The sequence below is a fragment of the Janthinobacterium violaceinigrum genome (genome assembly GCF_009208555.1).
In the GTDB taxonomy this organism is placed as follows: domain Bacteria; phylum Pseudomonadota; class Gammaproteobacteria; order Burkholderiales; family Burkholderiaceae_D; genus Janthinobacterium; species Janthinobacterium violaceinigrum.
Genome location: NZ_WFLI01000022.1, coordinates 56,490 through 99,958 on the forward strand (window position 1 = coordinate 56,490; position 43,469 = coordinate 99,958).

At 64.9% G+C, this 43,469-nt stretch carries 40 protein-coding genes (1 of these 40 only partly in view); 29 read left to right on the top strand and 11 right to left on the bottom strand.

Features of this window, described 5'->3' with window-relative positions; translation table 11 throughout:
• The 3 genes from GCN75_RS18325 to GCN75_RS18335 form a co-directional block, all read right to left on the bottom strand.
• Positions 1-948, bottom strand: partial view of an efflux RND transporter permease subunit gene (locus GCN75_RS18325; protein WP_152283718.1) — the start only. The gene continues 2,274 nt to the left of window position 1, outside the view; only the first 948 of its 3,222 coding nucleotides appear in the window; the start codon lies at positions 946-948; the stop codon falls past the left edge of the window.
• A 3-nt stretch (positions 949-951) separates the two neighbouring features.
• Entirely contained in the window at positions 952-2,124 is a 1,173-nt protein-coding gene (locus GCN75_RS18330; protein WP_152283719.1) for an efflux RND transporter periplasmic adaptor subunit, read from the bottom strand.
• A gap of 239 nt (positions 2,125-2,363) precedes the next feature.
• Positions 2,364-2,789: a divergent PAP2 family protein gene (locus GCN75_RS18335; RefSeq protein ID WP_152258038.1), complete on the bottom strand. Its 426-nt coding sequence runs from the start codon at positions 2,787-2,789 to the stop codon at positions 2,364-2,366.
• A gap of 246 nt (positions 2,790-3,035) precedes the next feature.
• Between GCN75_RS18335 and GCN75_RS18340 the strand changes: the two genes are divergently transcribed.
• The 11 genes from GCN75_RS18340 (at position 3,036) to GCN75_RS18390 (ending at position 13,748) form a co-directional block, all read left to right on the top strand.
• On the top strand, positions 3,036-4,118 hold the full coding sequence (locus tag GCN75_RS18340) for a DUF475 domain-containing protein (RefSeq protein WP_152283720.1): 1,083 nt from the start codon (positions 3,036-3,038) through the stop codon (positions 4,116-4,118).
• Positions 4,119-4,220: 102 nt separating this feature from the next.
• The gene (locus GCN75_RS18345; RefSeq protein WP_131378938.1) at positions 4,221-4,796 is read left to right on the top strand and encodes a TerD family protein; all 576 of its coding nucleotides are present in this window, start codon (positions 4,221-4,223) and stop codon (positions 4,794-4,796) included.
• A gap of 131 nt (positions 4,797-4,927) precedes the next feature.
• Positions 4,928-5,644, top strand: coding sequence for a TIGR00266 family protein (locus tag GCN75_RS18350; protein WP_152283721.1), 717 nt, complete (start codon positions 4,928-4,930; stop codon positions 5,642-5,644).
• Between the two features lie 243 nt (positions 5,645-5,887).
• On the top strand, positions 5,888-6,925 hold the full coding sequence (locus tag GCN75_RS18355) for an ATP-grasp domain-containing protein (RefSeq protein ID WP_152283722.1): 1,038 nt from the start codon (positions 5,888-5,890) through the stop codon (positions 6,923-6,925).
• Positions 6,922-8,079, top strand: coding sequence for a phosphoribosyltransferase domain-containing protein (locus GCN75_RS18360; RefSeq protein WP_152283723.1), 1,158 nt, complete (start codon positions 6,922-6,924; stop codon positions 8,077-8,079). Before GCN75_RS18355 ends, GCN75_RS18360 begins: the two co-directional genes overlap by 4 nt.
• Complete coding sequence (locus tag GCN75_RS18365) at positions 8,057-8,809, top strand: HAD family hydrolase (protein WP_152283724.1); 753 nt, start codon at positions 8,057-8,059, stop codon at positions 8,807-8,809. The genes GCN75_RS18360 and GCN75_RS18365 overlap by 23 nt, the downstream gene beginning before the upstream one ends.
• Positions 8,806-9,912 carry a cysteine protease StiP family protein gene (locus GCN75_RS18370; RefSeq protein WP_152283725.1) on the top strand — a complete coding sequence of 369 codons (1,107 nt, stop codon included), beginning with the start codon at positions 8,806-8,808 and terminating at the stop codon, positions 9,910-9,912. Before GCN75_RS18365 ends, GCN75_RS18370 begins: the two co-directional genes overlap by 4 nt.
• Complete coding sequence (locus GCN75_RS18375) at positions 9,905-10,891, top strand: HpcH/HpaI aldolase/citrate lyase family protein (RefSeq protein ID WP_152283726.1); 987 nt, start codon at positions 9,905-9,907, stop codon at positions 10,889-10,891. Before GCN75_RS18370 ends, GCN75_RS18375 begins: the two co-directional genes overlap by 8 nt.
• Entirely contained in the window at positions 10,888-12,132 is a 1,245-nt protein-coding gene (locus GCN75_RS18380) for a TerD family protein (protein ID WP_152283727.1), read from the top strand. The genes GCN75_RS18375 and GCN75_RS18380 overlap by 4 nt, the downstream gene beginning before the upstream one ends.
• Positions 12,133-12,156: 24 nt before the next feature.
• A complete protein-coding gene (locus GCN75_RS18385; protein WP_096234439.1) occupies positions 12,157-12,531 on the top strand; it encodes a hypothetical protein in 375 nt (124 codons plus the stop codon).
• Positions 12,532-12,794: 263 nt separating this feature from the next.
• The gene (locus GCN75_RS18390) at positions 12,795-13,748 is read left to right on the top strand and encodes a hypothetical protein (RefSeq protein WP_152283728.1); all 954 of its coding nucleotides are present in this window, start codon (positions 12,795-12,797) and stop codon (positions 13,746-13,748) included.
• 82 nt (positions 13,749-13,830) lie between these two features.
• On the opposite strand, the gene GCN75_RS18395 is transcribed toward GCN75_RS18390, so the two are convergent.
• Positions 13,831-16,269 (bottom strand): coiled-coil domain-containing protein, encoded by a 2,439-nt coding sequence (locus GCN75_RS18395; protein WP_152283729.1) that lies wholly within the window; start codon positions 16,267-16,269, stop codon positions 13,831-13,833.
• Positions 16,270-16,501: 232 nt separating this feature from the next.
• A complete protein-coding gene (locus GCN75_RS18400) occupies positions 16,502-17,515 on the bottom strand; it encodes a serine/threonine protein kinase (RefSeq protein WP_152283730.1) in 1,014 nt (337 codons plus the stop codon).
• Between the two features lie 104 nt (positions 17,516-17,619).
• Here GCN75_RS18400 and GCN75_RS18405 point away from each other — a divergent pair, with 104 nt between their 5' ends.
• The 6 genes from GCN75_RS18405 (at position 17,620) to GCN75_RS18430 (ending at position 24,027) form a co-directional block, all read left to right on the top strand.
• On the top strand, positions 17,620-18,318 hold the full coding sequence (locus GCN75_RS18405) for a UPF0149 family protein (protein ID WP_152283731.1): 699 nt from the start codon (positions 17,620-17,622) through the stop codon (positions 18,316-18,318).
• 77 nt (positions 18,319-18,395) lie between these two features.
• Positions 18,396-19,331 (top strand): LysR family transcriptional regulator, encoded by a 936-nt coding sequence (locus GCN75_RS18410; RefSeq protein WP_152283732.1) that lies wholly within the window; start codon positions 18,396-18,398, stop codon positions 19,329-19,331.
• Positions 19,332-19,511: 180 nt separating this feature from the next.
• Entirely contained in the window at positions 19,512-21,053 is a 1,542-nt protein-coding gene (locus GCN75_RS18415; protein WP_319633299.1) for an MFS transporter, read from the top strand.
• Between the two features lie 27 nt (positions 21,054-21,080).
• Positions 21,081-22,151: an HlyD family secretion protein gene (locus GCN75_RS18420; RefSeq protein ID WP_152283733.1), complete on the top strand. Its 1,071-nt coding sequence runs from the start codon at positions 21,081-21,083 to the stop codon at positions 22,149-22,151.
• Complete coding sequence (locus tag GCN75_RS18425; RefSeq protein WP_152283734.1) at positions 22,148-23,596, top strand: efflux transporter outer membrane subunit; 1,449 nt, start codon at positions 22,148-22,150, stop codon at positions 23,594-23,596. The genes GCN75_RS18420 and GCN75_RS18425 overlap by 4 nt, the downstream gene beginning before the upstream one ends.
• The gene (locus tag GCN75_RS18430; protein WP_193317149.1) at positions 23,593-24,027 is read left to right on the top strand and encodes a hypothetical protein; all 435 of its coding nucleotides are present in this window, start codon (positions 23,593-23,595) and stop codon (positions 24,025-24,027) included. The genes GCN75_RS18425 and GCN75_RS18430 overlap by 4 nt, the downstream gene beginning before the upstream one ends.
• Positions 24,028-24,036: 9 nt before the next feature.
• On the opposite strand, the gene GCN75_RS18435 is transcribed toward GCN75_RS18430, so the two are convergent.
• From GCN75_RS18435 to GCN75_RS18455, 5 genes are all read right to left on the bottom strand, one after another.
• Positions 24,037-24,825 carry an ATP-binding cassette domain-containing protein gene (locus GCN75_RS18435; RefSeq protein WP_152283735.1) on the bottom strand — a complete coding sequence of 263 codons (789 nt, stop codon included), beginning with the start codon at positions 24,823-24,825 and terminating at the stop codon, positions 24,037-24,039.
• A 10-nt stretch (positions 24,826-24,835) separates the two neighbouring features.
• The gene (locus GCN75_RS18440) at positions 24,836-25,900 is read right to left on the bottom strand and encodes a FecCD family ABC transporter permease (protein ID WP_152283736.1); all 1,065 of its coding nucleotides are present in this window, start codon (positions 25,898-25,900) and stop codon (positions 24,836-24,838) included.
• A complete protein-coding gene (locus GCN75_RS18445) occupies positions 25,897-26,823 on the bottom strand; it encodes a heme/hemin ABC transporter substrate-binding protein (RefSeq protein ID WP_152283737.1) in 927 nt (308 codons plus the stop codon). Before GCN75_RS18445 ends, GCN75_RS18440 begins: the two co-directional genes overlap by 4 nt.
• Positions 26,811-27,902, bottom strand: a complete 1,092-nt coding sequence (locus tag GCN75_RS18450) for a hemin-degrading factor (RefSeq protein WP_152283756.1) — start codon at positions 27,900-27,902, stop codon at positions 26,811-26,813. Before GCN75_RS18450 ends, GCN75_RS18445 begins: the two co-directional genes overlap by 13 nt.
• 220 nt (positions 27,903-28,122) lie before the next feature.
• Positions 28,123-29,022 (bottom strand): DMT family transporter, encoded by a 900-nt coding sequence (locus GCN75_RS18455; RefSeq protein WP_152283738.1) that lies wholly within the window; start codon positions 29,020-29,022, stop codon positions 28,123-28,125.
• Between the two features lie 231 nt (positions 29,023-29,253).
• On the opposite strand from GCN75_RS18455, the gene gcvA reads away from it, so the two are divergent.
• Together gcvA and GCN75_RS18465 are read left to right on the top strand one after the other, a co-directional pair.
• On the top strand, positions 29,254-30,198 hold the full coding sequence (gene gcvA, locus GCN75_RS18460) for a transcriptional regulator GcvA (RefSeq protein ID WP_058051030.1): 945 nt from the start codon (positions 29,254-29,256) through the stop codon (positions 30,196-30,198).
• Positions 30,195-30,539 (top strand): hypothetical protein, encoded by a 345-nt coding sequence (locus GCN75_RS18465; protein WP_152283739.1) that lies wholly within the window; start codon positions 30,195-30,197, stop codon positions 30,537-30,539. The genes gcvA and GCN75_RS18465 overlap by 4 nt, the downstream gene beginning before the upstream one ends.
• A gap of 138 nt (positions 30,540-30,677) precedes the next feature.
• On the opposite strand, the gene orn is transcribed toward GCN75_RS18465, so the two are convergent.
• Positions 30,678-31,262, bottom strand: a complete 585-nt coding sequence (orn, locus tag GCN75_RS18470; protein WP_193317150.1) for an oligoribonuclease — start codon at positions 31,260-31,262, stop codon at positions 30,678-30,680.
• A gap of 56 nt (positions 31,263-31,318) precedes the next feature.
• Between orn and GCN75_RS18475 the strand changes: the two genes are divergently transcribed.
• The 10 genes from GCN75_RS18475 to GCN75_RS18520 form a co-directional block, all read left to right on the top strand.
• Positions 31,319-32,599, top strand: coding sequence for a M48 family metallopeptidase (locus GCN75_RS18475; RefSeq protein ID WP_152283740.1), 1,281 nt, complete (start codon positions 31,319-31,321; stop codon positions 32,597-32,599).
• Positions 32,596-32,961, top strand: a complete 366-nt coding sequence (locus GCN75_RS18480) for a 4a-hydroxytetrahydrobiopterin dehydratase (RefSeq protein WP_152283741.1) — start codon at positions 32,596-32,598, stop codon at positions 32,959-32,961. Before GCN75_RS18475 ends, GCN75_RS18480 begins: the two co-directional genes overlap by 4 nt.
• A complete protein-coding gene (rsgA, locus tag GCN75_RS18485) occupies positions 32,958-33,863 on the top strand; it encodes a ribosome small subunit-dependent GTPase A (protein WP_152283742.1) in 906 nt (301 codons plus the stop codon). The genes GCN75_RS18480 and rsgA overlap by 4 nt, the downstream gene beginning before the upstream one ends.
• 266 nt (positions 33,864-34,129) lie before the next feature.
• Positions 34,130-34,579, top strand: coding sequence for a hypothetical protein (locus GCN75_RS18490; protein WP_152283743.1), 450 nt, complete (start codon positions 34,130-34,132; stop codon positions 34,577-34,579).
• A 174-nt stretch (positions 34,580-34,753) separates the two neighbouring features.
• Positions 34,754-37,609 (top strand): ATP-binding protein, encoded by a 2,856-nt coding sequence (locus GCN75_RS18495; protein ID WP_152283744.1) that lies wholly within the window; start codon positions 34,754-34,756, stop codon positions 37,607-37,609.
• 284 nt (positions 37,610-37,893) lie between these two features.
• Positions 37,894-38,814 (top strand): ornithine carbamoyltransferase, encoded by a 921-nt coding sequence (gene argF, locus GCN75_RS18500; protein WP_034785055.1) that lies wholly within the window; start codon positions 37,894-37,896, stop codon positions 38,812-38,814.
• Positions 38,815-38,883: 69 nt separating this feature from the next.
• Positions 38,884-40,119, top strand: coding sequence for an argininosuccinate synthase (locus tag GCN75_RS18505; RefSeq protein ID WP_034759383.1), 1,236 nt, complete (start codon positions 38,884-38,886; stop codon positions 40,117-40,119).
• A gap of 187 nt (positions 40,120-40,306) precedes the next feature.
• Positions 40,307-42,118: a methyl-accepting chemotaxis protein gene (locus GCN75_RS18510; protein WP_152283745.1), complete on the top strand. Its 1,812-nt coding sequence runs from the start codon at positions 40,307-40,309 to the stop codon at positions 42,116-42,118.
• Between the two features lie 4 nt (positions 42,119-42,122).
• Positions 42,123-42,578 carry a chemotaxis protein CheW gene (locus tag GCN75_RS18515; protein WP_152283746.1) on the top strand — a complete coding sequence of 152 codons (456 nt, stop codon included), beginning with the start codon at positions 42,123-42,125 and terminating at the stop codon, positions 42,576-42,578.
• The coding region (locus tag GCN75_RS18520) for a CheR family methyltransferase (protein ID WP_152283747.1) at positions 42,575-43,469 on the top strand (895 nt) is incomplete at its 3' end. The genes GCN75_RS18515 and GCN75_RS18520, both read left to right, overlap by 4 nt.

Sequence of the window (43,469 nt, forward strand, 5' to 3'; positions counted from 1 at the left end):
CAGGATCGTGCCTTTCGGCAAGGTCTTGTTGATCTCCGCCACCATGTCGCGGATCTTGTTGGCCACGCTGACGGTCGAGGCGTCGCGCACGCGGGTAATCGAAATGCCCACGTTGGGCTTGCCGCTGCGCATGCTCAAGCTGTTGACTTCGGCAAAGCCATCCTCGATGGTGGCCACTTGCGCCAGGCGCACGATTTCCTCGCCGCGGCGCTTGATCACCACTTTTTCGAAGTCGCTAGGCGACTCGATGCGGCCCACCAGGCGGATGCTTTTCTCGTCCAGGGTGCCGCGCACCTTGCCCACGGGCGCATTCGTGTTCTGGTTGCGCAGGGCGGTGACGACGTCGCTGACGGAAACGTTATATTCACGCAGCTTTTCCGCCCGCAGCAGCACGGACAGTTCGCGCTTGAGCGAACCGCCCACGTTGACCAGCGCCACGCCGTCGACGGTGCGGAAGCGGTCGGACAGCACGTCTTCGGCCAGGCGCGAAATTTCCGCATGGCTTTGCGTATTCGACGACAGCGCCAGCTGCATGATCGGTTCGGCAGCCGGGTCGATGCGCTGCAGGATAGGCTCGCGCATTTCCGTCGGCAACTTGTAGCGCACGGCGGCAATCGCATTGCGGATATTGTCGGACGCCTCGATCAGGTTGGTATTGAACGAGAACTTCAGGAAGATGCTGGCCGCGCCTTCATTCGAGTCGCTATTGACCTCGGTCACGCCGGAAATGCTTTGCAGCGATTTTTCCAGACGGTTCACCACTTCGCGCTCGACCGTATCGGGCGATGCGCCAGGGTAAGGAATGCTGACGACGATGAACGGCACTTCGACGTCCGGATTCTGGTTGACGCGCAATTTCTTGAGCGCCAGCAAGCCGACGCACATCATTGCCAGGATCAGGACGATGGTGGCAGTGGGCCGCTTGATACTGAAATCGGAAAGAAACATGGCTTAGTTTCCTTTACCGGCAACGGCGGAGCTGCTGCTGGCCACGGCGGCTGCCGGCACGGCCTTGGCGGCCGTCAACTCCACTTTCTGCCCATCCTTGAAGGTCGAGCCCGGCGTGCGCAGCACGGTGTCGCCGCTGGCCAGGCCGCTTTGCACTTCCCACTGGCCCGTGCGCACGTCGCGCGTGCCGATGTGCAGGGTGGCCTTGTGCAGGGCCTTGTCCTTGACTTTCCACGTGTACGTGACGTCGCCCGCCTTCACCAGAGCCGAGTCGGGTATCATCAGCGCGCTGATGCTGTCCGTCTCGATGCGCCCTTCCGCATACAGGCCAGCCACACGCGGTTGTTCCTTGTCATTGAAATCGACGAGCACGGCCACCTGGCGCGTGACGGCATTGGCGGCCGGGTCGACGCGGCGCACCTTGCCCGCAAAATCCTGTCCCGGATAACCGTTGATGCGGAACAGTACAGGCTGGCCCACCTTGACGACGCCGATCTTGTCGGCCGACACCAGGCCTTCCAGGCGCATGCTGGTCGGATCGATGACCTTGATCAATTCCTTGCCGATTTGCGCCGTATCGCCATTCGATACCTTGCGCTCGCTCACGATGCCGTCGAACGGCGCGCGCACGAGGGTGCGCTGCAACTGCTGGCGCGCCTGGACGGCGCGGCTCTTCGCGGCGGACAGATCGCTTTGCGCATTGTTGCGGCGGATTTCCGCGTCTTCCAATGCCTGCGTCGAGGTCATGCCCGAGGCGCGCAGGGTTTTCATGCGCTGGAACATGCGTTCGGACTGCTCCAGCACCTGGCTGGCGGCGCGGCTGGCTTCCTCGGCCGAATTGAGGCTGTCGCGGATGGACGTTTCGTCCAGGCGCACCAGCACGTCGCCCCGCTTGACGGCTTCGCCGTTTTCCTTCATGACCTGGATCACCACGGCCGATACTTCCGCGCGCAAGTCCGCGTTGCGCTCCGGCTGCACGGAACCGGTGATGACGGGGCCTGACGCCAGCGCATTGCTTTGTATGGTCAGCAAGTCTTCCGGAGACACGAGCAGATTGGCGGCGGCGCCCGCCTGTTCCTTGGCGCCTTTGTCGCCCTTGCCGGGATCTTTGGACTCTTTGCCACAAGCGGTCAAGGCAGAAGCGATTGCCAGAACAAACAGGGTTTTGCGCAACATGGGTAATTCTCCGGATAGATAGCACCGCTACCGTCCCGGCGGCCCGGATAGGGCAGCAGGCGATAGCAAGCATTTATTTTTATTAAAACCACAAGCGCCAAAGTATCCATGAGTGCGTCTGGGCATGTCAATCGGCCGTTTCCTGTAATGCTTTAATCAATGGATGAAACGTAGTTTTTACGCCCTGAAACGCAAAACCCCGCCTTGAAGCGGGGTTTTGCGTTGCCGGATAAGCGGGCCTAGCGGGCGAAAACGTAGTTGATCAGGAAACCGATGGCCACGCCCGTGCACAGGCCGCCGGCGATCTCGACCAGGGTATGGCCCATGCGCTCGCGCAAGGTCTTGTGCGCGGGGCTGGACGCTTCCCCGGCCAGGCGGTTGATGGCCGCAGCCTGCTTGCCCACATGCTGGCGCAGGCTGTTGGCGTCGATGATGACGATGAAGGCCAGGGTGACGGCCACGCCGAAGGCGGGATGGCCTATGCCTTCCCGCAAGGCGATCAGTGTTGCCATGCTGGAAACGACGGCGCTGTGGTTGCTGGGAAAGCCGCCATTGCCGACCAGGCCGAATGCCCATTGCCGCGTGCGGACACTGTTGATCAGGAATTTGATCGGTCCGACCAGGATCCAGGTGATCAGGGGCGTGACGAGGTAAGCGATATCCACGGGGTATTCCTTCTTATATGTCTGTAAAGTCTATGAGGGGCTGCGGCAGCCAGATGGGCGCGCCGCAATTATCGCAGATCGGCCACGCCAGCAGAACTGTCTGTCGCCCGCCTATAAAACGCCGCCCCCGGCGGCAACTAATATAAAATCATGGCATATACAACAATTGACGTATATCAACACTGAGTGCGGCGCACACAGCGGCGCGGATAATCAAACGTCTTCCATACTTGCAACGGGGTCCTCATGCGGCATTTCAGAATTTCCTTTTTAGTCACTTTTATCCTGATGGCGGTGTCGGGCTGGTGGGGTTACAGCCACGGCGGCATGCCCGGCATGATCCAGGCGCTGTGGATCACGGGCGTGCTGGGCATCATGGAAGTGTCGCTGTCGTTCGACAATGCCGTGGTCAATGCCTCGGTCTTGCGTCACTGGAATGAATTCTGGCAAAAACTGTTCCTCACGGTCGGTATCCTCGTCGCCGTCTTCGGCATGCGGCTGCTGTTCCCGCTGGTCATCGTTTCCGTCGCCACGGGCCTGGGCCTGGTCGACGTGTGGACCATGGCCACCACGACGCCGGACGTGTATGCCAAGCACCTGACGGACAACCACGCGCAGGTGGCGGCGTTCGGCGGCGCCTTCCTGCTGCTGGTCTTCCTGAACTTCCTGTTCGACGACGAGAAGGAATTGCACTGGCTCGGTTGGGCCGAGGAAAAAGTCAATGCGCTGGGCACCGAAAGCCTGGCCGTGCTGATCACCATGGGCGCCGTGGCCGCCTGCGTGGCCATGGGCCCTGCGGAACAAAAATACAGCGTGCTGGCGTCGGGCATCGTCGGCATCGCCGTCTACATCGGCGTGAACTGGATCAGCGGCTTGCTGGAAGAAGGCGAACCGGACTTGCAGGATGACGAAGAAGAAAACGCGGCACCGGCTAAAAACGGCAATGGCGACCTCGTGAAAACCGTGGCGCGCGGCAGCATCGGCGGCTTCCTGTACCTGGAAGTGCTCGATGCCTCGTTCAGCTTTGACGGCGTGATCGGCGCGTTCGCCATCACCAACGACGTTGTCATCATCATGCTGGGCCTGGCCATCGGCGCCATGTTTGTGCGTTCGATGACGGTCTTCCTCGTGCACAAGGGCACCCTGGACGAATTCGTCTACCTCGAACACGGCGCCCATTATGCGATCGGCATCCTGGCCTTGATCATGCTGGCCTCCGTCAAGTACCATATTCCGGAGTGGTTCACGGGCCTGTCGGGCGTGGCCTTCATCCTGGTCTCGCTGTGGTCGTCCTTGCGTTATCGCAAACGGCACGCGGCACAAGCTTGAAATCGGGGAGATCGTCCCCAATTGAGAGAGTGATGGCACGAGCGCCTTACGCGCTCATCCCATGCAGGTATGTTTAAGTAAATTACTGAAAAGGAGCACCACATGGCAATCAGTTTGCAAAAAGGCGGCAACGTCAACCTGAGCAAGGAAGCACCGAACCTGAAGAAGATCATCGTCGGCCTCGGCTGGGATCCTCGTTCGACCGACGGCGCCACCTTCGACCTTGACGGCAGCGCTTTCCTCCTGAAAAGCGACGGCAAAGTCCGTGGCGACTCTGACTTTATCTTCTACAACAACCTGAAGTCGACCGACGGCTCCGTCGTCCACACGGGCGACAACCAGACGGGCGAAGGCGAAGGCGACGATGAGCGCATCGAAATCGACCTGACCCGCGTACCAAACGACATCGACCGCATCAGCATCACCGTCACGATTCACGACGCCGACGCGCGCCGCCAGAACTTCGGCATGGTGTCGAAAGCCTTCATCCGCTGCCTGAACGCGGAAGGCGAGCGCGAAATCGCCCGCTACGACCTGTCCGAAGACAGCTCGACGGAAACGGCGATGATCTTTGGCGAGATCTACCGCTACAACGGCGAATGGAAGTTCAAGGCCATCGGCCAGGGCTTCAACGGCGGCCTGGGCCCCCTCGCCCGTTCGTTCGGCGTCAATGCCTGACATTCACGCTCGTTAAACCTGCCGGCCGCTCATTGAGCGTGCCCGCGAGGGTTTTTCGGAGTGAATTGCATAAATGTCATATCATCACTGCCGCCTGCACAGTTCAGGCGGCTTTTTTTTGGAGATTTATCATGCCAGTATTTAGTGTCACGGGCGACGTCGATCCTTTCCTCCACGTCAGCATGAAACAGGGCGAAACCATCTATTGCGAATCCGATGCGATGGTGATGATGGAAACGGCGCTGGACTTGAAGGGCAAGATGACGGGCGGCCTGGGCAGCGCCATCATGCGCCGCTTCGCCAACGGCGAATCGTTCTTCCAGCAGCACATCGAAGCGGTGCGCGGCAGCGGCGACTGCCTGCTCTCGCCCACCCTGCCGGGCGCCATCGAAGTGGTCGACGTGGGCGCGCGCCAGTACCTGCTCAACGACGGCGCCTTTGTCGCCGCCACCTCGGGCACGGAAATGAAAGTGCGCACGCAAAGCATCGGCAACGCATTGTTCGCGCAATCGGGCGGCTTCTTCGTCATGGAAACGGCGGGCACGGGGCAAGTGGTGGTGTCGGGCTTCGGCTCCATGTTCCAGCTCGACGTCGAGCCGGGCAAGGATGTCGTGATCGACAATTCCCACGTGGTCTGCTGGGACAATAGCCTGAAATACGAAATTTCCGTCACCACGGGCGGCGGTTCGGGCGGCGGCGGCATCGGCGGCTTCCTCGGCAATATCGTCAACAGCGTGACCAGCGGCGAAGGCATCGTGCTGCGCTTTTCCGGCTCGGGCAAGGTGTTCATCTGCTCGCGCAACCGCGACGCGTTCCTCAAATGGACAGCCTCCGGCAAAGCTAGCTAGAGGCACCTGACCAAACCTACTACGCGTCGGCATAGGCGGCCTGCGATGCTCACCGTACTTTAGTACGGTTGCGCTTCTCGGCCACCTCTTCCTTCCGCTCGCTACGGTTTTGTCAGGCGCTGTTAGTTTGTTGCTCAACGTTGTAGTTCAAAAAAATTCTAAGGCCAGGTTAAGTCTGGCTCGCTAGAATCCCCGCGCGCGCACCTGCGCGCGGCTTTCCCTTTCTTTACCCGGTCCCCGTACATGCAAAGAGTCTGGTTCAACAAAACATTTTCCTCGGTCGGCACGGCCATGCGCCTGATCCGCGAGGCCGATAGTGCCGCCACGGGCGGCCAGCCCCGCTACCACATCGTGTGCAGCAATACGAATGCGCATGCGGCGGCGTTCCTGTCGGCCCACGAATACGCGGTCGAACCGTCGGGATTGACCGGCCTCAATTATGTGGAGTGGTGCCTGGAATTTTGCCGCGACCGCCACATCACGATTTTCTGGCCCGGCAAGGAAGCCGGCCTGATCGGCAGCGCCAGCGCGCGTTTCGCCGCCATCGGCACGCGCGTGCTCAGCGTGGCCAGCGAAGAGACGCTGGCCCTGATGCACGACAAGGCGCGCTTCTGCGACGGCCTCGACCTGCCCATGGCGCGTCCGGCCGACTACCGCGCCGTCACCACCATCGCCGACTACGACGCCGCCTACGCCGAGCTGCGCCCCCTGCACCGCAAGCTGTGCATCAAGCCATCGGAATCCGTATATGGCCTGGGCTTTGCCGTGCTCGATGAAGAGCGCACCAGCGCCCAACTGCTGCTGGCCGGCGCCGCCTACCAGATCAATGCGCAGGAGCTGCGCAGCGGCCTGGCGCAGATGGCATCGTTCAAGACCCTGCTGCTGATGGAATACCTCGATGGCCACGAATACAGCGCCGACTGCGTCGCCGACCAGGGCAAGCTCATCTGCGCCGTGCCGCGCAAGAAGCTGCACGGGGGCGGCAGCGGCCAGCTGATCGAGCTGCGCGCGGACTTGCTGGCCGCCTGCGACAAACTGGCGCGCGACTACCGCCTGAACGGCGTGTTCAACATCCAGTTCCGCGAAGGCGTGAACGGCCTGGCCCTGCTGGAAATCAACCCGCGCATGTCGGGCGGCATCGGCATGGCCTGCGCGGCAGGCCCGAACCTGCCCTATCTGGCGCTGGCCGGTTTCGACCAGGGCTACGACAAGCTCACCGTGCCCGCCATCCGCGAAGGCATGCGCGTGGGCGAATCCGCGTACGCCGTGGAGCTGCCATGAACCTCGTCAAGAAACAGATGCCCACGGGCGAACTGACCCTGAAGGTGGACGAGGCGCGCTTTCCGCTGGACTGGCTGATCGGCTTTGCCGCGCGCGCCAACGCCAAGCGGGGCTTTTTGTTCCTGTCCAAGGTGCTGGGCAAGCACTGGCCCGTCACGCCGCGCGCCATGGAAGCCATCCACGACGACCTGGCCGCGCAGATTCCTCCCAGCCTGCCCGGCCCCGTCGTCTTCATCGCCATGGCGGAAACGGCCGTGGGCCTGGGCCAGGGCGTGTTCGAGGCGTGGCTGCGCGCCAACCCGAACGGCAAGGCCCTGTTTTTGCACAGCTCGCGCTACCGCGTGGGCACGGTGTCCTTCTTCGAATTCGAAGAGTCGCACAGCCACGCGCCGCGCCAGTTCCTGCATTTGTCGGACGCGGCCAGCGCCCTGTTTTCCACGGCCCGCAGCCTGGTGCTGATCGACGATGAAGCGTCCACCGGCAACACCTTCGCCAACCTGGTGCAAGTGTGCCGCGCGCGCTATCCGCAGCTGGAAAAGCTGCACCTGGGCGTGATCACCAATTTCATGGGCCAGGCAGCCAACGCGGGCTTGAGCGAGCGTTTCGGCCTGCCCACCAGCATAGGCGCGGCCTTGTCCGGCCACTACGCCTTCCAGGCCGGCGATGCGCCGGCACCCGTGGCGGCCAGCGCGCAGCGCTTCGAGGCGAACGAGGAACGGGGCGCCAGCCCCGCCTTCGGGCGCATCGGCGTGGGACGCGCCCTGGCGCCGCCGCAAGGCCTGGCCGTGCAGCTGGCGCAGGAAATCGGCGCCGGCGACTCCGTGCTGGTGCTGGGCACGGGGGAATTCATGCACCCGTCGTTCCTGCTGGCGCGCGAGCTGGAAGCGCTGGGCAAGAACGTGGTGGTGCAGTCGACCACGCGCTCGCCCATCCTGTCATGGGGCTCCGTCGGCCATATCGTCAGCTGCGACGACAATTACGGCGAAGGCATCGCCAACTACCTGTACAACGTGGCGCCTGGCCAATACCAGCACGTTTTCATCTGCCATGAAACCCCGGCCAGCCCCGCCCTCATGCAACTCGCCGGCCAGTTGAATGGCCGCCTGTTCCACTTTCAGTCAGAGACCAAAATTGAAGAAATTCCTGTTTGTTGACCTGGACGACACACTGTTCCAGACCCCGAAAAAATGCCCGGGCGAGACCGAGCTGCAGCCGGCCGCGTACCTGAAGAATGGCGACGCCTGCTCGTTTACGACGGCGCGCCAGCGCGCCTTCTTTGAATTCGCGCAAAGCGGCATGACCCTGATTCCCGCCACGGCCCGGAATGGCGACGCCTTCCGCCGCGTCGACCTGCCGTTTACCAGCTACAGCGTGCTCGATTACGGCGGCATCGTGCTGCAGCCGGGCGGCGCGCTCGACGCGGGCTGGCTGGCGCTGATGCAGGACGACATGCAGACGGCCTTGCCCGGCCTGCAGGACGCCATGCGCATCATCGACGATTTCCAGTCCAAGGCGGGCATGCCTTCGCGCGCACGCCTGATCGAGGACTACAACACGCCGTTCTACATCGTCGTCAAGGACCATGAAGCGCGCGGCGAACGCCTGGCCGACATCGAAGAGCAGGTGCTGGCGCAGTGGATCGCCACGGAGGGCAGCGACTACTTCATCCACCGCAACGGCAACAACCTGGCAGTGCTGCCGAAGACTCTGAACAAGGCGCGCGCCGTGGCCTACCTACGCGCGGAACTGGAAGCCGAACACGGCCCCATCGTCAGCTTCGGCATGGGCGACAGCCGTTCGGACGCCCGCTTCATGGCCGCCTGCGACTACGCCATCATCCCCAATGGCACCCAGCTGGCGGCACTCACGGTGGCGGCGCTATGAGCGAAGCCACGCAGCATTTCAGCGGCAGCTACCGGCAGGAAGACGTCCATTTTCTGCTCACGCCGATGGCGCTCGAACCCATCCTCGACCTGGCCGAAAAAGAGCGTCTGATCCAGTCGGGCCAGCGCCACTACAGCGAAATGCTGTCGCCCGAGTCCTTGCCCTCGCCCGCCTACCTGGCCCTGTTCCAGAGCGCGTTCGTGGCCAACCGCCTGCAGATGGCGCGCGACTGCCTGCGCCTGGCGGCCCTGATCGCCGCACGCCGCACGGGACCCATCACCCTGGTGTCGCTGGCGCGCGCGGGCACGCCCGTGGGCGTCATCCTCGGTCACTTGCTGCGCCAGGTGTTCCAGCGCGAGTGCCAGCACTATTCCGTCTCCATCATCCGCGACCGCGGCATCGACGCCAATGCGCTGCAGCACATCCTGGCGCACGGCCATGGCGCTGAATCCATCGTCTTCGTCGACGGCTGGACGGGCAAGGGCGTGATTTCGCGCGAGCTGCGCCAGACGGTGAACGATTTCAACGCGGCGCAGGGCACGGCCATCGACGGCGGCCTGTTCGTGCTGTCCGACCTGGCCGGCACGGCCGCCTGCGCCGCGTCGTCCGGCGACTACCTGATCCCGTCGAGCATCCTGAATGCAACCGTCTCGGGCCTCGTCAGCCGCTCGGTGTTGAATGAAGCCATCGGCCCCGGCGACTTCCACGGCTGCGTGTACTACGCGCAGTTCGAAGCGCACGACCAGTCGCGCGCCTTTGCCGACGGCCTGGTGGCCGATGCCATGGCCATTGCCGCCAGCAGCGGCATCCCGCTGGCCGAGGCGAGCGATGCGCCCGCCATGGCGGCCCGCTCGCAAGCCTACATGGCCGCAGCGCAGCAGCAGTACGGCATCAGCGACATCAACCTGATCAAGCCAGGCATCGGTGAGGCGACGCGCGTGCTGCTGCGCCGCGTGCCCGAACGCCTGATCGTGCGCGACACGAATGCCCCGGACGTGGCACATTTGCTGCTTCTGGCGCAGGAAAAAGCCATACCCGTCACAGTAGAACCGGCGCTGCCCTACCAGGCGGTCGCCCTCATCAGGAGCGCAGTCGATGGATAACAACTCCCTACATCCGCAAAGCGAACACAAGGCGGCGCTGGGCGCCTCCATGTATGTACCGACCACGCACAAGGACTTGCTGGCGATTGCCAACGGCGACAAATTCAGCCATTTGCGTTCCGTGATCCTGTGCACCGAAGACGCCATCGCCGAACGCGACCTCAGCTACGCGCTGTTCAACCTGTCGCTGGCGCTGCAAAACATGGGCGCCGCATCGGACACCCTGCGCTTCGTGCGCGTGCGTAATCTCGACGTGCTGGCGCGCGTGCTGGGCATGCCCGGCGCCGACAAATTGAGCGGCTTCGTGCTGCCGAAATCCACGCGCCATAACTTCGCCGCGTATTTCGACCTGGTGCGCCACACGCATCACTTGCTGATGCCGACGCTGGAAACGGCGGAAGTATTCGACGACGACGAGATGAAGCAGTTCCGCCTCGTCCTGTCGGCACCGGAAGTGCGGCGCCGCATCCTGGCCCTGCGCATCGGCGGCAACGATTTGCTGGCCCTGCTGGGCCTGCGCCGTCCCACCAGCGGCACCATCTATTCGACGCCGCTGGGCCAGGTCATCGGCCGCCTCGTCACCATCTTCAAGCCGCACGGCTTCCAGCTGACGGCGCCCGTCTTCGAGCACCTGTCGCAGGGCAGCTGGCTCGATGCGGAAGTGGCGCAGGACATGGCGCACGGCATGATCGCCAAGACGGCCATCCACCCGGACCAGGTGCCGCAGATCGAGCGCCACTATCAGGTGGCGCAATCGGACATCGAACTGGCGCTGCGCATCATCGACCCGGACAGCCCGGCCGTGTTCCGCATGCAGGAATCGATGTGCGAAGTGGCCACGCACAGCAGCTGGGCGCTGCGCATCATCGAACAGGCGCGCCTGTTCGGCATCCGCCATGCGGCCGACGCAGCACCGGCGCACTTGCCGACAACCTCATTGACTCACCTCTCAAGCGACGAAGGGATTGCACGACCATGACCAATTTCACACGCGGACAAAAAGGCAAACTGGCGGACCTGGGCTTGAACGGTCCGTTTGCCGTCACGCTCGATATCGTTTCCGGCTCGATGGAAGTGGACGTCAGCTGCTTCGGCGTCGATGCGGCCGGCAAGCTGTCGGACGACCGTTACATGGTGTTCTACAACCAGAAAAGCGCGCCGGACAACGCCGTCACGGTGGAGCTGAACGGCTCGCGCTCCGTATTCCAGGTGGACCTTTCCCGCCTGCCCGCCTCCATCGACAAGCTGGTGTTTACGGCGGCGACGGAACAGGGCAGCATGCGCGCGCTGGGCAACTCCAGCATGGCGCTGGGCCAGGCGGCCACGTTCGCCTTCACGGGCACCGACTTCCAGGATGAGAAAGCCGTCATCATCGGCGAACTGTATCGCCGCGACGGCAACTGGCGCTTCGGCGCCGTGGGCCAGGGTTTCGCGGGCGGCCTGGCCGCGCTGCTCAAGCATTTCGGCGGCAGCGAAGCGGGAGCATCGTCCCCGGCGCCAGCGCCGGTACCCGTCTCCACGCCGGCGGCGCCGCCGCCGGCGAACAAGATCTCGCTGTCAAAGATCCGCCTGGAAAAGCGCGGCGACAAGATCTCGCTCGACAAGCGCGACAGCGGCGGCTATGGCCGCATCCGCGTCAACCTGAACTGGAACCAGAACGCATCGCAAGGCCAGGCGCCCGCCTCGAAACTGGACACGGGCTTCCTCGGCAAGCTGTTCAACAAGCCGGCCGGCCGCGCGGGCGGCATCGACCTCGACATCGGCTGCCTGTTCGAGATGAGCAACGGCGCCAAGAGCGCCGTGCAGGCGCTGGGCAACAGCTGGGGCGCCTACGACCGTCCGCCGTACATCCACCTGGAAGGCGACGACCGCACGGGCAGCGTCAGCAGCGGCGAAAACATCTTCATCAACGGCACCCATTTCGACCAGATCAAGCGCGTGCTCGTGTACGCCTTCATCTACGAAGGCGTGCCGAACTGGGCCGCCACGGATGGCGTCGTGACGATCGAGATTCCCGGCCAGCCGACCGTGGAAGTGCGCCTCGACAGCGACAGCCAGCACGCCATGTGCGCGATCGCCATGCTGGAAAACCACGGCGGCAACCTGCAAGTGACAAAATTGGTGGAATACTTCGGCGGCCAAGGTAAAATCACGGCGCACCAGGCCATGGACGAGCGCTACAGCTTTGGCCTGAACTGGAAAGCCGGCCGCAAGGACTGATCCTTTTACCTAGACAACCCTACCATGACCCCTACGACCAAAAAAGTCACCTTCGCCTTCGTCATCTTCCTCGTGGCCGGCTTCCTGCTGCTGGCCGCCTACACGTGGATGGCCCTCAGCTTCTCGTACTCGGAAGGCGAACGGGCGGGCTACCTGCAGAAGTTCTCCAAGCGGGGCTGGATCTGCAAGACATGGGAGGGCGAGCTGCTGCTGACGGCATTGCCGGGCACCATCCCGGAAAAATTCCAGTTCAGCGTGCGCGATGAAGAAGTGGCAAAGCAATTGTCGGCCGCTGCCGGCAAGCGCATCCTCGTCACCTACAGCCAGCACAAGGGCGTGCCCACGCAATGCTTCGGCGAGACGGAATACTTTGCCGACAAAGTCGTGCTGAGCCAGTAATAGAAGCCGCAACACCGCAAGTCCAGCAGTTTCGCGCCGGCCATTCTCGCGCCGGCGCCCTCCCCTCCCGCCACCGATCCAGTTCCAGTTCCAGCAAGAAATGCAGCGGCGCCTGGCGCGCCTCACACATTCTCACTTTCTTATACACTAACGCATTTAGTTCTGACTGGAACATTCTACTAATGTAGTAAATGCGGAAGATACTTGCACGATCGCATGCCGTCCAGCCAGCCTTCAAGGTGCATCCCATTACCGGACACTCCATGCGCATACGCCTTTCCGCCCTGGCCCTGCTGGCCGCCTCGCTTCCCCTGTCCTCCCAGGCGCAGGACTTGTCCGGCATGGCCGGCGCCCTGAAAGTGAGCTCGACCAATGAGCACACCTTTGTCGCCGCCGTCAGCTACACGCAGCCCGTGGGCGACTACACTGCCGCCAGCCTGTCCTACATCAACGAAGGCCATCCGGAAGACCATCACCGCGACGGCATGGCGGGCCAGTTCTGGCTGCGCACGAAAAAAGTGGAGCAAGGCCTGATGCTGGGCGCCGGCGCGGGCCGCTACTTCTTCTTCGACACGGCCAGGACCGACGACGGCCTGCATAACTTCGACAATGATCACGGCTGGGGCTCCATCGTCAGCCTGCAGGCGCGCTGGCAGTTCGCCAGCCGCTGGTATGCGCAAGCGCAGCTCAACCGCATCAAGCCCGATGGCAAGGACAACACCACGCACCTGCTGATCGGCGCCGGCTACCGCTACGACGGCGTGCCGGGCGCCAAGCTGCACTTGCAGAACTGGGCGCACGACGACACCTTGACCTTGTCGACGGGCCACACCATCGTCAACAGCTTGCGTTCCGAAAGCGCGCGTCCGTTCACGCTGGAATACCGGCGCGCGGCGGGAAAATACGTGGACTGGACGGTCACCGCCCTCGATGAAGGCAATACCGACCTGGCGCACCGGCGCGGCGTGGCCGCCCAGCTATGGCTGGTCCGCTCGCTCAATGAAAAGGTGGAATTCGGCATGGGCGGCGGCCCCTACCTGGCATGGGATGGGCGCGACACGCAGGGCCACAGCACGCGCCTGACAGGCTTGCTGTCGGCCGTCGCCCGCTACCACGTCGACCGCCGCTGGGTGGCGCAAGTGGCGTGGAACCGGGTCGTGACCGATTATCACCGCGATGCGGACGTGATTTTGCTGGGGGTGGGACGCAAGTTTTGATGAAAATACAGACGCTACCCAAACCTGGGACAGGGGTCGGATCTTAAGGTCCGACCCCGGGTGTTATCGGGTTTTCAGGCCTTCAACGCGAACGCCAAACGGCACCGGCTGATTCATTCGGCTGCGTCAAGCGCTCGATCACTTCGCGCGTCAGGCTGGCCGAGCTGACTTGTTCGGCTTTCGCGCGGGCGGCGTTCAAGGAGCTGGAAAACACCGTTTGCGGCTGCTCCAGGCTGGCGCGCAGGGCGGCCAGTTCGCGCTCCTGCTGCTGCGCGCGCTCCATCTCCAGTTCCAGCAACTGCTGCTTGGCCGCCGCCATCGCGCGCGTGGTCTCGGCAGCCTTGCGCTGCAGGGCCGCGTGGGCCTGGGCATTCGCCAGCAAGGCCTGTTGCGCGGCGAGCTTCTCGCTGGCGGCCTGCTGCGCGGCCAGTTCCAGCTGTTCGCGCTGGCGCATGGCCTCGAGCGCCTGCTGTTCCAGGGCGGCGCGCGCTTCGGCTGCCGCCGTCGCCTGCTTTTCCGCTTCCAGGCGGCCGGCAATCGCTTGCGAGGCGCGCTCTTCGGCACTGCTGGTCTGGCGCTGCTGCACCAGTTTTTGCGCGATCAGGGCCAGCGACTCGCGCTCGGCGGCGACAAAATCGCGCTCGGACGCCAGCAGCGCTTCGGCGGCTTGCGCCTTGTCTTCTTCCACGCGGGCGCGCTCGCTGTGCACCTGCCCCAGTTCCACGGCCAGGCGCGCCTGCGCCTGCACGGCTTGCGCAGCGGCCACTTTCTGCTCGCCTTCGACCAGCGCCTGGTCCATCAAGATACGGATGGCATCGGCTTCCTTTTCCGCCGCTTCCCGCAGGGCCTGTTCGGCCGCGTGCTGGCCGCGCAGCAGTTCCGCTTGCGCGCCTTCGGCCGCGATGCGTTCCTGCGCCGCGTTGAACGCCAGCGCTTCTGCTGCCAGTTTTTCTTTCAGGGCGGCGATGGCAGCCTGTTCGGCAGCCACGCGCTCCTGCTCCGCCTGCAGTACCTGCTCCGCCTGCACGGCTTTTTCCTGCGCCAGCTGCGCTGCCTGTTCCTGCGCAGCCAATGCAGCCGCGCCGGCATCGACTTCGGCCTGCTCGGCCACGTTCTGGCCGGCGGCCAGCTCGGCCGCCTGGCGCGCCAGTTCCGCGCGCTCCTGTGCCAGGCTGGCGGCGCGCTGCTGCTCTTCCAGTTCGCGCGCTGCCGCCACGGCGGCTGCCTGCTCGGCCGCTTCGCGGGCCTTCGTCTGTTCCAGTGCCGCCGTTTCCGCTTCCAGCTTGGCGTGGCCGGCGATTTCCGCATCCTGTTCGGCCGTCACGCGGGCCAGCGCCACGGCGCGCAGCTGGCGGTCCACCTCGATGCGCGCCTCGGTGGCGGCCAGGATGCGCACATCGGCATCGCGGCGCGCTTGCGCGCTGGCCACGGCGACCATTTCCAGGCGCTCGCGGTGGATGGCCGCGTCGCGCAATTCCTTTTCCGTCTGCAGGCGCAGACGCAGCGACTGCGCCGCGTGGCGTTCCGATTCCGCCTGCGCCAGGGCGATGGCTTCGCGTTCCTGTTCCAGGTGCGCCAGCGCGCGCGCTTCTTCCAGGGCGCGCACTTCGGCGGCGGCGCGGTTGAAGGCCGATTCCAGCGCGATCTGGTCGGCGCGCTCGCGCTGCACCGTCAGATCGAGCGCTTCGCTTTCCGCTTCGGCCAGCATCTGCGCCGTCTGGCGCGCGCCGTGCGCATGGCGCTCGCGCTCGCGGGCCAGCACGGCGACTCTGGCGTCGGCCGAGGCGATACCCACCATTTCTTCCTTGGCCGCCTGCACGGCGGCGACGCGCTCGACGGCCTGCAGGCGCGCCTGCTCCGTCTGCACCTGCAATTCTTCGGCGGCGCGGGCGGCCTGCTCGGCCAGTTCCGACTGCACGGCCACCTGCTCGCTGGCGCGCAAGCGGCTTTCCTGTTCGGCGCGCGCGCGCTGTTCGGCGGCCAGGCGGATTTCATTGTCCGATTCCACGCGGGCGCGCAGTTCGGCCGTTTCCTGCTTGACCGCTTCCAGGCGGGCCACGCTGGCTTGCGCGGCGGCGCGCATGGTATCGAGACGTTCGCGGTTGGCGGCAATCGCTTCTTCGGCCGCCTGCGCATTTTGCTGCGCGGCGGCGGCGGCGGCCGCGTCGATGGCGGCGCGGTCCTCGGCCAGCGAGCGCACGCGCGCCTCGGCCAGCGCGCGGCTTTCGGCGGCACACGTGGCCTTCGCTTCCGCTTCCACGCGGGCAATCGCCTCGTGGATGGCTTTCAATTCCATTTTCTGGCGTTCCGCGGCCGGTGCCCTGGCGTCGGCTTCGACTGCCGGTTCCGCTTGCGGCTGGGGCGCAGGGAGCTCGGCGGCAGCAGGCGCGGGCGCTTCGGCCTTGCGCTCCAGGTCCTTGAAATCATGCAGCGAGACGATGCTGTCCTGGTCGAACTCGTCGTCGGCCGAATAGGCGACGGTGAGGGAGGCGGCCTGGCGCTGATTTTGCTGTGCTTGCATGATTTCTCGCTTATTCGGGTGAATTCCGTTGCTTATGGGAATTTATTAACACCATTATCGAGCAGGCATGCACAAATCAGCGCGGTAAGAAGAGCCGCTTTTACCGCTCTTTTCAGGATTTGCAAGAGAGTTAAGCGTCCGAGAAAATGCTCAGGGCAAGGCGCATTGCCGAAGGCAGTACGAATAGTACGCCTAGGCAATGCAACGCCGCCATGGGCGTTTTATCGCGCGCTTAAACAGGCCACAATGGCGCTTCATCCATCAAGGCCACCTGCTCGCGCAATTCCAGGATGCGGTCCTGCCAGTAGCGCTGCGTGTTAAACCACGGGAAGGCGACGGGGAAGGCAGGGTCGTCCCAGCGGCGCGCCAGCCAGGCCGAATAATGGATCAGGCGCAGGGTGCGCAGCGCTTCGACCAGGTACAGCTGGCGCGGGTCGAAATCGCAAAAGTCTTCGTAGCCGGCCAGGATGTCGCTCATCTGGCGCACCTGGTCGCTGCGCTCGCCCGACAGCATCATCCACAGGTCCTGGATGGCCGGGCCCATGCGGCTGTCGTCGAAATCGACGAAATGGGGACCCGCGTCCGTCCACAGCACGTTGCCGCCATGGCAGTCGCCATGCGTGCGCAGCACGGCCACGTCGCCCGCGCGGTCATAGCAGCGCTTGACGCCGTCAAGCGCCTGCTGCGCCACGCTGGAATAGGCGGCCAGCAGTTCGGGCGGCAGGAAATTACCCTCCAGCAAGAATTCGCGCGGTTCCACGCCAAACGTGTGGTGGTCGAGCGCCGGACGCTCCTTGTACGCGGACAGCGCGCCGACGGCGTGGATGCGGCCGATGAAGCGCCCTATCCATTCCAGGGTGGCCGGGTCGTCCAGTTCGGGCGCCCGTCCGCCATGGCGGGGGAAGACGGCAAAGCGGAAGCCCTGGTACTGGTGCAGGGTGCTGCCGTTGATTTCCAGCGCCGGCACCACCTGGATTTCGCGCTCGACCAGTTCGGACACGAACGCGTGTTCCTCCAGGATGGCGGCGTCGCTCCAGCGTTCGGGGCGGTAGAACTTGGCCACCAGGGGCGCGCTGTCTTCGATGCCCACCTGGTAGACGCGGTTTTCATAGCTGTTGAGCGCCAGCAGACGGCCATCGCCGCGCAGCCCCACGCTGTCGAGCGCGTCGAGCACGCAATCGGGGCTCAGGGCGGAAAAGGGATGGACGGGCCGGTCGTCCGCGTGCGGCTGGTTTTCATTGTGCATAAGCGACATTGTAAGGCGCGCGCAGGCCGCCGGTGCAAACACTTCGGTGATGAAGCGCCGCAAGGCGTATACTGGCGGCTTATATTCAATACAAAGAGCAAGCCATGCAACTCGAACAGCCATTATCAGAAAAAGAATTCGACGAATTAGACCAATTCCTGTTGTCGGAGCGCTGCTCCGAAGACGCGATGACCATGGATATGCTGCACGGCTATCTGACGGCCGTCGCCATCGGCCCGGAACCGATCATGCCGGCCGAATGGTTGCCGCGCGTGTGGGGCGAAGATGCCGAAGATGCGCCGAAATTCAAGAACAGCAAGGAAGAAGAGCGCATCGTCAACCTGATCATGCGCTTCATGAACGAAGTGCTGGTGACGTTTGAAGTGGCGCCGAAGGAATTCGAAGCCCTGTTCGTCGAACACGACTACGAAGGCCAGACCCTGATCGACGCCGAAGCCTGGTGCTGGGGCTTCTGGGACGGCATGGAACTGCGTCCCGGCTCGTGGAACGAGATCTGGGATTCCGAAGTGGCCGAGCTGATGCAGCCGATCTACCTGCTGGGCGCCGACGAAATCAAGGAAGAAGAGCTGAAACTGGTGGAAGACCCGGTCAAGGCGCACAAGCTGGCGCAGGAACTGGAAGCGAACCTGCCGGCCATCCACCGTTTCTGGGTACCGCGCCGCAAGGCTCCCGTGCAGACCATGAAGCGCGAAGAGCCGAAAGTGGGCCGCAACGACGACTGCCCTTGCGGCAGCGGCAAGAAGTTCAAGAAATGCTGCGGCGCCGAGCCGGCAACCGAGTAATCCCGCAGCAGCATCCCCTCTGCGCCGGCGTCCTGCCGGCGCAGCGCTGGCGCTAGCCTCCGGGCTATAATCGCCGCATGAAACTCCCCGACCTGAACCTGCTCGTTGCCCTCGATATCCTGCTCGAGGAAGGCAGCGCCGTGGCTGCCGCGCGGCGCATGAATTTGAGCGCGCCGGCCATGAGCCGTACCCTGGCGCGCATCCGCGACGCCATCGGCGACCCCGTCTTCGTGCGCTCCGGGCGCGGCCTGGCGCCCACCCCGCGCGCGCTGGAATTGCGCGAGCAGGTGCGCGGCGTGGTGGAGCAGGCGCACGCCGTCTTCACGTCCGGCCGCGAAATCGACCTGCGCACCCTGGAGCGCACTTTCAGCCTGTGCGCCAACGACGTGTTTGTCGGCGCGTATGGCGGCAAGCTGCGCGACCTGCTGGCCAGCCATGCGCCGAACACGGTGCTGCGCTTCGTGCCCGAAGGCGACGGCGCCACGGAAAACGACGCCCTGCACTCCGGCCGCATCGACCTGTACATCAGCGCGCGGCGCGCCTTTGCGCCCGACATCAAGCTGCAGCATCTGTTTTCCACCGGCTTTGTCGGCATCGCCCGCAGCGACCACCCGATCTTCGACAGCCCCATCAACCTGGACAGCTTTACCGAATACGAACATATCAGCGTGTCGCGGCGCGGCCTGGCGCGCGGCCCCTTCGATACCGTCCTGGCCGAGCGGGGCTACATGCGCCGGGTCTCGCTGATCACGCCCAATTTTCAGTCGGCCATCTTCGCCGTCGCCGATTCGCGCCTGCTGCTGCCCCTGATGCCCACGCCCCTGCTGCCCATCGTCGAGCGCCTGGGCTTGCGCCTGCGCCAGTTCCAGCTGCCCATCCCCGTCGACAAAGTCGACGTGTTCCAGGCCTGGCATCCGCGCCTGGACCACGACCATGCGCACCGCTGGCTGCGCCGCATGATCAAGGACTTGTGCATGGGGTCGGACCCTTCCGGGTCTGACCCCGGCATTTGACTGGGGGGATGTGAACCCACCAGCCAGACAACAAGCCCAACGACAAAGACCGGGGTCAGCCCCATAGGACCCCAACCCATCATTGCGCCAGACGCAATCCAGACTTCATCAATTATCAATTTTCACAAGATTAACGGCTACCTATACTGCGTGGACTGATACTCATCCACGGAGTTCCCTGTGTCTGCTGTACCCATTTCCGGCGCCGTCCCCGCGGCCGCGCCGTCCCCGCCACCCGCGCCGCCCGTGCCGGCCGTCTTCGGCCTGCGCATGGCCACGGGCCTGGCCGGCGTGCTGCTGGCCGTGCTGGTGTCCGGCCTGAATGAAAACATCACCAAGGTCGCGCTGGCCGACATCCGCGGCGCCATGGGCATCGCGCGCGACGACGCCAGCTGGCTCGTCGCCCTGTATGCGGCCGCCTCAGTGTCGGCCATGGCGTTTGCGCCATGGTGCTCCGTCACCTTTTCGCTGCGCCGCCTGACGGCCGCCGCCATCATCGTCTGCATGGCCGCCGGCGTCCTGTGTCCGTTCGCGCCGAACCTGTCCGTGCTGGTCGTCCTGCGCGTGGTGCAGGGCGCAGCCGGCGGCGCCCTGCCGCCCATGCTGATGACGGTGGCGCTGCGCTTCCTGCCGCCCAACATCAAGCTGTATGGCCTGGGCGGCTACGCGCTGAGCGCCACTTTCGGTCCCAGCCTGGGCACGCCGCTGGCCGCCTTCTGGACCGAATACCTGGGCTGGCAATGGGCGTTCTGGCAAGTCGTCCCCGGCAGCATCGTCGCCCTGCTGATGGTGTCCTGGGGCTTGCCGCAAGACCCGCTGCGCCTGGAACGCTTGCGCCAGTTCGACTGGCGCGGCCTGCTGCTGGGCCTGCCCGCCATCAGCATGCTGGTGGTGGGATTGCTGCAGGGCGAGCGCCTGGCGTGGTTCGCTTCGCCGCTGATCTGCGTGCTGCTGGGCGGCGGCCTGCTGCTGCTCGTGCTGTTCTTCCTCAACGAATGGTCGCATCCGCTGCCGTTCTTCAAGCTGCAGCTGCTGTCGCGGCGCAACCTGAGCCACGCCCTGCTGACCCTGGGCGGCGTGCTGTTCGTGCTGCTGGCCGTGATCCTGATTCCCTCGTCCTACCTGGCGCAGGTGCACGCCTACCGCCCGTTGCAGACGGCGCCCGTGATGCTGATGGTGGCGCTGCCGCAGCTGGTCGCCCTGCCGCTGGTGGCCGCCCTGTGCAATATCCGCGCCGTCGACTGCCGCTGGGTGCTGGCCATCGGCCTGGCCTTGCTGGCCCTGTCCTGCGTGCTGGGCGCGCGCATGTCGCCGGACTGGATACGCACGCATTTCTACCTGCTGCAGGCGGTGCAGATCTTCGCGCAGCCCATGGCCGTGATCCCCTTGCTGCTGCTGGCCACCACGGGCCTGGCGCCGCAGGATGGCCCGTTTGCCTCGGCCTGGTTCAACACCATCAAGGGCATGTCGGCCGTCGTCGCCACCGGCGTGCTCGAGGCGCTGATCACGCGCCGCAACCATTTTCATTCGACGGTGCTCAGCGAACGCCTGGGCAACCTGCCCGGCGCCGTGGACGTGCCGGGCCTGGCGCAGCGCATGCATGCGCAAGTCGTCACCCTGACCTCGTCCGACCTGTACCTCACCGTGGCCGCCATCGCGCTGGCCATGATTCTGATCATCCCCATCCTGCCGACGCGCGTCTTTCCGCCGCGCGCAGCCTGATTTCCATTGTTACGAAAGAGCTTCACCATGCAAAAACCCATACTGCGCTCGCGCGCATTTCTTCTCGGCCTGGCCTTGCTGGCCTGCGCCCTCGCCTTCACTGCCTGGCGGCTGCTGTTTTCCCCCGGCGAAGAGCAAGCCACCGATGACGCCTTCGTCAGCGCCGACTACACCGTGCTCTCGCCCAAGGTGGGCGGCATCGTGCGGGAAGTGCTGGTGGCAGACAACCAGGGCGTGACGGCGGGCCAGCTGCTGGTGCGCATCGACGACCGCGACTACCAGGCGGCCGTCGCCTCGGCGCGCGCCGACGTGGCCAGCGCCGAAGCCCAGCTGGCCACGAGCCGCGCCACGGTACAGCGCCAGCAATCGGTGATCGAGCAAGCCGCCACCCTGGTCGACGCCAACCAGGCGGAAGACACACTGGCGCAGCAGGAGCTGGCCCGCTCGACGCACCTGGCCGGCCAGGGCGCGGGCAGCGTGCAAAGCGCGCAACAGGCGCAGTCGCGCTTCGATGTGAGCCGCGCGCGCCTGGCGCAAAACCGCGCCGCCCTCGTCGCCACCCGCAAGCAGACGGAAATTTTGCAGGCGCAGCAAGGCGCGGCCGAGGCGGCCCTGCTGCGCGCCCGCGCCGGCCTGCAGCGGGCCGAACTCGACCTGTCGCACACGCAGCTGCGCGCCCCCATCGACGGCACCGTGGGACGCCGCGCCGTGCGCGTCGGCGCCCTGGTGGCTCCCGGCGCCAGCCTGCTGGCCGTGGTGCCCCTGAACCGCACGTTCGTCGTGGCCAACCTGCAGGAAACCCAGCTGACCCGCGTGCGCCAGGGCCAGCGCGCCAGCATCGCCGTCGACGCCTATCCGGGCGCGCTCCTGCGCGGCACGGTGCACAGCATCGCGCCCGCCACGGGCGTCACGTTTGCCGCCATCGCGCCGGAAAACGCCACCGGCAACTTCACCAAAGTGGTGCAGCGCATCCCCGTCAGAATCGCGCTCGATCCCGGCCAGGATGGCGACAGCCGCCTGCGCGTGGGCATGTCGGCCGAAGTGCGCATCGATACGGCCATGCGCCGTCAGGACATCCAGCAGGTGAGCGCGCGATGAAAGCACTGATATTCTTCACGGCACTGGGCCTGGCCGGCTGCGCCAGCGTCGGCAGCGTCGGCAGCGATTTCCAGCGTCCGCACAACGACCTGGGACAGCAATGGCGCCAGGCGCAGCATGCCCGTTTCGCCGCCAGCGAGGATGCCGCCATCGAGCAGCGCTGGTGGGACGGCTTTGGCGACGCCACCCTGTCCTCCCTGCTGCAGCGCGCCGCCGGCGCCAACCTCGACGTGCTGGCGGCAGCCAGCCGCCTGGAACAAAGCCGCGCCGCGCGGGGTGTGGCCGGCGCCGCGCAGGGCCCGTCCCTCGGTGCAAATGGCGGTGTCAGCCGCGCGCGCAACAGCGGACAGGGCTTGAGCGACCCGTCGCGCCACAACGGCCAATCCGCCTACAGCCTGTGGCAAGGCAACCTCGATGCGGCCTGGGAGCTGGACCTGTGGGGCCGCGTGCGGCGCGAAGTGGAAGCGGCCGACGCGCGGGTCGAGGTGGCGCTGGAAACGCAGCGCGGCGTGCTGCTGGCCGTGCTGGCCGAGACGGCGCGCGACTACATCGAGCTGCGCGGCGCGCAGCAGACCCTGGCCATCACGCAGCAATTGCTGGCGACCGCCCGCCATACCCTGGACCTGACCCGCATCCGCCTGCGCGAAGGCGTGGCGACGCAGCTCGACGAGGCCGAGGCAGCGGCCCACGTGGCCACCATCGAGGCGCGCCTGCCCCCATTGCAGCAGCGCGAAGCGCGCCTGGGCAATGCCCTGTGTCTCCTGCTGGCGCTGCCGCCGCACGGCTTGCAGGCGGAACTGGCGGCCGGCATGGCCATCCCCGCCGTGACCATGCAGGTGCAGCTGGGCGTGCCGAGCGGCCTGGCCGAACGGCGTCCCGACATCCGCCGCGCCGAAGCGCAGCTGCACGCGGCCACGGCCGATGCCGGCGTGGCGCACGGCGATTTTTATCCGCGCATCACCTTGTCGGGCAGCGTCGGCCTGCAAGCGATGCAGCTGTCCGACTTCGGCTGGGACGCCAAGCGCTTCGCCTTCGGTCCCGGCTTCAGCGTGCCCCTGTTCGATGGCGGCCGCCTGCGCGGCAAGCTGCAATTGCGCGAGGCGCAGCAGCAGGAAGCGGCCATCGCCTACCGCCGGACGGTGCTGGCCGCCTGGCACGAGGTGGAAGATGCGCTCTCGGGCTACCAGGCCAACGCCCGCCGCCAGGCCAGCCTCGATGAAGCCGTCAAGCAGGGACGGCGGGCGCTGGGCAGCGCGGAACTGCAGTACCGCCAGGGCAGCACGGACCTGATCAACGTGCTGCATGTGCAAAACACGCTCTTGAACAACGAGGCGGCGCTGGTCGACAGCCGCGCCACCGCCTCGCTGTCGCTGGTCCAGGTCTACAAGGCGCTGGGCGGCGGCTGGCAGGCATTTTCAATCTCACCGCAAGGAAGCACGCCATGAAACCGCATCCCGCCCATTTTTCCATCCACGACGTCAGCGACTTTCCCATCGTGCGCTTTCGCCCTGAAACGGCCGTCACCGGCTATGCCCCGCTGTGGGAAAACGACATGGATGCCCTGCTGCGCCACGGCGAGCCGTTCGTCCTGCTGTTCGAAGAAGAGCGCAGCGAGGAAGCGCATGTGGACCGCAAGCGGCGCGGCCTGTGGCTCAAGCACAACAAGGTGGCGCTGGCCGCCATCTGCCGGGGCCTCGTATCGGTCGAGGGGGACGCGCAGAAACGCGTGCAGATGCAGGCCATGGCGGCTGGCGCCATGAAAGCGTTCGGCATCCTGCAGGAGGTGGCGGCCACGCGCGAACAAGCCGACGCCCTGATGGTGTGGCTGCTGGGCAGCGGCCAGATGGCGCGGCCGCGCGCGGCCGACGTGTGGTGAACCAGTCCGTCAGGCGGCCCTGCGGACGGCGCTTCTGGCAGGGATGACGCACACGTCGCCATCGCCGTTGATCGCCGTCGTCAGGGCGATGCCGTACAGCGCAGCGAGCGCCGGCACGGCGCCGGCACCGCTGGCGATGTCGGCGACCAGCTGGCCCGAACGCACCAGCAGCAACCGCTCGAAGCCCAGCAAGGCATGATTGATGTCGTGCAGGATGGCGATGACGGCATGGCCGCGCGCGGCGCAAAACTGCTGCAGGCTGTCGAGCAAATCGAACTGCAGGCCGGGATCGAGCGCCGCCAGCGGTTCGTCGACGAGGATCAAGCCGTTTTCCACGTCCCACATCTGCGCGAAGATGCGCGCCAGCTGTACCCTCGCCTGCTCGCCGCCGGACAGGGTGTCCAGGCGCCGGCCCAGCAAATGCGTGGCGTGCGCCAGGGCGGCCGCGTCCTGCACGATCTGCCCCAGCAGCGGGTCGACCAGGCGCGCCACCCGCCCCAGGCCGATCACCAGCTCGCACTGCAATCCGAAGGCAACGTTCGAACCTTGCGGCAGGACGGCGCGGCGCAGGGCCAGTTCGGCCAGCGGCCACTGCGCCAGCGGCCGGCCCGCAAACGCCACCTGGCCCGCCTGCGGATGCAGTTCGCGCGCCATCAGTTTGAGCAGGGTCGACTTGCCCGCCCCGCTGGGGCCGAGGATGGCGACGCGCTCGCCCGGCGCCACCTGCACGTTGAAGGGACCGAAATACTGCTGGCCCAGCTGCATGGTGGCAAAGGAAAGTTCCAGTATCGGCGTCATGTGCATCCTTTCAGGCGCTGCCGTGGCGGAAACGGCGCAACAGCATCAGGAAAAATGGCCCGCCCAGCAAGGCCGTGAAAATGCCGACGGGGACTTCTGCGGGAATGGCCACCGTGCGGGCCAGGGTGTCGGCCAACAGCAGCAGCAAGCCCCCCATCAGCATGGACAGGGGCAGCACGCGGCGCTGGTCCGCCCCCAGCCAGGTACGCACCAGGTGGGGCGCGATCAGGCCGATGAAGCCGATGCCGCCGCACCAGGCGACGGCAAAACCCGTCAGCACGGCCACCAGCACGATCACCTGCGTGCGCAAGCGGCCCACGTCGATGCCCACGTGCAGCGCCTGCGCCTCGCCCAGCGCCAGCGCGTTCAATGAGCGCATCAGGAAACGCGTGGCCCACAGCGCCCCGGCCAGCACCAGCAGCAAGGCCGCCACCTGGCGCCAGCTGCCGGCCGACAGCGAGCCCAGGGTCCAGAAAGTCAGGGTGCGCAACTGGTCGTCGCTGGCCAGGTAGATGCACAAGCCCATGGCGGCCACCGTGATGGCATTGAGCGCCACGCCCGTCAGCAGCAGGCCGACGATGGAACCGGGCGTGGCCCAGCGGGCCACCCGGTCGAGCAGCACGCAGATAAGCATGGCGCCCGCGAACGCGGCGGCCGGCAGCAGCCATACGCGCAGCTCGGGCGCCACGTGCAGGCTGGCGGCAAAGACGATGGTGGCCGCGCCCGCGCAGGCGGCGCCGCTGCTCACGCCCAGCAGGCCAGGATCGGCCAGCGGATTGCGGAACAGTCCCTGCGTCAGGCCGCCGGCCAGCGCCAGCGCGGCGCCGATCAGCGTCGCAAACAGGGCGCGCGGCAGACGGATATGCCACAGCACATACGCGCCGCCGGACAGCGACTCGCCGCCAGCCTGCAGGGGCGCCAGCCAGTCGGCCAGGGTCACGGGCACGGCGCCCGCCTGCACGGCAACGAGCAAGCCGGCGGCCAGCGCCGCGGCCAGCAGCCCGGGAGCGCCCCAGCGCCGGACATGCCAGGACATGCGCCAGGACACAGCCGGCGTCATCGCGCGCACGTTCATGCGGCCATGGCTTGCGCGAACGCGGCATCGAGTTCGGCCAGCGCCTGCGGCATGCGCGGGCCAAAGCCCAGCAGCAGCATGGCTTCCTGCGACACGATGCGGTGCTTGCGCCCGGCCGGCGTCTGCGCCAACCCTGGCAATTTGAGGATGCCGTCCACGCCGCCCGACGCCTTCAAGCCCTGGTCCGTGACGAGCACGATGTCGGGCCGCGCGGCGATCACGGCTTCCGGCGTGAGCGGCTTGTAGCCGGCGAAGCCGCCCTGCCCGCCCATCACGTTGACGGCGCCCGCATACGCGAGCATGGCGTCGGCGCCCGTCTCGCGCCCGCCCACCATCACCTGGTTCGGCGCATGGGCGAGGATGAACAGCACGCGCACGGGCGCATGCTGGCGCTGCCGGACCTTGGCCAGGGCGCCGCTCCACTGCTGCTGCAGGCTGTGCGCCAGGCGCGCGGCGGGTTCCACGCGGTCCGTGATCCGGCCCACCTGTTTCACGCGGTCGAGCAAGCCTTCGAACTTGTTATCGGCATTGAGTACCGCTACCGGCACGCCCGCGTCGCGCACCTGGCGCAGCACCGTTTGCGGCCCCGCCTCCTCGGTGGCGATCAGCTGCGTGGGCGCCAGCGACAGCACGCCCTCGGCCGACAGGGTGCGCGCATAGCCCACCTGCGGCAGCTTCTGCGCCGTGGCCGGATACAGCGACGTCGTATCGACGCCCACCAGCTCGCCCTGCGCGTCGAGCGCATAGACGATTTCCGTCAGGGCCCCGCCCACGCTGACGATGCGCCGCGCTTTCACCAGCGGCTTGCCAGCGTCGCTGACGGCGGCCAGCACCTGCATCGGCGCGGCCAGGGCCAGCGCTCCCGCACCCATTTTCTTCAGCGCGATGCGGCGCGCCACGCTGGCGGCGATCATGCGGCGCATAATTCGCCCTCCTGCAGCACGCGCTCGACGACGTTGCGCCATTCGCACAGTTCATGCACGCCCGGCTTGCGTTCGCCGAAGAACATGACGATGGTGTCGCCCTTGGCGTCGAACAGTTCCACGGACGTCACCAGGCCATCGACCGTGGGCTTCTTCACCACCCAGGCGCTGGCGATATGGTCTTCGCGCAAATGCAGGTTGAAGCGCTGGTCGAGGACATTGATCCACGGCCCCATCACGGCGATCTTGTGCACGGGTCCCGAATGGATCTGGATCATGCCGGCATTGCCGACGAAGGCCATGATGGCCACCTTTTCAAGCGCGGCGCTATTGAGCAGGTCGAGCACGCAGGATTTGTCGAGCTGCTGCACGAAGCGCGCTTCGGCCAGGCGCAGGCCCTGCAGGCGCGACACCGAGTACTTTTTCAGCACGGTGAAAAATTCATGCGTGTCGCGCAAGTCGGCCCAGGCGGCGCGAAAGCCGGCCACGTCGATCTGCGCGTCGGGCAATTCCGCCGGCGGGGCCGCCGGCGCCGTCACGGCAATGCCGGCCGCCTGGTCCGCGTCGGCAAAACGCGCCACCAGCGCGTCGTACGCCGCCAGGTCGCTGTGCGGTTTGAGAAAAATCTTGTGCACGGCGTGGCCGGCCGCATCGAAAAATTGCAGGCTGCGCTGCACCTCGTGTTCGCCCATCTCGCGCACGGCAAAGCCATGCGCCCAGTGGCGGTAAAACACGCGCAAGTCGATATCGCCGCCCAGCACCAGGCCGATATGGTTGTTGTGGCTGGTCTTGCGGTAGACGCCCGTCTTTTCATGCACGCACGAGGCGTTGCGCGTCAGCGCCATGACTTCGCCCAGCGGTTCCAGGGCGGCAATGATGGCGGGCCAGTCGGCCTGCAGGCGCTCGGCGCCCAGCAAGGCGCCGTCGGCCAGCGACAGGCCCGCATGCGCGGCAATCAGCTCGCCCTCGGAAATGGCCAGCTCCTCGGCGATGTCGCGGTGGCGGGCTTTTTTCTCGCGGCGCAGGCGGGCAAATTCGCTGGCGACCAGCTCGGTATTGCAAATGGGGAACGTGCTCAACACGGTGTCTCCTTTCAAGGCGAACACTGGCTGGCATGGGCTGGCTGGTGGTGGGGAAATCTTGAAATCAATTATAAATGAGAATCATTCGCAATCAAGACTTATTTGCGTGCGCGTGCCACGGCATGGGGCGAGGCGAAAAAAAAGCGCCACGACAGGAAACCCGTCGCGGCGCCAAAGGAGACCGATCGATACAGCCGATCAGTTCAGGAAAACAGGATCAGGCACTGGCCTGCACGGCCGGCATGGCCGCCGGCTTGGGCGCGGGACGCTGCGCCAGCAGGACCACGGCCGTCAGCACCATGGCGCCGCCCAGCAATTGCGTGCCGCTGACGGACTCTTTCAGCAAGGTCACGCCGAAGGCCATCGTGATGACGGGTTCGAACGTGGAAATGATGGACGCCTTGGCCGCGCCGATCTGCGCCACGCCGGCAAAGAAGGCGGCGATCGCGATGGCCGTCGAGAACAAAGCGATGGCGCTGACGGCCAGCCAGCCCGTCGCCGTGCCCGGCAGAGACACGCCTTGCCACAAGGCAATCGCGCTATTCGACAGGCCGGCCGTGCCCAGGATCACCACGCAGGCGGCCAATGGGTGAATATTCTCGCGGCTTTTCGACAGGCTGTTGCCAAACAGGATGTACACGGCGTACACGCCGGCCGCCATCAAGGCCAGGGCGATGCCGATGGGCTGGCCCTGCAGCTTGCCGCCCAGGGTGGTGGCCATGCCGGCGATGGCCAGCGCCAGCAGCACCAGCATGCGCCGGTCCAGCTTTTCCCAGCCCATCGCCAGCGCCAGGATGGTCACCAGCACGGGGTACACATACAGCAGCATGCCGCACAGGCCGCTGCTGGCATACATGAGCGCATTGAAATAGCCTTGCGACTGGGCCGTGTACATCAGTCCCATCAGCATGTAGCCGGCCAGCAGGCGGCCGCGCGGCAAGCGCCAGCCGCCCAGCCACACGAGCGGCAGCAGCAGCATGGCGGCGATAACGAAACGCAAGGCCAGCATGGTCGACGGGTTGACCCCGGACGCATATGCCGCCTTGGCAAACACTGCGGAGCTGCCGAAACCGGCGGCCGACAGCAACACCAGCGCAACGGCGCGGCGATCAGACATGACTAAACCTCTTAGAATACGCCTGGGCAAACCTGCTGCGCGTCGTGCAGTGATTTTCCAGGCGTTGTAAATATAAATGCCCGGCAAGGCCGGGAGATGTTCATGCGTGAATCCTGTTGCGGGTCGCTTCACGCATAGCCGGCATCATATTCGCTTGCGCAAAATGAAACAAACCAATATTCTTCACGGATAGGCCGAATATTACTGAGGCTCAATCTCTTGAAGAGTGCCATGTCACGTCCCTTGCCACCGCTCGCCGCCCTGCACGCCTTCGAGGCGGCCGCCCGCCATGAAGGCTTCCAGCGCGCGGGCGAAGAATTGCACGTCTCGGCCGGCGCCATCGGCCACCATGTGAAACAGCTGGAAGCGTGGCTGGGCATCGTGCTGTTCCAGCGCCTGCCGCGCGGCGTGGTGCTCACCAATGCGGGCCAGCGCTATGCGGCGTCGCTGGGCCCCATCCTCAACCAGCTGGCCGACGTGTCCGAGCAGGCGCGGCGCCAAGGCGATGACAAGGTGGTCACGGTGACGGCCACCAGCTCGCTCGTCTCGCGCTGGCTGATGCCGCGCCTGGGCCGCCTGCGCGACCGCTATCCGCAGATCGAACTGCGCGTGCTGGCATCCATGCACCCGGTCGACCTGGCGCGCGACGGCGTGGACGTGGCCATCCGCCTGGGGCCGGGCCGCTATCCGGGATTAAAAGTGGATTTATTGATGGAAGAATGGTTTTCCGCCGTCTGCAGCCCCGATTTCCGCGCCAACGCGGCCAGCCTGCGCCAGCCCGCCGACCTGCTGCGCTATCCGCTACTGCACGACGAGCCGGAAGTGCACCTGCCCGGCGAAATCGATTGGACGCGCTGGCTGCACAGCTGCGGCGTGCATTACAGCGGCAATAGCGGCAACAGCGGCGCGCGCTTCTCGCACACGTATCTGTGCCTCGATGCGGCCGCCAGCGGCCAGGGCGTGGCCATTGCCGCCAGCCCCCTGATCGGCGACGATTTGCGCTCGGGCCGCCTGGTGCGCGTGTTCGAACACGCCGTGCGCGGCCCCCACTGCTATTACCTGCTGCGTTCGCCCCAGGCGGAAACGCGGCCCCTCGTGCACGCATTCTGCGAATGGCTGATCGCCGAGGCGCGCGCCGACCAGGAAACCGTCTGGCCCACCGTGGAGACCGCATGACAAGCAAGGAATTGGCGCGCAGCGCGCATCACGTCGTCACGCACGACTACGAACATGCCAGGGTGACGGCGGCCGATGGCCGGCAAGCCAGCGTGGGCGAATTCTATGGCGACCCGGCCGTGGCCCTGATCGACGCGCAAGAAAAATGGTGCGCCGTGGCGGGCGAGGGATTGGTACTGTGCCGGCTGGAGCAGCCGTTCGGGCAGTGCACGGCGTACTTCCGCGAACCCGGAGCAACCGTGTGGATCACGGACTTGCGGCAAACGGGAGCGTTTGCGCTGGAGTGGCAAGGCGAGGATGGCGCTTGGTCCACCCTCGATTTTGACTTTGATACGATGTAACAGAACCTTCGCGACGCCTCACAAAACCGTAGCGAGCGGAAGGGAGAGGTGGCTAAGAAGCGCAACCGTACGAAAGTACGGTGAGCATCGCAGGCCGCCTATACCGACGCGCAGTAGGTTTTGTGAGGCGTTTTCAACTTACAGCTTGATGAAGTGCTCGCGGTAGTACTTCAGCTCTTCGATCGATTCCAGGATATCGGCCAGGGCCGTGTGCTTCTGGTGTTTCTTGAAGCCGGTGGCGATTTCCGGCTTCCAGCGCTTGCACAGCTCTTTCAATGTCGATACATCAACATTGCGATAGTGGAAGAACGCTTCCAGCTTCGGCATGCCGCGCACCATGAAGCGGCGGTCCTGACCGATGGTGTTGCCGCACATGGGCGACTTGCCAGCCGGCACATATTTCTTCAGGAACGCGATCAGTTCCGCTTCCGCCTGCGCTTCCGTGACGGTCGACGCTTTCACCTTGTCGATCAGGCCGGAGCGGCCGTGCGTGCCCTTGTTCCAGGCATCCATCTTGTTCAGCGTTTCATCCGATTGATGAATCACGAACACGGGGCCTTCGGCCAGCAGGTTCAGGTGCATGTCCGTTACCACTACCGCCACCTCGATGATGCGGTCGGTATCGGGCTCCAGGCCCGTCATTTCCATGTCGACCCAGACCAGGTTCATCTCATTTGGACGTGGCAGGACGGCGGGTGCGGCTAAATCGGTCGCTTGTGACATAATTCTCTCTTGGCCTAATCAAACTAAATAATCAGCCATTTTCTCACAGGCACAGAATGTATTCACTCGCGTTTTCGATTTTGTTTGTATCCGTCCTCGTTTTGACCCTGGCCGTGCGCTTCTGGCTCGCTTCGCGGCAAATCCGCCACGTGCTGGCGCACCGCGCCGCCGTGCCCGCCGAATTCGCGGAAAAGATCCCGCTGGCCGCGCACCAGAAAGCGGCCGACTACACGGTGGCCAAGACCAAGTTCGGCTTGCTGTCCCTGCTGATCAACTCTGCCGTGCTGATCGGCTTTACCTTGCTGGGCGGCCTGCAATGGCTGGCGCTGCACCTGAATGAATGGATGGGCTCTGGCTCGCCCATGCTGTACCAGATCGGCCTGATCGCCGCCTTTGCCGTCATTTCCGGCCTGATCGACCTGCCCTTCGATTACTACCGCCAATTCGTGCTGGAGCAGCGCTTCGGCTTCAACACCATGGCGCGCAAGCTGTTCTTTACGGACATGCTCAAGGGCGTGGGCCTGGGCGCGGCCATCGGCCTGCCCCTGATCTGGGTCGTGCTGACCCTGATGGCCAAGTCGGGCGACCTGTGGTGGCTGTACGCGTGGTTCGTCTGGAGCGGCTTCCAGCTGCTGATGATGGTACTGTTCCCAACCGTCATCGCCCCGCTGTTCAACAAATTCACGCCGCTGGCCGACGAAGCGCTGAAAAGCCGCATCGAAGGCTTGATGCAGCGCGTGGGCTTTGCCTCGAAAGGCCTGTTCGTCATGGACGGCTCGAAGCGCAGCGCCCACGGCAATGCGTATTTCTCGGGCTTTGGCGCCAACAAGCGCATCGTTTTCTTCGACACCCTGCTGTCGCGCCTGGCGCCGCAGGAAATCGAAGCCGTGCTCGCGCATGAACTGGGCCACTTCAAGCTCAAGCACATCGTCAAGCGCATCGCCATGATGTTCGCCGTCTCACTGGGCTTTCTGGCCCTGCTGGGCTACCTGAAGACGCAGCCGTGGTTTTACGGTGGCCTGGGCATCGATCCCGTCGCCCTGGCACTCACGGGCCAGCCGACGGATGCGCTGGCCCTGCTGCTGTTCATGCTGGTGCTGCCCGTCTTCACCTTCCTGCTGGGACCATTGACCTCGCTCAGCTCGCGCAAGCATGAATTCGAAGCCGACGCCTTTGCCGCCACGCACACGCAGGCGGACGACCTCGTTTCGGCGCTCGTGAAAATGTACGAGGACAATGCCTCGACCCTGACGCCCGACCCGCTGCACTCGGCCTTCTATGACTCGCATCCGCCGGCCAGCGTGCGCATCCGCCACCTGAAAGGGGCTTCCGCATGAATACGCCATCGACCTCGCAAGACCTGGCCCGGCTGAACTGCGCTCCGCGCCAGCAGGCGCTGGGCGACACGGACGTCGCCACCCTGCACGCCCTGCTGCCGCTATGGACGGTGCAAAATGGCAAGCTGTGCCGCGACTTCGGCTTCAAGAATTACTACCAGACCCTGGCGTTCGTGAACGCCCTGGCCTATATGACCCATACCCAAGATCACCATCCGGAGCTCATCATTACTTACAAAACCTGCGCCGTGCGCTACGACACGCACTCGGTCAACCAGGGCGCCGGCGGCCTGTCCGAAAACGACTTCATCTGCGCCGCCAAGGCCGACCTCATCTACCAGAGCAGCCAGGTGACCCCATGAGCGAAGGCAAGTTGACGGGCATCATCATCGCCGCCCATGGCCGCCATTACCTGGCCGACGTGGACGGCGCCAAGCTGCAATGCGTCACGCGCGGCAAGAAAACCAATGTGGCCGTGGGCGACATCGTACACCTGACGCGCACTTCCAACGACCAGGCCGTCATCGACCGCATCGAGGAACGCAAGACCCTGCTATACCGCTCGGACCAGTACAAATCGAAGCTGCTGGCGGCCAACCTGACGCAACTGTTCATCGTCGTGGCCACGGAGCCGGGCTTTGCCGACGACCTGATTTCGCGTTCGCTGGTGGCGGCCGACGCGGCCGGCATCGAGGCGCGCATCATCCTCAACAAGACGGACGTGACGGCCTCGCTGGACAGGGCCCGCGAACGCCTGCTGCCGTATTCCTCGATGGGCTATCCCGTCGATGAAGTGTCGGCACGCGCCGAACCGGAACACGCCGTGGCCACCCTGGCGCCGTTGCTGGCGGGCCAGTCGTCCATCCTCATCGGCCAGTCGGGCATGGGCAAGTCGTCGCTGATCAACCTGCTGGTGCCGGACGCCGACATCGCCGTGCGCGAAATCTCGGCCGCGCTCGACACGGGCAAGCACACGACGACGTTTACGCGCCTGTACAAGCTCGACGAACTGGGCGCGAACAGTTCCATCATCGATTCGCCCGGCTTCCAGGAATTCGGCCTGTACCACCTGTCCGAAGGCATGCTGGAGCGGGCCTTCCGCGAATTCCAGCCCTACCTGGGCGGCTGCAAGTTCTACAATTGCCGCCACCTGATCGAGCCCCAGTGCGCCATCCTGCAAGCCTTGTCTGAAGGCAAGATCGCCAAGATGCGCCATACCCTGTACGGCCAGCTGCTGCACGAATCGGCGCAAACCCTGTATTAAGCGCCCGCCGCAACGCAAAAATAGCGACAGAAAACGTGGGCCGGCAAAATTTAATTTTGCCGTCGAGTTCGCTTTCCATGTTTAATCCCAAAACTGTTCATCCGCCGTTTTATGCATTTCAGCGCGTAAAACCGGCCTTCCATCGCCTGCCGCTGGCGATGCAAGGCCGCGTTTGTTAACTTGACACCAGTCCCTGCCGGAAACCTGCCAGCGACCACACGATCTAACTCCAATCAATCCAGCCATCCTGATCGAAGGTGAATGTCATGCATACCAAACGCGTCCTCCCCCTCCTCGCCGCCCTCTTCGCCCTGGCCGGCGGCACCGCCCAGGCCCAGACGGCCATTGCCCCGCAAAGCACCGACAGCGTGCGCGTCACCTCGGGCGCCGCCTATCACGTCACGGCCCAGGAAGCCTTTGCCATCGAACAGCAATACCGCCTGTCAAACGGGCAACGCCTGGAAATCCACCAGCAGGAAAACCATTTCTTTGGCCGCCTGATCGATGACCGCGAATGGCAAAAAAAGGCCAGCGTGCAAATCTATCCCACCGGTCCCGGCCAGTTTGTCAGCAAAAAGGGCGCGACCTTCGTCTTCAGCAACGATGGCGAGCGCGAGCATGTGACGATCGATGACGCCCAGCTCCTGCCCGGCTTGCATGTGAGCACCGACATGCGCAGCGCCAGCAACGGCGGCATCCGCGTGGTGTCGCGCTAGGCGCCTGGCCCCCCATCGAACGCCGAGGGCAAATCGCCCCCGCCGGTGCCGCCATGCACGATGAATAATTCTGGCTGGCTCACTGAACAATTCCCCGCAATGCAGCTTACAATGCCATCAAGATGGCCTGTGCGGTCGCAGGCTGGCGCCACTGTTTGCGGGGAGAATGCTTGAATGGAAATGTTCGCGCTCGAACATGACGTAGCGCAGTGGGAAAACGCATTGCTGCCGTTGCGCGGCGCCGGGCGCGTACCGCTGCTGTTGTTGCTGTCCTGGCATTTGCGCCAGCGCGATTGCCTTCGAGCAACTCAGCTGAGCGAGGAAGCTTATCTGCTGCTGCCGCTGGCGGGCCTGGAGCCGGCCGCACTGGAACAGGCGCAGGCGCGCCTGCAGCTGGTGCAGGCAGAGGTTGCATGGCTGCAAGGTGCGCTCGATACGGCGGAAAGCCTGGCCATGGCCGCGCACGCCACGCTGTGCGCGCACGGCGACGGTGCCGGCTGCGCCGATGCCCACTGGCTATTGTCCTCGATCGCCGTCGACCGCGGCGACCATGCCCGCTGCGATGCCGAACTGCTGGCCGCGGCAGAGCAGGCGCGCAGCGCCGGCGATGCGATGCGTGTCAGCCTGGCCGACGCGGCCACGGCGCGCTGGGCCGTCCTGCGCGATGCGCCGGCAGCCCAGGCCCGCTGGGGCAACCGCTTCCAGGCCGACAGCGCCAGCGGCAAGCTGCCCGCGCCGCTGTCCACCTGGGTGCACGACTTCCGCGGCTTGCTCGCGCATACCTCGCGCGACCTGGGCACGGCTGCCGGCCACTACATGCAAAGCTACGAGGCGGCGCTGGAAAGCGGCCAGCTGCGCGGCGCGATCACAGCCGCCATCAATATCGGCGACTGTTTCTCCAGCCTCAACGACAACGAATCTGCCCTCGAATGGATGCAGTGCGCGCTGGACCTGGCGCGCCCCACGGGCTGGCCGCGCAGCATCGGCGCCTGCCAGACGCATACGGCCGAAACCATGCGCAAGCTGGGGCGCCTGGCCGCCGCCGAAGACTTGCTGCGCGAAGCGCTGCACATCCTGGCACCCGTGTCCGGTGCGCGCACCTATGCCAACGCCCTGTTCCACCTGGGTGAACTGAGCCTGGACAAGGGCGACTACGACACGGCGCTCGACGCGTTCAGCCGGCTGGCGCAGCGGGCCGAAGCGCTGGGGCAGGCCGATTTCCGCAGCATGGCGCAGCGCGGCAGCGCCCACGCGCTGTCCTACCTGGACCGTCCCGATGAAGCCGTGCAGGCGGCCGAACGGGCTTGCCAGCTGGCCACGGCGCAGGGCGATGCCATGCACCAGGTGGCGGCGCTGCGCGTCCTGTCGATGCTGCATGCGCGCCACGAGTTGCCGGCGCCAGCCGGCATGCTGGAACGCAATCCCGCCCTGCATTTCCTGCACCAGGCCCTGCAGGTGGCCGCCTCCATCGAAGGCTATTCGCCGCCCGGCGAACTGCTCGATGCGCTGGCGCGCGAATACGCGCATGCGGGCGACTATGCGCGCGCCTACGATATCGCCCTCGATGCGGGCATCGCGCGCGAAAAAAGCCACACCCAGCAAGCCAGCAACCGCGCCACGGCCATGCAGGTCTACCACCAGACGGAACATGCGCGCTCGGAAGGCTATCACCACCGCGAACTGGCCGCCTCCGAAGCGCGCCGCGCCGAAGTATTGCAGCAGACCAGCGACACCCTGGAACGGCTGTCGGCCATCGGCCAGGAAATCACCACCCACCTGGACGCCAGCGCCGTGTTCCAGGTGCTGGACCGCCACGTGCATGCCTTGTTGCCAGTCAACACCTTCGCCGTCTACATGCTCGATCCGGCCGGCACGGCGCTGCGCCGCGCGCACGGCATGGAAGCGGGCCGCCCCCTGTCCGACAACGCCATTCCACTGAACAATCCACGCGCCTATTCCGTGCGCTGCCTGCTGGGGCGGCGCGAAGTGTATATCGCGCAAGTGCCGCCGCGGCGCCACGCCTATACGGTGCCCGGTACCCTGCATAACCAGAGCGTGCTGTACGTGCCGCTGATGGTGGGCGAGCGCGTGCTGGGCGTGATGACGGTGCAGGCTTGCCATGCGAACGCCTACGGCGAACGGGAGCGGCTGATCTTCCGCACCCTGTGCGCGTATGGCGCCATCGCGCTCGACAATGCCAGCGCCTACCGGCAGTTGCAAGATGCCCAGGCGCAACTGGTATCGCAGGAAAAACTGGCCGCGCTGGGCTCGCTGATGGCCGGGGTGGCGCATGAACTCAATACCCCGATCGGCAACAGTTTATTAATCGCCAGCACCATGCAGCAAAAGACGGAAGACGTGGAACGCCTGATGAACGGTCCCGGCCTGCGCCGCTCCGACCTGGCCGCCTACATCGACGATGCGGGCAAGGCGTCGGCGCTGGTGATGCGCGGCCTGCACAGCGCGGCCGACCTGGTCAACAGCTTCAAGCAGGTGGCCGTCGACCGCACCACCGAACAGCGGCGCCAGTTTGACCTGCAACAAGTGAGCAATGAAATCATCGCCACCGTGATGAACCGCATCCGCAGCTCGGGCCACCGCATCGAGACGGACATCGAGTTCGGCATCGCCATGGACAGCTACCCGGGCCCGTTCGGCCAGGTCATCACCAACCTGATCAACAACGCCCTGCTGCACGCCTTCGCCCCCGGACCCAACGATGGCGGCGCCGGCACGGGCTGCATGCGCCTGTCGGCCGCGATAGCGGGCGCGCGCGTGCAGATCGTCTTCGAAGACAATGGCGGCGGCATCGCCGAACAGCATCTGTCGCGCATCTTCGACCCCTTCTTTACTACCAAGCTGGGCCAGGGGGGCAGCGGCCTGGGTCTGTCGATCAGCTACAACATCGTCACGGCCCTGCTGGGCGGCAGCATCCAGGTGGCCAGCAGCCCCGCCGGCACGCGCTTCACGCTGGACCTGCCCCTGGTGGCGCCCCAGCTGGACGGCGCTGCCACCGCCAGCATCTATTAATCGCCGCCCCGTTGCCCGGGCGCGGGCTTGCCTATACAAGTACCCGCCCGGACGGTCTTTCCAATCTAAAAGCAAAACCCTTATAATTGAACGGCTGACGTCCTTGCCATTGCATTATTTTCAACATGGCAAACCGCATCGGCCCGCGCGACAGGCGTCGCGCTGGCACCGATCAACACAGCAGCGCGCCGGGCGAGGCAGTCATCAGACGAGATGTTGTACGCTGATGCAACCCGGCGGGAAAGGCACGCCGCCGGCGGCCTGCGCATCTTCAAGTGGTCATTATGTCGACAAAAAAACCGATCAAGCACTACCTCCAGTTCTCCGATTTCACGTTGGAAGAGTACGAATATGTGATCGAACGCGCCCATCTGATCAAGCGCAAGTTCAAGAATTACGAAATCTACCATCCACTGATCGACCGCACCCTGGTGATGGTCTTCGAAAAGAACTCCACCCGCACGCGCCTGTCGTTCGAAGCGGGCATGCACCAGCTGGGTGGCGCCGCCATCTACCTGAACACGCGCGATTCCCAGCTGGGCCGCGGCGAGCCGGTGGAAGACGCGGGCCAGGTCATGTCGCGCATGTGCGACATCATCATGGTGCGCACGTTCGGCCAGGAGATCATCGAGCGCTTCGCCGCCAATTCGCGCGTGCCCGTGATCAATGGCCTGACCAATGAACACCACCCGTGCCAGGTTTTTGCCGACATCTTCACCTACATCGAACACCGCGGCTCCATCGCCGGCAAGGTCGTCGCCTGGATCGGCGACGCCAACAACATGCTGTACTCGTGGCTGCAGGCGGCCGAAGTGTTCGGTTTCCACGTCAATGTGTCGACGCCGAAGGGCTATGACATCGACTTGTCGCAAGTCAAGACCGAGCGCTACACCTTCTTCGCCAACCCGTCCGACGCCTGCGAAGGCGCGCACCTGGTCAACACGGACGTGTGGACCAGCATGGGCTACGAAGCGGAAAACGCGGCCCGCATCGCCGCCTTCGACGGCTGGATCGTCGATGGCGCGAAGATGGCCCGCGCCGCGCCCGACGCGCTGTTCATGCACTGCCTGCCCGCCCACCGCGGCGAGGAAGTGGCCGCCGAAGTGATCGACGGCCCCCAATCGGTGGTGTGGGACGAGGCGGAAAACCGTTTGCACGTGCAAAAAGCGCTGATCGAGTACCTGTTACTGGGTAAAATCAACTAATTCGCCAGGCATTGCAGAGCACCTGGCAGCATCGCACTACATACATCGACAACGACAACTGGAAGCAATATGAGCGACATTAAAAAAGTAGTCCTGGCCTATTCCGGCGGACTCGACACCTCCGTCATCCTGAAATGGCTGCAAGATAACTACCAGTGCGAAATCGTCACCTTCACGGCCGACCTGGGCCAGGGCGAAGAACTGGAGCCGGCGCGCGCCAAGGCCATCAAATTCGGCATCAAGCCGGAAAACATCCATATCGAAGACGTGCGCGAAGAATTCGTGCGCGATTTCGTCTTCCCGATGTTCCGCGCCAACACCGTGTACGAAGGCGAATACCTGCTGGGCACCTCGATCGCCCGTCCGCTGATCGCCAAGCGCCTGATCGAAATCGCCAACGCCACGGGCGCCGACGCCATCTCGCACGGCGCGACCGGCAAGGGCAACGACCAGGTGCGTTTCGAACTGGGCGCCTACGCGCTGAAGCCAGGCGTGAAAATCATCGCCCCATGGCGCGAGTGGGATCTGCTGTCGCGCGAAAAACTGCTGAAGTACGCGGAAGACGCCGGCATCGAAATCGACATGAAGCACAAGAACGGCGGCGCGCCGTACTCGATGGATGCCAACTTGCTGCACATCAGCTTTGAAGGCCGCCACCTGGAAAACCCCAGCGCCGAAGCGGAAGAGACCATGTGGCGCTGGACCGTCAGCCCTGAAAAGGCGCCGGACGAAGCGGAATACCTGGACATCGAATACGAAAAAGGCGATATCGTCGCCATCAACGGCGTGCGCATGTCACCCGCCACCGTGCTGGCCGAACTGAACAAAGTTGGCGGCAAGCATGGCGTAGGCCGCCTGGACCTGGTGGAAAACCGCTACGTCGGCATGAAATCGCGTGGCTGCTATGAAACCCCGGGCGGCACTATCATGCTGAAAGCCCACCGCGCCATCGAATCGATCACCCTGGACCGCGAAGTGGCCCACCTGAAAGACGACCTGATGCCGCGCTACGCGTCGATGATCTACAACGGCTACTGGTGGGCGCCCGAGCGCGTTGCCCTGCAAACCCTGATCGACCACACGCAGGAAACCGTGAACGGCTGGGTACGCATCAAGCTGTACAAGGGCAATGTCATCGTCGTGTCGCGCGATTCGAAGACGGATTCGCTGTTCGACATGAACATCGCCACCTTCGACGAAGACGGCGGCGCCTACAACCAGGCCGACGCCGGCGGCTTCATCAAGCTGAATGCCTTGCGCATGCGCATCGCCGCCATCGCCCGCGAAAAGCGGGGCCAGAAGTAATTAGTTGCCGGGAGGCACTACCTCCCGCACCAGCCAAAAGCCGCCTCCGGGCGGCTTTTTTGCGTTTGAAACGCACTCGGCCGCGATTTACCGCTACGCGCATCCCCAGATTGCCCCCATTTTGCTGTCCGCATGGCAAAATGCTACAGTGCAATTATGCTGACCTTCCCGCTTCCGGAGCCCTCCCATGTTCAAAGACCTGAGTATCAAGAATAAACTGTACCTGGGCTTCGGCTCCATCGTGGCCATCATCCTGGTCCTGCTGGGCGTGGCCTACAACAGCTTTTCGCGGTTGTCGGAAGCCAATGCATGGGACCGGCACACGATGGAAGTGCTGGTCGAGATCGACAAGATTCACAATTCCATCCTGCAAATCCAGGTGGAAGCGCGCGGTTTCATCCTGACCGGCAACGAAGCGTCGCTGACGCCGGAATCGAATGAGATGGACGTGCTGAGCCAGCACACGCAAAAAGCCATCGCCATGACGGTCGATAACAAGGTGCAGTCGGAACGCTTTCGCAAGATCGACCAACTGAGCAGCACCTGGGTCAAGGAGTGGATCACCCCCCTGATCGAAAAACGCCGCGCGCTGGGCAATGCGCCGGGCGCCACGGAAACGGTGGCGCGCCTGCTGCCGCCGGCCGGCTCGCCCGGCATCGTACAAGCCAACAAACTGCTCGACGAAGCTGCCGCCGAAGAAAACCGCCTGCTGGCCGAGCGCACGGCCACCTCGAGCCGCCTGCAGGAAACTATGCTGCTGACCTTGGCGCTGGGCGGCTTGCTGTGCATCGTGCTGGCGCTGGGCATTTCCTTCATCCTGGCCAAGGCCATCCTCGGTCCGCTGAACAACCTGACGGATGCCGTCGGGCGCATCGCTGGCGGCGAACAGGGCGCGCGCGCGGCCATCATCTCGCGCGACGAGCTGGGCAAGGTGACGGAAGAATTCAACCGCATGGCGCAAACCATCCAGGACAACCAGGCCAACGAACTGGCCGCCACGAACAGCTTGCGGGCCAAGGTCGATTCCCTGCTGGAAGTGGTGTCGAAGGCAGCCTCGGGCGACCTGACGGGCAAGGTCGGCATCACGGGCAGCGACGCCATCGGCCAGCTGGGCAACGGCCTGGCGAAGATGTTTGAAAACCTGCGCAGCCTGCTCAACAACGTGCAAAAGGCCGGCATCCAGGTGACGACCTCGGCCACGGAAATCGCCGCCTCGGCGCGCCAGCAGGAAGCCACGGGCATTGAGCAAGCGCAAACCAGCGTGGAAATTCTCAGCACCACCAAGGAAATCTCGGCCAACACGAGCCAGTTGCTGAAAACCATGGAAGACGCCACCGCCGTAGCCGACTACACGACGAATGCCACGGCCGAAGCGCAAAACAACCTCAAGCGCATGGATTCGACCATGCAGCACATGGTCTCGGCCACCGATTCCATCAATGCCAAGCTGGCCGCCCTGTCGGAAAAGGCCAGCAATATCAACAGCGTGCTGATCACCATCACGAAAGTGGCCGACCAGACCAACATCCTGTCGCTGAACGCCGCTATCGAGGCGGAAAAAGCGGGCGAAGCGGGCCGCGGCTTTTCCGTGGTGGCGACCGAGATCCGCCGTCTGGCCGACCAGACTTCCGTGTCCACGTGGGATATCGAGCAAATGCTCAAGGAAATGCAGTCGGCCGTGTCGGCCAGCGTGATGGGCATGGATAAATTCTCGGAAGAAATTCGCCGCAGCGTGGGCGAAGTGCGGCAAGTGGCCGAGCAGCTGTCGTCCGTGATGGACCAGGTGCAGAAGCTCACGCCGCAATTTGACGCCGTGCTGCAAGGCATGCAGTCGCAAGCCATCGGCGCCTCGCAGATTTCCGACACCATGATGCAGCTCAACGACGCCACCCAGCAAACGGTGGAGTCGCTGAAGGCCACCAGCGAAGCGGTGCACCAGCTGCAATATGCGGCGGGCGACCTGCAATCGAGCGTCTCGACTTTCGCCGTGACCATCTGATCCCATGAAAGTGCTGCTCTTTCACATCGGACGCGACCGCTATGGCCTGCCCCTGGCCGGCATCGTGCGCGTGCTGCCGCTGCTGGAGCTCAAGCAGCTGCCGCTCACGCCAAACTACGTGGCCGGGCTGATGGACTTGCAGGGCACGCCCGTGCCCGTGATCGACCTGTCGCGCCTGGCGGGCTTGCCGGCCGCGGCCGCGCAGTTCGACACGCGCATCGTCATCATCGACTACCGCGCCCCTGGCGGCACCGCGCATGTGCTGGGCCTGATGGCTTCGCAGGTGCGGGGCATCGCCGACATCGATGCGGACAAGCTCGACGATAGCGGCGTGGCCACGGCGCCCTTCCTGGGCCAGGTGGTCAGCGATGCCGACGGCATCGTGCAGCTGGTTGAACTGGAGCACCTGCTGCCGCCGGACGTGCGCGCGCTGCTGTTTCAAGACGCGGGCGCGGCATGACGGCACAATCGCTGCTGCGCCGCGCGACCGGCCTGTCCGTCTCCAAATCCGTGGCCGAGCGGGCCGTCGGCCAGCGCATGGAGCAGACGGGCTTTGCCGACAGCGAAGCCTATCTGCAGGCGCTCACGCCGGCCGAAATGACGCAGCTGATCGAACTGGTGGTGGTGCCGGAATCGTGGCTGTTCCGCGACCCGCAGGCGTTTTACGCCACCGTGGAACTGGTGCAGGAACGCTGGGCACGGGGGCGCGCCACGCGCATCCTGTCGATTCCGTGCGCGGGCGGCGAGGAACCGTATTCGATGGCCATGGCGCTGCGCGACGGCGGCGTGCCGAAACAGGCGTTCAGCATCGATGCGTACGACCTGAGCCCCGGCTGCATCGAGCGGGCGCAGGCAGGCATCTATGGCCGCAACGCCTTCCGCGCGCAGGACGTGGCCTTCCGCGAGCGCTATTTCACGCACGTGGCCGACGACGCCTACCGCATCATCGACACCTTGCGCGAACAGGTGACCTTCAGGCAGGGCAACCTGCTGCAATTCGATACCGCCACCTACAGCCGCCATTACGACGTCATCTTCTGCCGCAACCTGCTGATCTATTTCGACAAGCCCACCACGCGCGCGGCCATCCACAACCTGTCCGCCCTGCTGGCCGACGACGGCATGCTGCTGGCCGGCTACGCGGAAGTGCCGTCGTTCTGCCAGAACGGCTTTGCGCCGCTGCAGTTCCGCCAGGCCTTCGCGCTGAAGAAGGAAACGGCGGCGCCGGCGGCAGCCCTCCAGGTGGCGCCGCTGCCTGCCTTGCGTACCTTGCGCAGCGTGCCGCCCGCGCCAAAACGCACTGCAGCTCCGCCTTCAGCGCCCGCCGCGCCGGCAGCGCAGCGCACGCGCC

Bases quoted from the DNA above. Each gene is read 5' to 3' on its own strand.
- GCN75_RS18330 (WP_152283719.1), bottom strand. From the start codon at position 2,124: ATGTTGCGCAAAACCCTGTTTGTTCTGGCAATCGCTTCTGCCTTGACC.
- GCN75_RS18340 (WP_152283720.1), top strand. From the start codon at position 3,036: ATGCGGCATTTCAGAATTTCCTTTTTAGTCACTTTTATCCTGATGGCG.
- GCN75_RS18345 (WP_131378938.1), top strand. From the start codon at position 4,221: ATGGCAATCAGTTTGCAAAAAGGCGGCAACGTCAACCTGAGCAAGGAA.
- GCN75_RS18350 (WP_152283721.1), top strand. From the start codon at position 4,928: ATGCCAGTATTTAGTGTCACGGGCGACGTCGATCCTTTCCTCCACGTC.
- GCN75_RS18355 (WP_152283722.1), top strand. From the start codon at position 5,888: ATGCAAAGAGTCTGGTTCAACAAAACATTTTCCTCGGTCGGCACGGCC.
- GCN75_RS18360 (WP_152283723.1), top strand. From the start codon at position 6,922: ATGAACCTCGTCAAGAAACAGATGCCCACGGGCGAACTGACCCTGAAG.
- GCN75_RS18370 (WP_152283725.1), top strand. From the start codon at position 8,806: ATGAGCGAAGCCACGCAGCATTTCAGCGGCAGCTACCGGCAGGAAGAC.
- GCN75_RS18375 (WP_152283726.1), top strand. From the start codon at position 9,905: ATGGATAACAACTCCCTACATCCGCAAAGCGAACACAAGGCGGCGCTG.
- GCN75_RS18380 (WP_152283727.1), top strand. From the start codon at position 10,888: ATGACCAATTTCACACGCGGACAAAAAGGCAAACTGGCGGACCTGGGC.
- GCN75_RS18385 (WP_096234439.1), top strand. From the start codon at position 12,157: ATGACCCCTACGACCAAAAAAGTCACCTTCGCCTTCGTCATCTTCCTC.
- GCN75_RS18390 (WP_152283728.1), top strand. From the start codon at position 12,795: ATGCGCATACGCCTTTCCGCCCTGGCCCTGCTGGCCGCCTCGCTTCCC.
- GCN75_RS18395 (WP_152283729.1), bottom strand. From the start codon at position 16,269: ATGCAAGCACAGCAAAATCAGCGCCAGGCCGCCTCCCTCACCGTCGCC.
- GCN75_RS18400 (WP_152283730.1), bottom strand. From the start codon at position 17,515: ATGCACAATGAAAACCAGCCGCACGCGGACGACCGGCCCGTCCATCCC.
- GCN75_RS18405 (WP_152283731.1), top strand. From the start codon at position 17,620: ATGCAACTCGAACAGCCATTATCAGAAAAAGAATTCGACGAATTAGAC.
- GCN75_RS18410 (WP_152283732.1), top strand. From the start codon at position 18,396: ATGAAACTCCCCGACCTGAACCTGCTCGTTGCCCTCGATATCCTGCTC.
- GCN75_RS18420 (WP_152283733.1), top strand. From the start codon at position 21,081: ATGCAAAAACCCATACTGCGCTCGCGCGCATTTCTTCTCGGCCTGGCC.
- GCN75_RS18425 (WP_152283734.1), top strand. From the start codon at position 22,148: ATGAAAGCACTGATATTCTTCACGGCACTGGGCCTGGCCGGCTGCGCC.
- GCN75_RS18430 (WP_193317149.1), top strand. From the start codon at position 23,593: ATGAAACCGCATCCCGCCCATTTTTCCATCCACGACGTCAGCGACTTT.
- GCN75_RS18435 (WP_152283735.1), bottom strand. From the start codon at position 24,825: ATGACGCCGATACTGGAACTTTCCTTTGCCACCATGCAGCTGGGCCAG.
- GCN75_RS18440 (WP_152283736.1), bottom strand. From the start codon at position 25,900: ATGAACGTGCGCGCGATGACGCCGGCTGTGTCCTGGCGCATGTCCTGG.
- GCN75_RS18445 (WP_152283737.1), bottom strand. From the start codon at position 26,823: ATGCGCCGCATGATCGCCGCCAGCGTGGCGCGCCGCATCGCGCTGAAG.
- GCN75_RS18455 (WP_152283738.1), bottom strand. From the start codon at position 29,022: ATGTCTGATCGCCGCGCCGTTGCGCTGGTGTTGCTGTCGGCCGCCGGT.
- gcvA (WP_058051030.1), top strand. From the start codon at position 29,254: ATGTCACGTCCCTTGCCACCGCTCGCCGCCCTGCACGCCTTCGAGGCG.
- GCN75_RS18465 (WP_152283739.1), top strand. From the start codon at position 30,195: ATGACAAGCAAGGAATTGGCGCGCAGCGCGCATCACGTCGTCACGCAC.
- orn (WP_193317150.1), bottom strand. From the start codon at position 31,262: ATGTCACAAGCGACCGATTTAGCCGCACCCGCCGTCCTGCCACGTCCA.
- GCN75_RS18475 (WP_152283740.1), top strand. From the start codon at position 31,319: ATGTATTCACTCGCGTTTTCGATTTTGTTTGTATCCGTCCTCGTTTTG.
- GCN75_RS18480 (WP_152283741.1), top strand. From the start codon at position 32,596: ATGAATACGCCATCGACCTCGCAAGACCTGGCCCGGCTGAACTGCGCT.
- rsgA (WP_152283742.1), top strand. From the start codon at position 32,958: ATGAGCGAAGGCAAGTTGACGGGCATCATCATCGCCGCCCATGGCCGC.
- GCN75_RS18490 (WP_152283743.1), top strand. From the start codon at position 34,130: ATGCATACCAAACGCGTCCTCCCCCTCCTCGCCGCCCTCTTCGCCCTG.
- GCN75_RS18495 (WP_152283744.1), top strand. From the start codon at position 34,754: ATGGAAATGTTCGCGCTCGAACATGACGTAGCGCAGTGGGAAAACGCA.
- argF (WP_034785055.1), top strand. From the start codon at position 37,894: ATGTCGACAAAAAAACCGATCAAGCACTACCTCCAGTTCTCCGATTTC.
- GCN75_RS18505 (WP_034759383.1), top strand. From the start codon at position 38,884: ATGAGCGACATTAAAAAAGTAGTCCTGGCCTATTCCGGCGGACTCGAC.
- GCN75_RS18510 (WP_152283745.1), top strand. From the start codon at position 40,307: ATGTTCAAAGACCTGAGTATCAAGAATAAACTGTACCTGGGCTTCGGC.
- GCN75_RS18515 (WP_152283746.1), top strand. From the start codon at position 42,123: ATGAAAGTGCTGCTCTTTCACATCGGACGCGACCGCTATGGCCTGCCC.